The 55891-nt window shown below is 67.1% G+C and carries 54 protein-coding genes and 1 tRNA gene (2 of these 55 running past the window's edge); 33 read left to right on the top strand and 22 right to left on the bottom strand.

Going from position 1 to position 55891, the window contains the following annotated elements; translation table 11 throughout:
* The 9 genes from ACZ5CM_RS11995 to ACZ5CM_RS11955 form a co-directional block, all read right to left on the bottom strand.
* A protein-coding gene (locus ACZ5CM_RS11995) for an ABC transporter ATP-binding protein (protein WP_464639012.1) crosses the window boundary here: on the bottom strand, positions 1–2 show a 2-nt sliver of it. Its footprint begins 1096 nt before the window's first position; just 2 of its 1098 coding nucleotides fall inside the window; only part of the start codon is in view: it crosses the left edge, with 2 bases visible at positions 1–2; the stop codon falls past the left edge of the window.
* 78 nt (positions 3–80) lie between these two features.
* The gene (locus tag ACZ5CM_RS11990) at positions 81–1151 is read right to left on the bottom strand and encodes an extracellular solute-binding protein (RefSeq protein ID WP_464639011.1); all 1071 of its coding nucleotides are present in this window, start codon (positions 1149–1151) and stop codon (positions 81–83) included.
* Between the two features lie 483 nt (positions 1152–1634).
* Entirely contained in the window at positions 1635–2567 is a 933-nt protein-coding gene (locus ACZ5CM_RS11985; protein ID WP_464639010.1) for an AEC family transporter, read from the bottom strand.
* Positions 2568–2646: 79 nt separating this feature from the next.
* The gene (locus tag ACZ5CM_RS11980) at positions 2647–3444 is read right to left on the bottom strand and encodes an MBL fold metallo-hydrolase (protein ID WP_464639009.1); all 798 of its coding nucleotides are present in this window, start codon (positions 3442–3444) and stop codon (positions 2647–2649) included.
* On the bottom strand, positions 3444–4259 hold the full coding sequence (locus tag ACZ5CM_RS11975; protein ID WP_464639008.1) for a TatD family hydrolase: 816 nt from the start codon (positions 4257–4259) through the stop codon (positions 3444–3446). Before ACZ5CM_RS11975 ends, ACZ5CM_RS11980 begins: the two co-directional genes overlap by 1 nt.
* The gene (locus ACZ5CM_RS11970) at positions 4256–5398 is read right to left on the bottom strand and encodes a DNA polymerase III subunit delta' (protein WP_464639007.1); all 1143 of its coding nucleotides are present in this window, start codon (positions 5396–5398) and stop codon (positions 4256–4258) included. Before ACZ5CM_RS11970 ends, ACZ5CM_RS11975 begins: the two co-directional genes overlap by 4 nt.
* Before the next feature lie 8 nt (positions 5399–5406).
* Positions 5407–6033, bottom strand: coding sequence for a dTMP kinase (tmk, locus tag ACZ5CM_RS11965; protein WP_464639006.1), 627 nt, complete (start codon positions 6031–6033; stop codon positions 5407–5409).
* On the bottom strand, positions 6030–7217 hold the full coding sequence (locus tag ACZ5CM_RS11960) for a D-alanyl-D-alanine carboxypeptidase family protein (protein WP_464642592.1): 1188 nt from the start codon (positions 7215–7217) through the stop codon (positions 6030–6032). The genes tmk and ACZ5CM_RS11960 overlap by 4 nt, the downstream gene beginning before the upstream one ends.
* Positions 7218–7224: 7 nt before the next feature.
* On the bottom strand, positions 7225–8274 hold the full coding sequence (locus ACZ5CM_RS11955) for an SPOR domain-containing protein (protein WP_464639005.1): 1050 nt from the start codon (positions 8272–8274) through the stop codon (positions 7225–7227).
* A 419-nt stretch (positions 8275–8693) separates the two neighbouring features.
* On the opposite strand from ACZ5CM_RS11955, the gene ACZ5CM_RS11950 reads away from it, so the two are divergent.
* The 3 genes from ACZ5CM_RS11950 to rpsD all read left to right on the top strand — a co-directional run bounded on the left by ACZ5CM_RS11950 (position 8694) and on the right by rpsD (position 11608).
* On the top strand, positions 8694–9626 hold the full coding sequence (locus tag ACZ5CM_RS11950) for a lipid A-modifier LpxR family protein (protein WP_464639004.1): 933 nt from the start codon (positions 8694–8696) through the stop codon (positions 9624–9626).
* A gap of 103 nt (positions 9627–9729) precedes the next feature.
* Entirely contained in the window at positions 9730–10794 is a 1065-nt protein-coding gene (locus ACZ5CM_RS11945; protein ID WP_464639003.1) for a Hint domain-containing protein, read from the top strand.
* A gap of 193 nt (positions 10795–10987) precedes the next feature.
* Positions 10988–11608, top strand: a complete 621-nt coding sequence (gene rpsD / locus ACZ5CM_RS11940) for a 30S ribosomal protein S4 (RefSeq protein ID WP_464639002.1) — start codon at positions 10988–10990, stop codon at positions 11606–11608.
* Between the two features lie 176 nt (positions 11609–11784).
* Here the strand turns inward: rpsD and ACZ5CM_RS11935 are convergent, their stop codons facing one another.
* Positions 11785–12246, bottom strand: a complete 462-nt coding sequence (locus ACZ5CM_RS11935) for an Lrp/AsnC family transcriptional regulator (protein ID WP_464639001.1) — start codon at positions 12244–12246, stop codon at positions 11785–11787.
* 98 nt (positions 12247–12344) lie between these two features.
* On the opposite strand from ACZ5CM_RS11935, the gene ACZ5CM_RS11930 reads away from it, so the two are divergent.
* From ACZ5CM_RS11930 to ACZ5CM_RS11915, 4 genes are all read left to right on the top strand, one after another.
* Entirely contained in the window at positions 12345–13772 is a 1428-nt protein-coding gene (locus tag ACZ5CM_RS11930; protein WP_464639000.1) for an aminotransferase class V-fold PLP-dependent enzyme, read from the top strand.
* Positions 13773–13922: 150 nt separating this feature from the next.
* Positions 13923–15008 carry a histidinol-phosphate transaminase gene (hisC, locus tag ACZ5CM_RS11925; RefSeq protein ID WP_464638999.1) on the top strand — a complete coding sequence of 362 codons (1086 nt, stop codon included), beginning with the start codon at positions 13923–13925 and terminating at the stop codon, positions 15006–15008.
* Complete coding sequence (locus tag ACZ5CM_RS11920) at positions 15005–15928, top strand: prephenate/arogenate dehydrogenase family protein (RefSeq protein WP_464638998.1); 924 nt, start codon at positions 15005–15007, stop codon at positions 15926–15928. The genes hisC and ACZ5CM_RS11920 overlap by 4 nt, the downstream gene beginning before the upstream one ends.
* Positions 15925–16689, top strand: a complete 765-nt coding sequence (locus tag ACZ5CM_RS11915) for an extensin-like domain-containing protein (RefSeq protein WP_464638997.1) — start codon at positions 15925–15927, stop codon at positions 16687–16689. Before ACZ5CM_RS11920 ends, ACZ5CM_RS11915 begins: the two co-directional genes overlap by 4 nt.
* 128 nt (positions 16690–16817) lie before the next feature.
* Here ACZ5CM_RS11915 and ACZ5CM_RS11910 read toward each other — a convergent pair whose 3' ends face one another.
* From ACZ5CM_RS11910 to ACZ5CM_RS11900, 3 genes are all read right to left on the bottom strand, one after another.
* Positions 16818–19430 (bottom strand): peptidoglycan -binding protein, encoded by a 2613-nt coding sequence (locus tag ACZ5CM_RS11910; protein ID WP_464638996.1) that lies wholly within the window; start codon positions 19428–19430, stop codon positions 16818–16820.
* A 3-nt stretch (positions 19431–19433) separates the two neighbouring features.
* A complete protein-coding gene (locus ACZ5CM_RS11905) occupies positions 19434–20639 on the bottom strand; it encodes a biopolymer transporter ExbB (protein WP_464638995.1) in 1206 nt (401 codons plus the stop codon).
* A 71-nt stretch (positions 20640–20710) separates the two neighbouring features.
* The gene (locus ACZ5CM_RS11900; protein WP_464638994.1) at positions 20711–21241 is read right to left on the bottom strand and encodes a gamma-glutamylcyclotransferase; all 531 of its coding nucleotides are present in this window, start codon (positions 21239–21241) and stop codon (positions 20711–20713) included.
* 65 nt (positions 21242–21306) lie between these two features.
* On the opposite strand from ACZ5CM_RS11900, the gene ACZ5CM_RS11895 reads away from it, so the two are divergent.
* Positions 21307–22308: a DUF2125 domain-containing protein gene (locus ACZ5CM_RS11895; protein ID WP_464638993.1), complete on the top strand. Its 1002-nt coding sequence runs from the start codon at positions 21307–21309 to the stop codon at positions 22306–22308.
* Between the two features lie 36 nt (positions 22309–22344).
* On the opposite strand, the gene ACZ5CM_RS11890 is transcribed toward ACZ5CM_RS11895, so the two are convergent.
* The 3 genes from ACZ5CM_RS11890 to gloB all read right to left on the bottom strand — a co-directional run bounded on the left by ACZ5CM_RS11890 (position 22345) and on the right by gloB (position 26700).
* A complete protein-coding gene (locus tag ACZ5CM_RS11890) occupies positions 22345–23328 on the bottom strand; it encodes a M23 family metallopeptidase (protein WP_464638992.1) in 984 nt (327 codons plus the stop codon).
* Positions 23328–25649, bottom strand: coding sequence for an ATP-dependent Clp protease ATP-binding subunit ClpA (gene clpA / locus ACZ5CM_RS11885; RefSeq protein WP_464638991.1), 2322 nt, complete (start codon positions 25647–25649; stop codon positions 23328–23330). The genes ACZ5CM_RS11890 and clpA overlap by 1 nt, the downstream gene beginning before the upstream one ends.
* A gap of 283 nt (positions 25650–25932) precedes the next feature.
* Positions 25933–26700 (bottom strand): hydroxyacylglutathione hydrolase, encoded by a 768-nt coding sequence (gloB, locus tag ACZ5CM_RS11880; protein WP_464638990.1) that lies wholly within the window; start codon positions 26698–26700, stop codon positions 25933–25935.
* Between the two features lie 63 nt (positions 26701–26763).
* Between gloB and ACZ5CM_RS11875 the strand changes: the two genes are divergently transcribed.
* The 7 genes from ACZ5CM_RS11875 to ACZ5CM_RS11845 all read left to right on the top strand — a co-directional run bounded on the left by ACZ5CM_RS11875 (position 26764) and on the right by ACZ5CM_RS11845 (position 33179).
* Entirely contained in the window at positions 26764–27495 is a 732-nt protein-coding gene (locus tag ACZ5CM_RS11875) for a methyltransferase domain-containing protein (protein WP_464638989.1), read from the top strand.
* Between the two features lie 332 nt (positions 27496–27827).
* The gene (locus ACZ5CM_RS11870; protein WP_464638988.1) at positions 27828–28388 is read left to right on the top strand and encodes a F0F1 ATP synthase subunit delta; all 561 of its coding nucleotides are present in this window, start codon (positions 27828–27830) and stop codon (positions 28386–28388) included.
* Complete coding sequence (gene atpA, locus ACZ5CM_RS11865; protein ID WP_464638987.1) at positions 28389–29927, top strand: F0F1 ATP synthase subunit alpha; 1539 nt, start codon at positions 28389–28391, stop codon at positions 29925–29927.
* Between the two features lie 12 nt (positions 29928–29939).
* Positions 29940–30803, top strand: a complete 864-nt coding sequence (locus tag ACZ5CM_RS11860; RefSeq protein ID WP_464638986.1) for a F0F1 ATP synthase subunit gamma — start codon at positions 29940–29942, stop codon at positions 30801–30803.
* A gap of 22 nt (positions 30804–30825) precedes the next feature.
* Complete coding sequence (gene atpD / locus ACZ5CM_RS11855) at positions 30826–32250, top strand: F0F1 ATP synthase subunit beta (RefSeq protein ID WP_464638985.1); 1425 nt, start codon at positions 30826–30828, stop codon at positions 32248–32250.
* Positions 32251–32261: 11 nt separating this feature from the next.
* Entirely contained in the window at positions 32262–32678 is a 417-nt protein-coding gene (locus ACZ5CM_RS11850; protein ID WP_464638984.1) for a F0F1 ATP synthase subunit epsilon, read from the top strand.
* A gap of 150 nt (positions 32679–32828) precedes the next feature.
* Positions 32829–33179 (top strand): H-type lectin domain-containing protein, encoded by a 351-nt coding sequence (locus ACZ5CM_RS11845; protein ID WP_464638983.1) that lies wholly within the window; start codon positions 32829–32831, stop codon positions 33177–33179.
* A gap of 47 nt (positions 33180–33226) precedes the next feature.
* Here ACZ5CM_RS11845 and ACZ5CM_RS11840 read toward each other — a convergent pair whose 3' ends face one another.
* On the bottom strand, positions 33227–34246 hold the full coding sequence (locus ACZ5CM_RS11840) for a ribose-phosphate pyrophosphokinase (RefSeq protein ID WP_464638982.1): 1020 nt from the start codon (positions 34244–34246) through the stop codon (positions 33227–33229).
* A gap of 108 nt (positions 34247–34354) precedes the next feature.
* On the opposite strand from ACZ5CM_RS11840, the gene ACZ5CM_RS11835 reads away from it, so the two are divergent.
* Together ACZ5CM_RS11835 and ACZ5CM_RS11830 are read left to right on the top strand one after the other, a co-directional pair.
* Entirely contained in the window at positions 34355–34957 is a 603-nt protein-coding gene (locus ACZ5CM_RS11835) for a DsbA family protein (RefSeq protein ID WP_464638981.1), read from the top strand.
* 75 nt (positions 34958–35032) lie between these two features.
* Positions 35033–35770, top strand: coding sequence for a DsbA family protein (locus tag ACZ5CM_RS11830; RefSeq protein WP_464638980.1), 738 nt, complete (start codon positions 35033–35035; stop codon positions 35768–35770).
* A gap of 61 nt (positions 35771–35831) precedes the next feature.
* Here the strand turns inward: ACZ5CM_RS11830 and ACZ5CM_RS11825 are convergent, their stop codons facing one another.
* The 3 genes from ACZ5CM_RS11825 to ACZ5CM_RS11815 form a co-directional block, all read right to left on the bottom strand.
* Positions 35832–36311 (bottom strand): rhodanese-like domain-containing protein, encoded by a 480-nt coding sequence (locus ACZ5CM_RS11825; protein ID WP_464638979.1) that lies wholly within the window; start codon positions 36309–36311, stop codon positions 35832–35834.
* A 144-nt stretch (positions 36312–36455) separates the two neighbouring features.
* The gene (locus ACZ5CM_RS11820) at positions 36456–37076 is read right to left on the bottom strand and encodes a c-type cytochrome (protein ID WP_464638978.1); all 621 of its coding nucleotides are present in this window, start codon (positions 37074–37076) and stop codon (positions 36456–36458) included.
* A 48-nt stretch (positions 37077–37124) separates the two neighbouring features.
* Positions 37125–37409 carry a hypothetical protein gene (locus tag ACZ5CM_RS11815; protein ID WP_464638977.1) on the bottom strand — a complete coding sequence of 95 codons (285 nt, stop codon included), beginning with the start codon at positions 37407–37409 and terminating at the stop codon, positions 37125–37127.
* 478 nt (positions 37410–37887) lie between these two features.
* Here ACZ5CM_RS11815 and ACZ5CM_RS11810 point away from each other — a divergent pair, with 478 nt between their 5' ends.
* The 9 genes from ACZ5CM_RS11810 to ccmI all read left to right on the top strand — a co-directional run bounded on the left by ACZ5CM_RS11810 (position 37888) and on the right by ccmI (position 46292).
* Positions 37888–38652: a TVP38/TMEM64 family protein gene (locus ACZ5CM_RS11810; RefSeq protein WP_464638976.1), complete on the top strand. Its 765-nt coding sequence runs from the start codon at positions 37888–37890 to the stop codon at positions 38650–38652.
* Positions 38615–39061, top strand: a complete 447-nt coding sequence (locus ACZ5CM_RS11805) for a hypothetical protein (protein WP_464638975.1) — start codon at positions 38615–38617, stop codon at positions 39059–39061. Before ACZ5CM_RS11810 ends, ACZ5CM_RS11805 begins: the two co-directional genes overlap by 38 nt.
* A gap of 183 nt (positions 39062–39244) precedes the next feature.
* Positions 39245–39376: a hypothetical protein gene (locus tag ACZ5CM_RS11800; RefSeq protein ID WP_464638974.1), complete on the top strand. Its 132-nt coding sequence runs from the start codon at positions 39245–39247 to the stop codon at positions 39374–39376.
* Positions 39373–40431 (top strand): YncE family protein, encoded by a 1059-nt coding sequence (locus tag ACZ5CM_RS11795; protein ID WP_464638973.1) that lies wholly within the window; start codon positions 39373–39375, stop codon positions 40429–40431. Before ACZ5CM_RS11800 ends, ACZ5CM_RS11795 begins: the two co-directional genes overlap by 4 nt.
* A gap of 122 nt (positions 40432–40553) precedes the next feature.
* A complete protein-coding gene (locus ACZ5CM_RS11790; RefSeq protein ID WP_464638972.1) occupies positions 40554–41882 on the top strand; it encodes an APC family permease in 1329 nt (442 codons plus the stop codon).
* Between the two features lie 221 nt (positions 41883–42103).
* Positions 42104–44101: a heme lyase CcmF/NrfE family subunit gene (locus ACZ5CM_RS11785; protein ID WP_464638971.1), complete on the top strand. Its 1998-nt coding sequence runs from the start codon at positions 42104–42106 to the stop codon at positions 44099–44101.
* Between the two features lie 9 nt (positions 44102–44110).
* A complete protein-coding gene (locus ACZ5CM_RS11780; RefSeq protein ID WP_464638970.1) occupies positions 44111–44671 on the top strand; it encodes a DsbE family thiol:disulfide interchange protein in 561 nt (186 codons plus the stop codon).
* Positions 44668–45156 carry a cytochrome c-type biogenesis protein gene (locus ACZ5CM_RS11775; protein ID WP_464638969.1) on the top strand — a complete coding sequence of 163 codons (489 nt, stop codon included), beginning with the start codon at positions 44668–44670 and terminating at the stop codon, positions 45154–45156. The genes ACZ5CM_RS11780 and ACZ5CM_RS11775 overlap by 4 nt, the downstream gene beginning before the upstream one ends.
* Positions 45153–46292 carry a c-type cytochrome biogenesis protein CcmI gene (ccmI, locus tag ACZ5CM_RS11770; protein ID WP_464638968.1) on the top strand — a complete coding sequence of 380 codons (1140 nt, stop codon included), beginning with the start codon at positions 45153–45155 and terminating at the stop codon, positions 46290–46292. The genes ACZ5CM_RS11775 and ccmI overlap by 4 nt, the downstream gene beginning before the upstream one ends.
* A 90-nt stretch (positions 46293–46382) precedes the next feature.
* Here ccmI and ACZ5CM_RS11765 read toward each other — a convergent pair whose 3' ends face one another.
* Positions 46383–46577: a hypothetical protein gene (locus tag ACZ5CM_RS11765; protein WP_464638966.1), complete on the bottom strand. Its 195-nt coding sequence runs from the start codon at positions 46575–46577 to the stop codon at positions 46383–46385.
* Positions 46578–46811: 234 nt separating this feature from the next.
* On the opposite strand from ACZ5CM_RS11765, the gene ACZ5CM_RS11760 reads away from it, so the two are divergent.
* The 7 genes from ACZ5CM_RS11760 (at position 46812) to ACZ5CM_RS11730 (ending at position 54503) form a co-directional block, all read left to right on the top strand.
* A complete protein-coding gene (locus ACZ5CM_RS11760) occupies positions 46812–47225 on the top strand; it encodes a MerR family transcriptional regulator (protein ID WP_464638964.1) in 414 nt (137 codons plus the stop codon).
* 1 nt (position 47226) lies between these two features.
* Positions 47227–47784, top strand: a complete 558-nt coding sequence (petA, locus tag ACZ5CM_RS11755) for a ubiquinol-cytochrome c reductase iron-sulfur subunit (protein ID WP_464638962.1) — start codon at positions 47227–47229, stop codon at positions 47782–47784.
* A gap of 237 nt (positions 47785–48021) precedes the next feature.
* Positions 48022–49239 (top strand): c-type cytochrome, encoded by a 1218-nt coding sequence (locus tag ACZ5CM_RS11750; protein WP_464638960.1) that lies wholly within the window; start codon positions 48022–48024, stop codon positions 49237–49239.
* A 147-nt stretch (positions 49240–49386) separates the two neighbouring features.
* Positions 49387–49460, top strand: a tRNA-Gly gene (locus tag ACZ5CM_RS11745).
* Between the two features lie 200 nt (positions 49461–49660).
* Positions 49661–51469, top strand: coding sequence for an ABC transporter transmembrane domain-containing protein (locus ACZ5CM_RS11740; protein ID WP_464638958.1), 1809 nt, complete (start codon positions 49661–49663; stop codon positions 51467–51469).
* A 212-nt stretch (positions 51470–51681) separates the two neighbouring features.
* The gene (locus ACZ5CM_RS11735; RefSeq protein WP_464638956.1) at positions 51682–53583 is read left to right on the top strand and encodes an acyl-CoA synthetase; all 1902 of its coding nucleotides are present in this window, start codon (positions 51682–51684) and stop codon (positions 53581–53583) included.
* The gene (locus tag ACZ5CM_RS11730; protein WP_464638954.1) at positions 53583–54503 is read left to right on the top strand and encodes an alpha/beta hydrolase; all 921 of its coding nucleotides are present in this window, start codon (positions 53583–53585) and stop codon (positions 54501–54503) included. Before ACZ5CM_RS11735 ends, ACZ5CM_RS11730 begins: the two co-directional genes overlap by 1 nt.
* A gap of 13 nt (positions 54504–54516) precedes the next feature.
* On the opposite strand, the gene ACZ5CM_RS11725 is transcribed toward ACZ5CM_RS11730, so the two are convergent.
* Positions 54517–55891, bottom strand: the 3' portion of a protein-coding gene (locus ACZ5CM_RS11725) for a CocE/NonD family hydrolase (protein WP_464638952.1). Its footprint extends 623 nt past the window's final position; 1375 of the gene's 1998 nt are visible here — the last part of the coding sequence; the start codon falls outside the window, past its right edge; it ends in the stop codon at positions 54517–54519.

The following is a 55891-nucleotide window of genomic DNA, read 5'->3' as shown; positions in this document are numbered from 1 at the left end:
ATGCCTTACCCTGTGTGCAAACGCGGAAAAAAGGCGGTGCCCGGGCGGGCCGGGCACCACCGGTTCGGGATATGGTCGGATCAGTTGGCTGCCTTCACGCGGTCAAGCACGCCGCCCTCCAGCGCCTCGAGCCCCGCCGGAACCGGCGGATACCACTTGATGTTGTCGATCGCCTCGGGCGGGAAGCTGGCCTGGAACCGCTTCTTGAGATCTTCCGACACGTACTGGTCGGCGCCCTTGGAGGCGGTGAAGTTACCCGCTGCTTCGGTGATCATGGCGGCGATTTCCGGGCGCATCACGAAGTTGATCCACTTGTAGGCGGCATCGTCGGCCTTGCCCTTGGCCGGCAGCACGAAGGTGTCGATCCAGCCCAGCGCGCCCGATTTCGGCGCCACGAAGGTGATGTTGGGGTTATCGGCGTTCAGTTTCCAGCCGCCGGTGTCCCAGGCCATCGCTGCTACAACTTCGCCCGAGCGCAGCAGGTTCATCAGCTCGTCGCCGCCGCCCCAGTAGGTCTTCACGTTGGGCTTGCACTCGATCAGCTTGGCCTCGACCTTGGCGAGGATCTCCTTGTAGGCGTCCACGTCTGCGTAGGCGGCGAAGGGATCCATGCCCATGGAGAAGGCAAAGCCGATCAGCGTCGGGCGCTTGAGCCGGTAGGAAACCTTGCCCGCCACTTCCGGGTTGCAAAGATCGACGTAGTCCTTGACCGAGGCGGCCTTGGTGGTGTCGAGCACCAGCCCCGAGGTGCCCCAGACATGCGGCACGCCATAGACCTTTCCGTCCACGGTGGTGTTCTTCATCGTCGCTTCAAGCATCGAGGGGATGAACAGCGACTTGTCGATCTTCGACAGGTCGATCGGCTTGTAGATGCCGAATTCGGCCTGCGGGCCGGCGATGCGGTCCTGGCTGGGCTGGGCCAGATCGAAGCCGCCGCCGCCGGTGGCGCGCAGCTTGGCGATCATTTCCTCGTTGTTCGACTTGGTGACCTCGACGGTGATGCCGGTTTCCTTCTCGAACAGCTCGACGACGTTTTCAGGCGCATAGCCGCCCCAGGTCAGCAGGCGCAGCGTTTCGGCGCCCACGGTCTGTGCAAGGCCGCTCAGGGCCACACCCAGTGCCGCGACGGCGGTCAGGTTCTTCCATTTCATTTTCGGATCACTCCCTATGTTGCAAGTGTTTGTTATCTCGAATTCAGTGACGGCATTGTGACGCCGATCCCGGCTTTTTCCAAGTGGTCAAATCAGTTCCGGAAGGGATTGGCAAGAATGACCTCGCGCCGCCCCGGGGGAAGAGGCGGCGCGAGGCGCGAGGTCGAGTGGGTTCGTGAGTGGGTGGTTGTCGCTCGGACCTCGGAAACATGGAAGATCAGGGGGCGAACGCGGTCTGCGTGGGCGCATCGGGGCGATTTCTGCAAAACCGGCCGCGGCGTGATCCCTGCTGATGTCGTTACATGGGCGCATCCTCGTGATCGGAACCCGTGGCGGGAGTGGCTTGCGGGTTCCTCATATGAACGGGTTCGGGCGGCGCAAGGCAATAATCAAAAGTTGGACGCCGGATTTTCGGCCTGAAATGGCGCAATTGTTTAGGGGGGATGCGCGGAATCGTGCCACGATCGTGCTGGGCGCTGCAAATCAGTCCAGCACGAGCAGCCAGAACCACACGGTGAGAATCGAAAGCCCCGTTGCCATCAGCACCGACGAGGCGGCGACTCGTGTGGCGCGTCCGTAGATGCTGGCGAAGATGTAGGCGTTGAAGCCCGGTGCCATTGCTGCGGTCAGGACGCCCGAGCGGAACAGGTCCTGCGGTACCGAGAGGCTCTTGCCCGCCAGCCAGACCAGTGCCGGGTGGAGCAGGAGAGACAGCGCGGAGACATAGGCGATGACGCGCAGGTCACCCTCGGGTCGGTACTGGACCAGTATGCCGCCAAGCGCGAAAAGCGCGCCGGGCAGGGCCGCGCGGGTGATCAGCGACAGCGCGTCATCGACCACCTGTGGCAGCGGGAAACCGGACAGGTTGACCACGAATCCCAGCGCGATACCCAGCAGCAGCGTGTTGCGGAACATTGCGCGCAGGGCCGCCCGCACCGTGTTCCAGCCGCCCCGGCCCCGATTGCGGACCATCTCCATCACGGTGATGCCGACGCCGTAGCAGAACGGGGCGTGAAAGGCGATGATGGCGTAGTTTCCGGCAAGGTTGGCGGCGCCGTAGGCGCGTTCGGAGATCGGCAGGCCCAGCAGCACCGAGTTCGAGAACAGCGCGATGAAGCCGATGGCGACGCTGTCCTCCCATTCGCGGCCGAACAGCAGCCGGGCGCCGAGCAGGCCGGCGGTGAAGCTGACCAGGGCGCCGGCGTAGAAGCTGGCCAGGAGGCGGGGGTCGAAGCCCGCGCTCAGGTCCAGGTGGGCGATGGCGCGAAACAGCAGCAGCGGGATGGCGAAGCCTTGGGTAAATTTCATTACCCCGTCGATCTGGCCGGGGGTGAACCAGCCGGCGCGGGTGGTGCCGTAGCCGGCGCCGATCACCAGAAAGACCGGCAGGATGACGTCGATCAGGGTCTGGAGCATGAGACGTCCTGCCTGTGGCGGCGGCGGGGGCCCTCCGGCGGGAGTATTTGGGGCAAGAGGAAGATCGGGGTTCTCCGGCTCAGAGGGGCAGGGTCAGGGTCAGCCCGTCATGGGCGGGGGTAACGTGATCGGGGGTATCGGCATCGACCTGGGCGTGGTCCATGTCGATATGCATGTTGGTGAGGATGGCGCGGTTGGGGGCGGCCCGTTTGATCCACTCCAGCGCCTTGTCCAGATGGGCGTGGGTCGGGTGCGGGGTGCGGCGCAGGGCATCGACGATGAAGCAGTCGAGGTTTTCCAGCTCGGCCCAGGCGGGGGGCGGGATTTCGGCTGCGTCCGGCAGGTAGGCCAGCCGTCCGATGCGGAAGCCCAGCGCATGCATCGACCCGTGATCGACCTGGAACGGGCGGAAGGGGATGGGGCCGCCGGGGCCGTCGATTTCGAACGGGCCGTCGATCGTCTTCATGTCGAGGATCGGCGGGTAGGGCGAGCCTTCCGGCTGGACGAAGGCGTAGCCGAAGCGTGACAGCAGCGCGTTCTGGGTGTCACCGTCGGCCCAGACCGGCAGGCGGGCGCGCATGTTGAAGACGATCTGGCGCAGATCGTCGATGCCGTGGACGTGATCGGCGTGGGAATGGGTATAGACCACCGCGTCGAGCCTGCCCGTGCCGGTATCCAGCAGCTGGCAGCGCATGTCCGGGGTGGTGTCGATCAGCACCGAGGTGGTGCCTTCCGCCCCGTCGCGTTCGACCAGAAGCGAACAGCGCCGGCGGCGGTTCCTGGGATTGTCCGGGTCGCAGGCGCCCCAGTGGCCACCCAGCCGCGGCACCCCCCCCGACGATCCGCAGCCGAGGATCGTGTAGCGGATTTCGGCCATCAGCGGTCGGCCTTCCAGTTGGCGGCCTTGGCGAAGAGGCGGTCGAAATTGGCTTGGGTTTGAGCGGCGAAAGCTGCGTAGTCCATGCCGAAGATTTCCGCCCCCACCCGTGCGGTCAGGGTGCTGAAGGCCGGTTCGTTGCGCTTTCCCCGGTGCGGGGGCGGCGCCAGATAGGGGGCGTCGGTTTCGACCAGGATCCTCTCGACGGGGGCGGCGGCGAAGATGTCGCGCAGCTCCTGGCTGCGCGGGAAGGTGGCAATGCCGGACATGGACAGGTAGAAGCCCAGATCCAGCGCCGCCCGCGCCAGCTCCGCACCCGAGGAGAAGCAGTGCATGACGCAGCTGTAGGCGCCGTTGCGGTATTCTTCGGCCAGGATGCGGGCCATGTCTTCGTCCGCGGCGCGGGCGTGGATGATCAGCGGCAGCCCGGTTTCGCGCGCCGCCGCGATATGGATGCGCAGCGAGCGTTTCTGCGCCTCGGCGCTGTCGGCGGTGTAGTGGTAGTCCAGCCCGGTTTCGCCGATGCCGACGAATTTCGGGTGGGCGGCCAGCTTTGCCAGCTGATCCACCGTGGCCATGGGCTCTTCGGCGGCACTCATCGGGTGGGTGCCGGCGGCGTAGAACACGGGGGCGTGGGCCTCGGCGATGGCGCGCACGCGGGGCTCGTGGCGCAGGCGGGTGCAGATCGTCACCATGCGGGTGACCCCGGCGGCGCGGGCGCGGGTGATGACCGCGTCCAGTTCGCCTTCGAAATCGGGGAAGTCCAGGTGGCAGTGGCTGTCGGTGATGGCGGGCGGGGTCTGGTCGGTGCTCATGTTCGGGCCTGGGCGCCGCTCGGGGCGGGCGCGGTTTGCTGGAATCTGAAGATCGTATCCAGCACCAGCGCGGCCGGGTCAAGATTGACTGCCCGCCCGTGGCGGGTGCGGGCCGAGACGGTGGCGGCCAGTTCGGCCCAGGCCCGGCCCCGGGCGGGGTCGGGAGAGAGGCGGGCAAGGGTTACCCCCTCGCCGGGGGCCGCCTCGGGGGTGGGGGGGGTGCCGGTGGCGCCGGTGCGGGCCAGCCGGGCCAGCGCGATGTCGATCAGGTCCAGGATCAGCCCGAAGCGCTCCGCAGCCCCCCTCTGGGCCGCGCTTTCCGCCAGCGCCCGCGCCCGCGCCCGGTCGAGCCGCGGCAGCGAAGCGAGGATCTCCACCAGCTCGGCATAGAGGCGCAGCCCGCCCTGGTCGAGCAGCCGCAGCGCATCCCCCACCGAGCCCGCCGCCAGCGCCGCCAGCGCCGCCGGGTCCTCGGAGGGGGGCGCCCCGGCCTGTTCGAGGGCCGCGCGCATGTGATCGGGCGAGAGCGGCCTGAGCGTCAGCGCCCGGCAACGCGAGCGGATCGTCGGCAGCAGCCCCGAGGGGCGGTGCGACACCAGCAGCAGCGTGGCGTTGGCGGGTGGCTCCTCCAGCATCTTGAGCAGTGCATTGGCGGCGTTGGCGTTCATTTCATCCGCGCAATCCACGATCACCACCCGCCGCCCGCCATCGGCGGCGGAGAGGCCGAAGAACCGGGTCAGACGGCGAATGTCGTCAACCACGATTTCATTGCGCAGGCGTTTGCCCTGATCGTCGAGGCTGCGGGTGATGACGGCAAGGCCTGGGGCAGTGCCCGCGCGCAGTCGCCGCGCCACCGGGTGATCGGGGTCGATATCCAGGGTCTGCGGAGGGGGCGGGGCGCCGAACAGGCCGTCCGCCCCGGTCCGGGGCGCAGCCAGGAGAAAGCGCGCGATGCGCCAGGCCAGCGTCGCCTTGCCCACCCCGCGCGGCCCGCACAAAAGCCAGCCGTGATGCAGCCGCCCGGCATTGAAGGCGGCAAGAAAGGCTGCCTCGGCCGCCTCCTGACCGAACAGGCGTTCGGTTTCGCGCGGGTGCGGGGCGCCCGGGGTCCGGTCGGGGGCGGGGATGTCGGTGTTCATGCCGGTGCTCATGCCAATGTGCCCGTCACGATCTCGAAAACCTCTGCGGCAATGGCTTCGACCGCCCGGTTGCCGTCGATCACGCGGATGCGGTCGGGGAATTCGCGGGCCAGCGCCAGGAAGCCCGCGCGCATCCTGCGCTGCATATCCAGCCCGAAGGCCTCGAACCGGTCTTCGCCCGCCCTTCGCGCCAGCGCCCGGCGCAGCCCCAGCTGCGGGTCCATGTCGATCAGCAGCGTGAGATCGGGCTCGCGGCCGATCATCATCTCGTGCAGCCGGTCCACGACCTCGCGCAGCGCGCCGCGGGTGATGCCCTGGTAGACCCGGGTGCTGTCCGCGAAGCGGTCGCAGATCACCGCCTTCCCGGCCTCGAGGGCCGGCAGGATGGTCCGTTCCAGATGGTCGCGCCGGGCGGCGGTGAACAGCAGGATCTCGGTTTCCGCCGACCAGCGGCCGGGATCGCCTTCCAGAAGCAGCCGGCGAATCTCTTCGGCGCCCGGAGAGCCGCCCGGTTCGCGGGTTTCCACCACCTCCTGCCCGCGGCGGCGCAGCGCATCGGCCAGAAGGCGGGCCTGGGTGGATTTGCCCGAGCCGTCGATGCCCTCGAAGGTCACGAAACGGCCGGGCGCGGTCACATCGCCTCCGCCGGGCCGTTGAGGAAGCGGGTGAGAAGCGCCTGCGCCGCCGATGTCACCCGCACCACGAAGCCGCCCACCGGAACGTCGCGTTCGGCCACCAGGGGGCGGCGGATCTCGGGCAGGCCTTCGGGCTTGAGGACCAGCTCGCCCAGTTTCTGCCCCTTGCGCACCGGCGCCCGGACCGGGCCGGCATAGATCACCTCGGCCTCGATGCTGTCGCCCTTGCGCACGGCCGGAAGAAGGACGGTCAGATCCTCCTCGAGCGCAAGCCCTACCTCGGGCTGTCCGCCGTTCCAGACCCTGGCCCGGGCCACCGCCTCGCCGGCCCTGACGACGGTCTTGCTGTCGAACTGGCGAAAGGCCCAGTTGACTAGGGCCTCCGCCTCTTCCGCGCGCTCGATCGGGCCGGGCAGGCCCGAGATGACCACGATCACCCGCCGCTCGCCCTCGACCGCCGAGGCGACCATGCCATAGCCGGCCTCCTGGGTGTGGCCGGTCTTGAGTCCGTCCGCCTTCGGCCCGCCTTCGCCGGTCATGCGGCTGAGCAGCGGGTTACGGTTGAACCGGTTGGCGGGCACGCGGCCCTTGTAGTTGAATTCGCGCTGCGAGAAAAACGGGTAGTACTGGGGGAATTCCTCGATCAGGTGGCGGGCAAGAACGGCCAGGTCGCGCAGGCTCATGCGCTGGTAGGGGTCGGGCCAGCCCGAGGCATTGCTGAAGGTGGAATTGGTCATGCCCAGCTTCTTCGCCATCTCGGTCATCTGCCGGGCGAAAGCCGCTTCCGACCCGGCAAGCCCTTCGGCGATCACCACCGCCGCGTCATTGCCCGACGACACGATGATGCCCTGGATCAGCTCTTCCACCGTGGGGCGGTCCTGTTCGTTGAGGAACATCTTCGACCCGCCCATGTTCTTCGCCTTGGTCGAGACCGAGAATCGCGTGTCCATCTGGACCCGCCCCGAGCGCAGCGCGTCGAACAGCATGTACAGCGTCATCAGCTTGGACATCGAGGCCGGCGGCAGCGGTTCATCTGCGTTCTTGGCCATGAGCACCGTATCGGTGCCCACGTCGAGGACGAAGGCCGCCCGGGCCCGGGTTTCGAAGGCCGCCGCCAGAGAGGCGGACAGGACCAGGGCGGAGATGACTGCAGTGAGGCGGGCAAGAAGGCGCACGGGCGGCAGGCTCCTGTCAGTTGGTCACGTAGTATGCGTCAGAGAAACCGGCCTTGCGCACCTGTTTCATCAGGGCCGAACGCTCCGACCTGGTCCGGGCGGGGCCGACGACGACGCGCCAGAACGGTTTCCCCTTCGAGTTCTGTTCATAGACCGTGGGGATGATCCCGACGCTGCGCATCAGCCCGGCGGTGCGCATGGCATTTGCCTCGATGTTGAAGATCCCGATCTGGATAAAGGGTTTTTCCAGCGACGAGGCCTTGCGCGCAGGCGCGGCCGGTTTTTTCGCCGGCTTTTTCGGGGGGGCGGTTTCGGCGGCGGTTTTCGCCGGGGCGGGGCCGGTCCGTTTCGCCCCCGCAGAGGGGCTGGCGGCGCCCGCTTCCGGCCGCTTCTTCGGCGCGGTGGCGGCGATGGCAGCTGCGGCAGCCCCGGCGATGGGGTCGATGGGCGCGGCAGCGATGTCGCCGGATTTGTCCTGCTTCTTCCGGCCGTCCGGTTGTGTCTTGCCGGCATCGGGCTTTTTCGCGTCTTTCCCTGCCGCCTCTGCGTCCGTCCTTTCGGCCGAGGCGATGGTGGCCGCGGGGGCGGGTGCGGGCGGCGTTTCCTCGACCTTTTCGCGGCGCAGGGCGGTGACGTTCAGCTTGACCGGCGCGCCGGCCAGCATGCCCAGCGCCGCCGCCGCATCGGACGAGGCCTGGATGCGCGGCCCCGGAATTTCCCGTTCACGCCGGAACAGGGCGCCGATGACGAATTTCCCGTTGGCGGTGTTGCGGATGATGACCCGTTCGGGTTCCTTCACGTCCGGGTGCGCCACCCAGACGCCGCCCAGCGAGGGGCGCCCGTCCCACAGACCCGCCTCGGTCACCTGGAAGACCTCGGGCGCCTCGACATCGCGTTCCACCAGCCGGGTGCTGGTGCTGGCGACGGAGGCGGCCTCGGCCGGCTTGTCCCCGGCCTTCAGAAAGGGCACGTCCACGCCGGTTGCGCAGCCTGTCAGAAGGCCCAGCCCAAGCGACAACACAACCGCTCTGGCCGGCCAGATGCGTCTCGATTTCCCGTAGCCCATCGTCCGTCTCTTGCCTGTTCGCCGCCCGGTTCGCCGTTGCGCCGCAGCCCCGTGCCGGTTGTCCGGTCCTGCCTCGTCGAAGGGGCTGCACCGCCCTTCGCGGGCATCATAGCGCGACCACCCGGTCAAGGAAAGTGCGCGCCGCGCGCTTCGGCAGGTTTCCCCCTCGTCCCGCCGGCGCCGCCCGCGTGCCCTGCCGGGCCGTAAATGCGGCGGTGCCTGGGCGGTTCCGTGGCCGCGGGCGGGCGGTCCCGGGGCAGGGGGGCGGGGAAAGGTCCCGGGTGTTGCGGCGGCGCACTAGAACTGCCCTGCCGCGTTGGATATTGATTGATGCTCCGAGGCAAGGGCAAGAGCAGGGAAAACACATGCTGCGGAGCATCGCGACAATTGTTGTCGCACTATTTTCTTTCGATGTTTCAATGGCCTCTGCGCAGCCGGCGGCCGGAACCGAAGCGGTGGATACCGAGTATTCGGACATCCCCTCTCCGTTCGACAACGCTCCGCGCCGGCGGATGCTGGGCTATGGCCGGCTGACGAGCAACGACCTGATCGGCGACGGCAAGGACCGGTGGCGCACCGGGTCGGTTACCTCTTCGCGGGTCTTCGGATATGACTGGAGCGGGGTGGCGCCGTCGCGTCCGTTCGAGATGCTCGAACTCCGGCTTCAGGGCCAGATCATCGCCCCGGACAACCTGCAAAAGGTGAACCTGTCGGACCGCCCCTATGCCGGGGTGCTGTCGCTGGGACTGCACAGCCGGTCCAGCTGGCGCGGGCTGGATATGTCTCTCGGGGCCGATCTGGTCGTGATCGGCCCGCAGACCAACCTGGACCAGTTGCAGAAATCTCTGCACCGCCTCTTCAAACGGCCGGTTCCGGCGGACTCGGTGCTTGCACTGCAGCTCCGCGACAGGATCCGCCCCACTGCCGTGGCCGAGCTGGGCCGGCGTTACGAACTTGGCGATGCGGTGACGTTCCGGCCCTTTGCCGAGGCCCGCGCCGGGGACGAGACACTGTTGCGCGCAGGCGTCGATTTCACCTTCGGGTCGGTCACGCGTGGCGAATTGCTGTCGCGCGAATCGATCACCGGTCAGCGCTATCGGGTGATCTACAGGTCGGGGCCGGGGGTCAGCTTCACCCTGGGGGGTGACATCGCGCGGGTGACGCAAAGCGTCTATCTGCCGCCCTCGCGCGGCTACGGGCTGGTCTCGCGCCGCGAGAGGCTGCGCGTCGGCGTCCACTGGCAGGGAGAGAACGCATCCGCCTTCTACGGGCTGACATGGTTGGGGCGCGAATTCGCAGGCCAGCCAGAAGGGCAGGTCATCGGCTCGGCCCGGATCAAACTGCGGTTTTAAGAACACGCTCCAAGCCACGGAAAATTAACCGCTTCCGAAATCGAATCACGTCTGCTACCGTAGATCGACAAAACAAAAGACAAGCTGGGCAGGCATACAGGCAATGGAAACGGGCTTTCGTGGCACGTTTGTCATCTCCTGGTCGCAGACGGATGTGGATGGGCTGGACGCGGCGCCGATCGAGGCAATCGAGGTGGGCGCGGCATGGTCGTGGCGCGGCGAGGCCGTACGGATCGACGGGCCGGTAAACATTCTTCGTCTTGATGGGGCGGTCGGAGGGGCAGAACTTCGCAGGCGCGCGGCGCGGACCGTGCGGCAACTGGTGGGCGCGGCGGTGCCCGAGGCGGCGGTGCACCCCGCGGCCGAGATCGAGGAGCCGCTGCTGGACAGTCATTTCGTCGTCACCAACGGGGCGCGAAGCTATATCGTCACGGTGATCGAGCTGGGAGGCGGCGCCCGGCCGCTTCTGATGTTCCACGACGACATCCCGCCGCGGGATACCGAGTTGTGGATCGTGCAGCATTCGCTGGGCGCCCTGATGCGCCCGCGCGACGACAGCCGCCCCGGCGGGGTGATCTGCTTTACCCCCGGCACGCTGATCGACACGCCGCAGGGGCCGCGCCCGGTCGAGGAGCTGCGCGAAGGCGACCGGGTCTCGACTCGCGACAACGGCCCGCAGGAAATCCTCTGGATCGGCAGCCGCCGGATGACCGGGGCGCGGCTTTACGTCATGCCGCAGCTTCGCCCGGTCCGGTTCCGGGCCGGCGCGCTGGGGATTGCGCGCCCCGAACGGGCATTGCTGGTGTCGCCCGAGCACCGCATCCTCGTGCGCGGCCCGGCGGCGCGGGCGCTGTTCAACACGTCCGAGGTGCTGGTTCCGGCGCGCGATCTGGTGGATGGCGACACGGTTCAGGTGGATCGGGTGCTGCGCGAAGTGACCTATGTGCATCTTCTTCTGCCGCAGCACCAGATCATCCGTGCCAACGGAATCGACACCGAAAGCTTCCACCCGGCCAGTGCCACCCTGTCGGCGCTTGGGGCCGAGGACCGGGCGCGGCTTCTGGATCTGCTTCCCGATGTCGCGCGCGACCCGCACAGCTATGGCGGCTATGCGCGGCGCAATCTCTCGCAGTCCGAGGTGGCGATCATGATGCACGAAGCCGCCTGAGCGGGCCCGCCGGGGCGGTGTGCCGGATCGGCTGTTGACTCTGCCGCGGCCGTCTCTATAAGCGCGGCTTCATTGGTGTTGGTGGCCCCCGCAAGGGGATGCCTGTCGGCCGCAAGGCAAAGGACAACGCCCTTCACACGCCGCGAGGCCCCGTCCCGGGGATCCGCGGTTCCTACATGAAGGAGATCAGACGGTGACCAAACGCACCTCTGCCAAGTACAAGATCGACCGCCGCATGGGCGAAAACATCTGGGGTCGCCCGAAATCCCCCGTCAACCGCCGCGAATACGGCCCCGGCCAGCACGGCCAGCGCCGCAAGGGCAAGATGAGCGATTTCGGCCTGCAACTGCGCGCCAAGCAGAAGCTGAAGGGCTATTACGGGGACCTCACCGAAAAGCAGTTCCGTCGCATCTACCGCGAGGCCGAGCGGGTCCGGGGCGACACCGGTGAAAACCTCATCGGCCTGCTGGAGCGCCGCCTCGACGCCGTGGTCTATCGCGCCAAGTTCGTGCCCACCATCTTTGCCGCCCGCCAGTTCGTCAATCACGGCCATGTGCTGGTCAACGGCAAGCGGGTCAACATCCCTTCCTACCGCGTCAAGGAAGGCGACGTGATCGAGGTGCGCGAGCGCTCCAAGCAGCTGGCCATGGTGCTCGAGGCCGTCTCGCTGGCCGAGCGCGACGTGCCGGACTATATCGAGGTGGATCACTCCAAGATGACCGCGAAATTCCTGCGCACCCCAGCGCTGGCGGACGTGCCCTACCCGGTGATGATGGAGCCGCACCTCGTCATCGAATTCTACGCCCAGAACTGACGCTTCCCTATCGGGACAGTTTTGCGATCATGCAGGGGCCGCCCTCGGGGCGGCCCTTTGGATTCCCGGTCCCTTGATTCCCGGTGGGCGCCTCCGGCGGGAGTATTTGGGGCAAGAGAAAGATGCGGCGGGCCGGCCGTCACCTGCCTGCGTCCGGGTATCCACGGGGCGCGGCCTCACAGCGGCAGGGGGCGGTCCTCGGCAATGGCCTCCATGGCGAAATACGAGGTGACGCTGTCCAGCTCGACCCCTTCGATCAGGCGCTGATAGACCCGGTCGAAGCTGGCCATGTTCTCGGTCACCACCTTCAGAAGATAGTCGTAATCGCCGCCGATGCGGTGAAAATCCACCACCTCCGGGATGGTCAGAACATGGCGGCGGAACTCCCGCAGCCAGTCGGCCGAATGGTGGCGTGTGCGGATCATCACGAATACCACCAGATCGAGGCCCAGCGCCTCCCGGTCCACCCGCGCCCGCGCGCCCCTGAGGACGCCGCGCCGCTCCAGCGCCTTCAGCCGCCGCCAGCAGGCATTCTGCGACAGGCCCACGCGCTCGGCCAGCGCGCGCTGGGACAGGCCGGCCTCGCGCTGGAGCTCGTTCAGGATGCGTCTGTCAATTTGATCTGAAATCTCGAACATGGACTATCATATGACACGAATTTTTGCAATTTGCACTGAATTTATGTGAGATTTTCACTCAAAATATGGGTCATTCTCCTTCCAAAAGGAGATCCGCCATGACCCTGACCCTGTTTCGCAAGACGATCGAGGCCGCCCGCGATGACGGTTCCCTCTGGAACGGGGTGATCGGCGAAGGCATGATGATCCCGGGCCTGTTCGGGGATGTCCCGCTGATCTATGCCGATTACGTCGCCTCGGGCCGGGCGCTGCGCCAGGTCGAGGATTTCATCGCCGCCCACGTCCTGCCCTTCTATGCCAACAGCCATACCGAATCCTCGTATTGCGGCGCCTTCACCACCCGCCTGCGCGAAGAAGCCCGGGCCGAGATCGCCCGGCTGATGGGCGCAGGCGAGGAGGATGCGGTGATCTTCACCGGATCGGGCGCGACGGCCGGCCTCAACCGGCTGGTCCACCTCCTCGGCGTGAACCGCGCCCGTAACCCGGTGGTCCTGATCGGCCCCTACGAGCACCACTCCAACATCCTGCCCTGGCGCGAAAGCCGCGCCCGCGTGATCGAGATCCCCGAAGGCCCGCAGGGCGGCCCCGACCTCGATGCGCTGGCCGCCGCCCTGGCCGAACATGCCGGCAGCGACCTGCTGATCGGCAGTTTCTCGGCGGCCTCGAACGTCACGGGGATCATCACCGACAGCGATGCCGTCACCCGCCTGCTCAAGGCCCACGGGGCGCTGGCGGTGTGGGACTATGCCGGCGGCGGCCCCTACCTGCCGATGACCATGGGGCAGGGCGATGCGCGCAAGGATGCCATCGTCACCTCGCCGCACAAGTTCCCGGGCGGGCCCGGCGCCTCGGGGTTGCTGGTGGTCAACCGCGCCGCGCTGCGCAGCACCCGCCCCACCTGGCCCGGAGGCGGCTCGGTCGCCTTCGTCTCGCCTTGGAGGCACGACTATCTCGACCGCCTAGAAGACCGCGAAGAGGCCGGCACGCCGAACATTCTCGGCGACATCCGCGCCGCCCTCGCCCTGATCGTCAAGGACGTGATCGGTCCCGAAACCATCGCCGAACGCGAAGCCGCCCATGAACGCCTCGCCCGCAAGGCGTGGGAGAACCACCCCCGCCTGCAGCTTCTCGGCACCGACCGGCCGCACCGCCTGCCGATCTTCTCCTTCATCGTCCACGACGGGCAGGGACGAAGGGTCAGCGAACAGCTCTTCACCCGGATGCTCTCGGACGTCCACGGCATCCAGGCCCGCGGCGGCTGCGCCTGCGCCGGCCCCTACGGGCACCGGCTGCTGGGGATCGACCGGACCGCGTCCGAAGGGCTGCGCCGGCAGATCCTCGCCGGCGATACCCGCCGCAAGCCCGGCTTCGTGCGACTCAACTTCAGCTGGATGATGCAGCCCGACACCGCACATTACATCGTCGATTCGGTGCGCGAGCTGGCCGAGCGGGTCGAGGAACTCGCCCCCCTCTACACCTTCGACCGCGAAACCGGGCAATACCGGCCCCGCCGCCGCGCCGCCTGACCCCTTCCTCTTGCCGCAAATACTCCGGGGGGGAAGGCCGCAGGCCGGGGGGGCAGAGCCCCCCGCACCAGCCCTTCCCTCCGCGCAAAGGGGCGGCTATACGGTGCCGCACGGCAGGGGCCGCATCGACCCGGCGCAGGAACGAGGGACATGACCAGGATCACGCCGCAACCCGGCATCATGGATATCGCGCTCTACCAGGGCGGGGGGTCGCAGCTGCCGGGCGTGGAAAACGTCATCAAGCTGTCGTCCAACGAAAATCCCTTCGGCCCGCCGCCCGCCGCGGCCGAGGCCGTGCGCCGGGCTGCCGCGACGCTGCATCGCTACCCCTCGTCCGATCACGCCGAACTGCGCGCCGCGATCGGCGAAACCCACGGGCTCGATCCCGCCCGGATCATCTGCGGCGCCGGATCGGACGAGATCATCGCCTTCCTCTGCCAGGCCTATGCCGGCCCGGGGACCGAGGTGATCCACACCGAACACGGCTTCGCCATGTATCGCATCAGCGCGCTGGCCGCCGGGGCCGCGCCCGTGGAAGTGCCCGAACGCGAACGCGTGGTGGACGTGGACGCAATCCTTGCCGCGGCAACGGAAAGAACCCGCCTGGTCTTCATCGCCAACCCGGCCAACCCGACCGGCACCATGATCGGCGCGGCCGAGCTCGCCCGTCTTGCGGAAAACCTGCCGGATCAGGCGATTCTGGTCCTCGACGGCGCCTATGCCGAATATGTCGAAGGTTTCGACGGCGGTGCTGCGCTGGCCGGAACGCGGAACAACGTGGTGATGACCCGCACCTTCTCCAAGATCTACGGGCTGGGGGGGATGCGCATCGGCTGGGGCTACGGCCCGCAGAACATCATCGACGTGCTCAACCGGGTGCGCGGGCCCTTCAACCTGTCGGCGCCGGCGCTGGCCGCGGCCGAGGCGGCGGTGCGCGACCGGGACTGGGTGGAACGCTGCCGGGCCGAGAACGCGAAATGGCGCGCCTGGCTGGCCGAGGCCCTCGCCGAGCAGGGCATTCCCTCGGACACCTCCTGCGCCAATTTCATCCTCGCTCGCTTCGCCTCGCCGGCCGAGGCCGCAGCGGCGGACGCTCACCTGCAGTCGCGCGGCATCATTCCGCGCCGGGTCGCGGGCTACAAGCTGCCCGAGGCGCTGCGCATCACCATCGGCGAACCCGAGGCCTGCCGCCGCGTGGCCGAGGCCCTGGCCGAATTCAGGAAAGGCGGGCAATGACGCAACCCACCTATGACCGCGTGGCCCTGATCGGGCTGGGACTGATCGCCTCGTCCATGTTCTGGGCGATGAAGCGGGCCGGATTCGCGGGAACCGTCACCGGCTACGCCCGCAGCGAAGCCACCCGCGAGACCGCCCGCCGGATCGGGCTCACCGACCGGGTCTGCGACAGCGCCGCCGAGGCGGTCGAGGGCGCCGATCTGGTGGTGCTTGCGGTGCCGGTGGGCGCGATGGGGCAGGTGGCCCGGGAAATTGCCCCCCACCTCAAGCCGGGGGCGACACTGACCGATGTCGGTTCGGTCAAGGGTCATGTGGTCGATACGGTGGGCCCGCATGTGCCGAAAGGCGTGCATTTCGTGCCTGCCCACCCCATGGCCGGGACCGAACATTCCGGCCCCGAGTCCGGCTTTGCCGAGCTGTTCGACAATCGCTGGTGCCTGATCGTGCCTCCCGAAGGCACCAACCGCCAGGCGATCGAGCGACTGACCGAATTCTGGCACATGCTGGGCGCCAATACCGAAGAGATGGACCCCGAACACCACGACCTGGTCTGCGCCGTGGTCAGCCACATCCCCCACATCATCGCCTACACGATGGTCGGCGTGGCAGACGACCTCAACCGGGTCAGCGAACAGGAGGTGATCAAGTTCTCGGCCGCGGGTTTTCGCGATTTCACCCGCATCGCGGCCTCGGACCCGACCATGTGGCGCGACGTGTTTCTCACCAACAAGAAGGCGACGCTGGAAATCCTCGGCCGCTTCACCGAGGAACTCTTCGCCCTGCAGCGGGCCATCCGCACCGGCGACGGCGACCACCTGTTCGACTACTTCACCCGCACTCGCGCCATCCGCCGCGGCATCATCGAGGCCGGACAGGACACCGACGCCCCCGATTTCGGCCGCGTCAAGGTCGAGAAGTGAAACCGCGCGGCCTCCCCGCCGCCGCCATTGCCGCGCTGACCGCGCTCGCGCTTTTTCTCCGCCCGGACGAGGCCGGGGCGACGGCCCCGGAACGCTCGCTCCACCCGGTGCCGAGGGGGGACGGCATCCGCTTTCCCGCAGATGAAACGGAGCCCCCGCCGGCGGCCTCACCGGTTCCACGCGCCCGCCCGCGCAGGGGCGCGTCGCTCTCCAGTGCCCGGGGCCTGGCAAGAGGGGCGACGGGCGCGATCTGCAACAACCCCGACATCCGGGGCGAGGTTGTCGGCCGCGTTCCCGGCCTGCTGAAAGGCTGCGGGGTGGAGAGCGCGGTTCGCGTCCACTCGGTCTCCGGCGTGGCGCTCAGCCAACCCGCGGTGATGGACTGCACCACGGCAAGGGCTCTCGACTTCTGGGTGAAGAAGGGCGCCCGCCCGGCCCTGCGCCGCGAAGGGAGGTTGAGCGAACTGAAGGTTGCCGCGGGCTACGCCTGCCGCACGCGCAATGGCCGTCCCGGGGCGCGGATTTCGGAACATGGCAAGGGCCGGGCGATCGACATTTCCGCTTTCGTCATGCGCGATGGCAGCATCGTGACGGTGAAAAAGGGCTGGCGCGAGAAACATGCCCGGAAGTCGCTGCTGCGGGCTTGGCGCGCGGCCTGCGGCCCGTTCGGGACCGTTCTCGGCCCCGATGCCGACCGCTATCACCGCGACCATTTTCACCTCGACACGGCGCGTTATCGCGGCGGACCCTGGTGCAGATAGACACGCTCCCCCGGCCCGCCGATCCTCCGTTCCGGAACACGCTCCACCTTCCTCTTGCCGGAAATACTCCGGGGGGCGCGGGGGGCAGAGCCCCCCGTCCGGAAGCGCCCCGATCGCGTTGACGCGCATCAGCGCTCGGTCAGTTTCAGCTCGATCCGACGGTTTTTCGCCCGCGCCTCGGGCGTGTCGCGCGGGTCGATGGGGCGGAATTCGCCGAACCCGTTGGCCGAAAGCCGGTTCGGCGGGATGCCCAGGTGCTCGACCATGTAGCGCACCACCGACAGTGCCCGGCCCTGGCTGAGCTCCCAGTTGTCGGCGTATTTCGGATGCCCCACCAGCGGCGTGTCGTCGGTATGCCCGTCCACCCGGATGATCCAGTCGATCTCGGGCGGGATGTCCTTCGCGATCTTCTTGAGAATCTCGGCCACCTTGGCAATCTCGGCCCTGCCCTCGGGCGAAAGATCGGCGCTGCCCGGCGCGAACAGCACCTCCGAGGCAAACACGAACCGGTCGCCGTCGATCCGCACGCCCTCCTGGTTGCCCAGAAGTTCGCGCAGCCGCCCGAAGAATTCCGAGCGATACTTCTCAAGCTGCCGGGCCCTGGCCTCGAGCGTCCTGGCCTCCTCGGCCAGTTTCTTCGCCTCCGCCTCCAGCCGCTTGCGCTCGGCCTCTTCCAGAAGCCGCCGCTTGCGCTCCTCCGAGGCCGCCCGGGCCAGCGCGGCATTGAGATCCTTGCCCAGGTTTTCCAGCTGCACCCGGGCCGCCGCGTCGCGTTCCTTGTAGTCGTCCAGAAGCGCCTGGAGGCTGGACAGCTGGCTGCGCAGCTCGGCAACCTGCTGGTTGAGCAGCGCAGTCTGCCGCTGCGCCTCGGTCGATTGCTCCTGTTCCTTCGCCAGCGTCTCGCGCGCCTTGGCCAGGAGGATCTCGCGCTGCTCGGCAAGGCTGAGCTGCTCGGCTGCCTTCCTTTCAGCCGCGTCGCGGGCAGCCAGCGCCGCCATGAGCTGCGCCCGCAACGCATCCTGATCGGCCGCGGCCGCTTGCGCCTTCTCGAGCGATTCCAGTGCCTTGAGCAGCCGCGCCTCGACCGATGCCCGATCCTCGGCGGTGGATTGCGCGGCCTCGCGTGCCGCCGCCAGATCGGATCGCGCCTGCGCCAGCTGCGTCTCCAGCGCCGCAATCCGGGCCGCCGTCTCGGCGCGGGCTTGCGCCAGTTCCTCGTTCAGTGCCGCCCGGGCGGCGTCAGCTTCCATTCTTGCCCGGGCAAGCTCCGTCTCGAGCGCGGCCTGCGCCGTGCGCGCCTTTTCCCTCTCCTGCGCCAGCGCATCACGCAGTGCCGCCAGTTGCGCCTGCGCCGCGCTCTGCTGCCGGGCAAGCCTGGCTTCCAGAGAGCGGCGGATTTCGGCGTTTTCGGCCTGCAGCCGGGCAAGTTCGTCCTGATATTGCGATTGCGTCTGGATGTTCTGTGCCCGCAGCCGTGACAGGGCGCTTTCCAGTGCCGCGCGCGCCTCGGCCGATGTCTTCTGCGAGTCGGCCAACCGGGCACGCAATGCCTTTTCACTTGCGGCAAAGCGCGCGCGTTCACGCGCGATCTGCGCCTGAAGCTCGTTGCGGGTGGCTTCCGCCCGTTCCTGCGCGGCCGCCAGTTCGGCACTCAGCGCAGCGCGGGTCTGCGCGGCCTGCGCGCGGATGCGGTCCAGTTCGGCCTCGAGCGCGCCAACGCGCTCCTTCTCGGCTGCCTGCGTGACCTGCATCTGCGCCAGCACCCGGGTCAGCCGCTCGGCCAGTTCATCGCGGGATCTGGCCTGCGCCTGTGCCTCGGAAACCCGGGCCAGCGCATCGGCAAGTTTTGCATCCAGGTCCTTCTTTGCCGCCTCGGCCGCGGCTAGAAGGGTAAGCGTGTCCTCGGCCTCCTTCCGCTGCTTTTCAAGCGCCAGCGTCATCGCGGTCAGTTCGGCGTCGGCCTCCTCCAGCTTCTTCCGCAACGCCTTCGCGGCCTCGGCCTCGGCCAGGCGCGCGGCCTCTTCGTCGCTCAGCTTCTTTTCCAGCTCGGCCACCCGGTTGCCCAGACTGTCGGCCCGGGCGGTCTCCTGCGCGTTCTGTTTCCGAAGATCCTCGACCAGTGCTTCCAGCGCCTCGCGCCGGGCGGCGGCAAGGCGGGCAGCCTCGGCCTGGGCGTCGATCTCGTCGCGGCTTTGCGCCAGCGCAAGGTTGAGCCGCTCCTGCTCGGACAGCAGTTCGGCCTGCCGCTGCTCCAGTTCGCTTCGCTTCGCCTCGAGAGTCGCGATGCTTTCCCGGGCCGCATCGCGATCGGCCAGAAGGGCGGCAACCTGCGCCTCGAAGGCGGTGATCTTGCTGCGGGCCTCTTCCAGCGCGGCGCTTTGCTGGTCGCGTTCGGCACTCAGCCGGGCGATCAGGGCGGATTTGCTCTCCAGCTCGGCCCGGGCCGCGTCCAGATCCGTGCGGGTATCGTTCAGCGTGGCATTCAGCGCCCCCATGCGGGCCTGCAACTGGCGGCTCTTGCGCTCTTCCACCCCCAGCGCCCGGGCCAGCGCCGCCACTTCGTTCGAAAGCGCGTCCAGCTTGTCCTTCTGCCCGGTGATGGTTTCGCGCAGGACGAACTGCACCACCATGAAGATGGTCAGGACGAACATCAGAACCAGCAGAAGCCCGGTCATCGCATCGACGAAGCCCGGCCAGATCGATGCCTGGAAGCGCTGCCCGGTGCGACGCGACAGGGCCATGGCCTAGTCTCCTGCCGGTTCGGCCCGGCCGGTCCCCGCAGCGCGCGCCCCCGGCTGGCCGCCGCGCGGGGCGGTCAGCGCGTGAACGAGGATCTCGATATCCTTGCGCAGCTCGGCAAGGCTCTCCTGCCGGCCGGCCGAGATCTCTTCGAGAATCCGCAGCATCTGCACGTCGATCGAGCGCAGTCGCATCCGGCTTTCGGCATCCATGCCCTCGCCCGGACCGTTGCGGCGAAGCTGCTCCACCAGCGCCTCCTGGCCCAGCGCCACGCGCTCCAGCGCCGCGGCCACACCGTCCGACCGGTCGAGGCGCGCGTTCATCTGCCCGATGGCCTCGACCAGGTCGCCCAGCTTGCGATCGACCGTGGCGCGGCTGGCGTTGCCCTCGGCGAACATCGCCTGCAAGGCGGCCATCTGTTCGGTCATGTGATCGATCACTGCGGCAATGGCGCCGGCCTCGGCGCCGCCCTCGTCGCCCGAGGACAGGCTGACGCGGGTGATCGAGGACAGCCATTCCTCGAGTTCGCGGTAGAACCGGTTCTGCCCGTGCCCGGCGAAGAGCTCCAGCAGCCCCACGATCAGCGACCCGGCCAGCCCCAGAAGCGACGAGGCAAAGGCCACGCCCATGCCGCCAAGCTGCGATTCAAGCCCTGTCATCAGCCGGTTGAAGATGTCGATGCCCTGTTCGCCCTCGCGCGGAGCGAGGCTGCGGATGGTGTCCACCACCGCCGGAACCGTGGTCGCCAGCCCGTAGAACGTGCCCAGAAGGCCGAGGAAGATCAGCAGGTTGGCGATGTAGCGGGTGATCTCGCGGTCTTCGTCGATCCGCTGCGCGACCGAATCGAGGATCGACCGGGCCGAGGACGACCCCAGTTGCATCCGCGCCCCGCGCGAGCGCAGAAGCGAGGCCATCGGCGCCAGCAGCCGGGGCGGGCGGGCGCCGTCATCGGCCTCGCCGGCGGCGAAGCGTTCGATCCAGCGCACCGATCCCATGAGCTGAAACACCTGCCAGAAACAGGCCAGCACCCCGATCACGAAAACGAAGACGATGAAGCCGTTGAGATAGGGGTTGGCCTCGAACACCGGCAGCACCCGGGGCAGGGCGACGAAGGCGCCGAACACGGCCATGCCCAGAGACACCACCATGAGGAAGATCTGGCGGATGGGTCTTGAAAACTGCGGCCGCGTTTCGCTGTCTGGGTGGGCCATTCGGCAGGGTTCCCGGCACTTTCACTGCTCGGGGCCGAACTTACAGGGAAATGATCCGCAAGGCCAAGGCTTTATGGCAGCAGCGCTCGAACCCGGCGGGCCAGCCACTCCAGGTCCGGATCGGCCAGCCCGATTTCGGCCAGGTGACGGGCGGTGTTGAACAGGTATTCGCTGTTGGGGCCGCGCCCGCCACGGGCGCGGGCGATGATCCGCGCCTGCTCTTCCAGCGGCAGCCCGCCGCAATACTGAACATGCGCGGGGTCGATCACATAGGTCAGCGCCGTAACCTGCCCGCCCCCTTCAAGCCGCACCTCCAGCCTGCGTTCGAGATAGGCCGATGAGATCAGCTCGCGTTCGCGCAGCGCGGCAAGGGTCTGTTCCTCATGCCCCTCGGCCACCGCCAGCGCCAGCCCCCGGCAGGCGGCGCCCGCCAGCTGGTCGAGCGCCAGCACCAGCCCCGGCGACTCGCTTGTCCCGCGGTGGTGGATGGAGCGCATGCAGAACGACCGGTGCCAGCCCTCCAGCGTCGCCACCGCGCGCCGGGCCACAGGAAAGCCCGGATCCCATAGAAGCGAACCATATCCGAAAACCCACATCGTCATGGCGCTGGTCCTTGCCCGTTTGCGCCTGTAAACACCATGCGGGGCAAAGGGGAAAGGGCCGGGGCATGATGCGGCTGCTGAAAATCCTGATCGCGCTGGGCTTGATCTGGTCGGCCTGGTGGTATGCGGCGGGCTACGGGCTGCGGCGCGGCATTTCGGACTGGTTTGCCGCCCAGGCCGCCCGCGGCTGGCAGGCCGATTACGCGTCGCTTTCGACCTCGGGCTACCCGCTGCGCCACATCAACCTGCTGACCGGTCCGGCGCTGGCCGACCCGGCCACCGGCGCTGCGTGGCAGGCGGACTGGATCAGCCTTGAAAGCCCCGCCATCTGGCCGGGGCGGCAGACGCTGCGCTTTGCCCCCACGGCGCAGCGCCTGTCCTGGTTCGACCGGCACCTGGTGATCACCGCCGCGCAGATGCGCGCCGATCTGAACCTGCGCCCGGGCCTCTCGCTGGGGGTGGAGCGGATGGTGCTGACCTCCGGGCCGTGGCGGATCGAGGCGGGGGGCGGAGATCTTCTGGCCGGGCAGTCGCTGGTGCTGTCCATGGTGCAGGGCGAGGACCCGGCCACCTATCGCTACCGGGTCGAGGCGGACGGGTTCATGCCGGGCAGGGCGATCCGCCGGCTGGCGCGCGCCACCGAAGGCCTGCCGGAGCGGTTCGAGACGATGGAACTGGATGCGCAGGTCGTGTTCGACCGGCCCTGGGACCGCCGGGCGCTGGAAGAGCGCCGCCCGCAGCCGGTTTCGGTGGACCTGAAGCTGGCCGAGCTGCGCTGGGGCGAATTGCGGTTGATGGCGGCGGGCAGGGTCACGGTGGACGGGCAGGGGATTCCCTCCGGCGCGATCACCGTCAAGGCCGAGAACTGGCGGCAGATGCTGGCGATGGCGCAGGCGGCCGGAAGGCTGTCGCCCGATGCCGCCGCTTCGGCCGAGCGTGCCCTGGGCTTTCTGGCCGGTATGGGCGGCAACCCGCGCGCCATCGACGTGCAACTGAACCTGCGCGACGGCTTCATCGCGCTGGGGCCGATCCCGATCGGCCCGGCGCCGCGGCTGATACTGCGCTGATCGGCGCGTGCGGGGGATGCGGCAGGGTGGCGGCGGTCACTCCACCGTTGCCAGCACGTGCTGGCGGTCGAGTTCGCGCCCGTCGCGCATCATCACCACGGTGCCGGTATATGTCCCCGCCGGCCAGCGCGCGGCCCGCAGCCGCTTGCCCACGGCGCGGAAGAACTGGGCCTGATCCTTTTCCAGCAGGACGTTCTGCGACAGCACTTGGCCCTCGGGACCGTCGATCCGCATCTCGATCACGTCGCCGCGCTTGCCGTCGAAGGCATAGGTGAACAGCACCAGCGCCCCGGCCACCGGCGCCAGCGAACGGCGCGCAGCCGAGCCGGCCTTGACCTCTTCGTACTCGGGAACGCGGGTGGAAAAGCCCGAATAGATCAGCCCGCCGGGCACATAGCCGGGATTCTGGTCCTCCTGCCACAGGGCCTTGCCGTTTTGTCCGCAGCCGGCAAGGGGCGAGGAGACATCGAAGGGATCGACCAGCCTGCCGTCGTGCCGCACGCTCAGATGCACATGCGGAAACTGGGCCTTGCCGCTCATCCCGACCAGGCCCAGCGTGTCGCCGCGGTTCACCCTCTCGCCCTTCTTCACCGTGACCGAGCCGCGGCGCATGTGGCAATACTGCGTCTCCCACCCGTTCTCATGGCGGATCAGGACGCCGTTGCCACATTCGCGGCCCTTGACCCGCTCGGCATTTGCCGCCGACCAGGCCACGTCCTCCATCCCGTCGCGGGTGGCCACCACGACGCCGGGGGCCGAGGCGAAGACGCGTACCCCGCGGATCATGTCGGCGATGGTGTGGATGCCGATATCGGTGCCCTTGTGGCCGTCATAGGTGGCCGTGCCACAGCGAAAATCCCGCGCCCCCGGGCCGGGGTCGCGGTCCACGTAATGCTGGATGAAGCAGTCCTCGCCCACCGTGCAGTCAAGCGGAAGCCCCAGTTCCGGCCCTTCGCCCCCGGCCGTGGCGGTCACGGCCGAGGCAACCAGAACCGCTGCGGCGAGGAGCGCGCCGCGCATCAGTCCGCGGTCAGAAGCGGCGGCTTGCTGCTGGACAGGCGCGGCTTGCCCGGACCCTCGATCCTGAGTTCGAGCTCGCCGTCCTTGACGCCCACCTTGACGACGCCGCCCTTGGCGAGCTTGCCGAACAGCAGTTCCTCGGCCAGCGGCTTCTTGATGTGCTCCTGGATGACCCGGCCCAAGGGGCGCGCGCCCATCTTGTCGTCATAGCCGCGCTCGGCAATCCATTCCGCCGCCGGACGGGTCAGCTCGATATGGACGTTGCGGTCCATCAGCTGCGCCTCGAGCTGCAGAACGAACTTCTCGACCACCTGGAGGATCACCTCCTTCGGCAGCGGCGAGAAGGAAATCACCGCGTCCAGACGGTTGCGGAATTCCGGGGTGAACAGGCGCTCCACCGCCGCGGTATCCTCGCCTTCGCGCCGGTCGCGGCCAAAGCCGATCGCGGCCCTTGCCTGTTCGGCGGCACCGGCGTTCGAGGTCATGATCAGCACCACGTTGCGGAAATTGACCGTGCGCCCGTTGTGATCGGTCAGCTCGCCATGGTCCATCACCTGCAGCAGGATGTTGTAGACATCCGGGTGCGCCTTCTCGATTTCGTCCAGAAGCAGCACGCAATGCGGGTGCTGGTCCACGCCGTCGGTCAACTGGCCGCCCTGGTCGAAACCCACATAGCCCGGAGGCGCGCCGATCAGGCGGGAAACCGCGTGTTTCTCCATGTATTCGGACATGTCGAAGCGCAGCAGTTCCACCCCCAGCAGCTCGGCCAGCTGCTTGGCCACCTCGGTCTTGCCGACGCCGGTGGGGCCGGTGAACAGGTAGTTGCCGATCGGCTTTTCGGGCTCGCGCAGGCCGGCGCGGGCCAGCTTGATCGCCGAGGACAGCGCCTCGATGGCCTGATCCTGGCCGAAGACCACGCGCTTGAGCGAGGATTCGAGATCCTTGAGCACCTCGGCATCGTCCTTGCTGACGTTCTTGGGCGGAATGCGGGCGATCTTGGCCACCACGGCCTCGATCTCGCGCACGCCGATGGTCTTGCGCCGGCGGGCCGCCACCACCAGATGCTGCGCCGCGCCGGCCTCGTCGATCACGTCGATGGCCTTGTCGGGAAGCTTGCGGTCGTTGATGTAGCGCGCCGACAGCTCGACTGCGGTCTTGATAGCGTCGGCGGTATAGCGCACGCCGTGATGCTCTTCGAAATAGGGCTTGAGCCCCTTGAGGATCTTCACCGAGTCCTCGACCGAGGGTTCGTTGATGTCGATCTTCTGGAACCGGCGGCTGAGCGCCCGGTCCTTCTCGAAATGCTGGCGGAACTCCTTGTAGGTGGTGCTGCCCATGGTGCGCAGCTTGCCGCCCTGCAGGGCCGGTTTCAGCAGGTTCGAGGCATCCATCGCCCCGCCCGAGGTGGCACCGGCACCGATCACGGTGTGGATCTCGTCGATGAACAGCACCGCGTCGGGGTGGTTTTCCAGCTCGGTCACCACCGCCTTCAGCCGTTCCTCGAAATCGCCGCGATAGCGGGTGCCGGCCAGCAGCGCGCCCATGTCGAGCGCGTAGATCGTGGTCCTGGACAGAACCTCGGGCACGTCGCCATTGACGATGCGGTGCGCCAGCCCCTCGGCGATGGCGGTCTTGCCGACGCCGGGATCCCCCACCAGAAGCGGGTTGTTCTTGCGCCGCCGGCACAGCACCTGGATGCAGCGTTCCACCTCCGAATCGCGGCCGATCAGCGGGTCGATCCCGCCTTCGCGCGCCTTGTCGTTGAGGTTGACGCAGAACTTGGCCAGGGCGCTGTCCTTCTGTTCGGCCTCGGCCTCGGTCCGGTTGCCGGACTCGGCATCGTCGGCGCCGGTTACCGGGCGCGCTTCGCCATAGGCGGGGTTCTTGGCCACGCCATGGGCGATGAAATTCACCGCGTCATAGCGGGTCATGTCCTGTTCCTGAAGGAAATAGGCCGCGTTCGATTCCCGCTCGGCGAAGATCGCCACCAGCACGTTGGCACCGGTCACCTCGGTCCGGCCCGAGCTTTGCACATGGATCGCGGCACGCTGGATCACCCGCTGGAAGGCGGCGGTCGGCACCGCCTCGGAGCCGTCGATGTCGGTCACCAGGTTGGACAGGTCATCCTCGATGAATTCCGACAGCGTGCCCCGCAATTCGTCCAGATCGACATTGCAGGCCCGCATCACGCGTACCGCGTCGGGTTCGTCCAGCAGTGCCAGCAGCAGATGCTCCAGCGTTGCGAATTCGTGACGCCGTTCGTTCGCCAGCGCAAGCGCGGCGTGGATGGCCTGTTCCAGAGTGCTCGAGAATGAAGGCACGCGGGTGCTCCTTGGGTATTGGGTCGGATGGAGAGCGAACCGGGTGAAACCCCGCCCGGGCCGTTCCCCGGACCAACCATGTTCTTTACATTATTAGAGTTTGGTTGATACGGCCCGCTCTTCAAGGGTTTTCTTTCAATTCAAGGTCACAAATTGTTTGAGCGTTGCCGGGACGTCCACCCGGAAAGGCCCGCAGGCGGACGCCCGGCGGGTCGGTCGCGACGGGTATGTCGCGGCGGGAAGGATGCCTCACCCGGCCTGTCGGCGGGGCGTGCGAAAGCGGTCAGAACGCGTCCTTGCGCCGGCGGATCTCGGCGAAGACCTCCCAGTCTTCGGCGCCCTCCATGCCCAGCGCCGCCTTCACCTCGGGGCGGGAGGCGCGCAGGAAGGGGTTGGTGGCCATCTCTTCCTCCAGCGTCGGGCCCATGGTGTCGTCGCCGCGCTTGCGGGCAGCCTCGATCCGTTTCACGCGTTCGATCAGCGCCGGGTTGTCGGGCTCGATGGTCAGGGCGAAGCGGGCATTGGCAAGGGTGTATTCGTGACCGGAGTAGATGCGGGTTTCGGGGGGCAGCTCCATGAAGCGGCTGAGGGTGTCCCACATGGTCCGGGCGTCGCCCTCGAACAGGCGCCCGCAGCCCATGACCATCAGGCTGTCGCCGGTGAACAGCGCGTTGCCGTCGGGGAAGTGATAGGCCACATGGCCGGTGGTGTGGCCGGCGGCGTCATGGACGTGGATGGTCTGGAACCCCAGCGCGAAGGCGTCGCCGTCGCCGACGGCCAGAGCCAGTTTCGGCAGCCGGTGGGCGTCGGCGCGGGCGCCGACCACCGGCACCTCGACGGCGCGGGTCAGCAGGTCGAGATCCTGCACGTGATCGGGGTGGTGATGGGTCAGCAGTACCATGTTCAGCCCCCATCCCCGGAAGGACAGCGTGCGCAGGATGGGGGCGGCTTCGGGGGCGTCGATCACCGCCACCTCGCCGGTTTCGGTATCCTGTACCGCGTAGGCGTAATTGTCGCTCAGGCAGGGGATGGTGACGATTTCGAGAGGCATGGCCTTTCATCCTTCGGCTGTTACACTGCGCCTCGAACCTGACCCATCGGACGGACCTTCGCAATGCATCTCGACGTGCAGGATCTGCGCAATTTCTATTATCGCAGCACGCTGGGGCGGGCGGCGCAGGTGTCGATCCGTGCGCGGATGCAGCAGCTCTGGCCCGAGGCCAAGGGGCAGACGGTGCTGGGATACGGTTTCGCCGTGCCGCTGCTGCGGCCCTTTCTCGCGCAGGCGCGCCGGGTGATGGCGCTGATGCCGGGGCCGCAGGGGGTGATGCCCTGGCCGGCCGGGGCGGCCAACGTCTCGGTCCTGTGCGAGGAGACGCTGTGGCCGGTCGAGACGGGGCATGTGGACAAGCTGGTGCTGATGCACGGGCTGGAAACCTCCGAGCGCGTCTCGGAGCTGCTGGACGAGTGCCGCCGGGTGCTGGGGCCGGGGGGCAAGGCGCTGTTCGTGGTGCCCAACCGCGCCGGGCTTTGGTCGCGCAGCGATGCGACGCCCTTCGGCTATGGTCGCCCCTACACGCTGCGTCAGCTCGAGGCGCAGCTGATCCAGCACCAGTTCCTGCCCGAACGCCACTGTGCCGCGCTCTACCAGATGCCGTCGGATCGGCGGTTCTGGCTTCGTGCCGGGCCGCTGTTCGAACGGATCGGGGCGCGGCTGCCCACGGTGCTGGCCGGAGGGGTGTTCCTGGTCGAGGCCGGCAAGCGCGTGCTGCCGCCGCAGGGAACGCTGGTGGGCAAGGTGCAGCGCGCGCCCAAGGTCCTGGAAGGTGTGGCCCGCCCGGCCTGACGGGGGCAGGGGCAGAGCGGTTTCCCGCAAGCGTGGGCCGCGATCGCCGTTCTTGAGAGGGGGCGAAGCGCGGCCGAGGAATCGCCGAAATTTGCGAAATGCCCGCATTTTTCGACCCCGATTTGGCGTCCAAAGGGTCGCAGTTTTGGCAAGCCATTGAAAATGCGCGATGTTCCCGCGAAAGTGATTGCGCTATCGCATGTTGCGGCACAGGGGCCGCTCTGCTACATCCCCCCTGATTTTCGTGCCCTGCCTTCCGGCGGGGCTTCGTCACGCCCCCGGGGTGGTTGACTAGCGCGACCGGGCCGGGGCCAGAAATCGGAAGGGTGGACGTGTCCGAACCAGCTTCGATCTCCGCAGGCATCGCCGCGCGCTATGCCACCGCGATCTTCGAGATCGCGCAAGAGAACAATGACCTCGATGGTCTGGAAAAGAGCCTCAACGATCTGGGTGCCGCCCTGGCCGAAAGCGCCGACCTGCGTACCCTGATCCATTCGCCCCTGATCTCGCGTGCCGATCAGGAGGCTGCCATCGCCGCCATCGCCGAAAGGATGGGGCTGGCGCCGGTGATGAAGAACGCACTTGCCCTGATGGCGGAAAAGCGCCGCCTGTTCGTGCTGCCGCAGCTGATCGTCGCCCTGCGCGCCCGGCTGGCCGAGGAGCGCAACGAGATCACCGCCGAGGTGGTAAGCGCCAAGGCGCTGACCAAGGCGCAGACCGAAAAGCTTGCCAAGGTGCTGTCGGCGCGCGTGGGCAAGACCGTCAACGTGAATGCGGCCGTCGATGAAGATCTGATCGGCGGTCTTGTCGTCAAGGTGGGCTCGAAGATGATCGACACGTCGATCCGCTCGCGCCTCAATTCCCTCCAGAATGCAATGAAAGAGGTCGGATAAATGGGTATCCAAGCTGCAGAGATTTCTGCAATCCTGAAGGACCAGATCAAGAATTTCGGTCAGGAAGCCGAAGTTGCGGAAATCGGCCGCGTGCTCAGCGTCGGTGACGGCATTGCCCGGGTTTACGGCCTCGACAACGTGCAGGCCGGCGAGATGGTCGAGTTTCCCGGCGGCATCATGGGGATGGCGCTGAACCTTGAAAGCGACAATGTGGGTGTCGTGATCTTCGGCTCGGACCAGCACATCAAGGAAGGCGATATCGTCAAGCGCACCAACTCGATCGTGGACGTGCCGGCCGGCGACGCCCTGCTGGGCCGGGTCGTGGACGCGCTGGGCAACCCGATCGACGGCAAGGGCCCGATCGAGGCGACCGAGCGCCGCGTGGCCGACGTCAAGGCGCCGGGCATCATCCCCCGCAAGTCGGTGCACGAGCCGATGGCCACGGGGCTGAAATCGGTTGACGCCATGATCCCGATCGGCCGCGGCCAGCGGGAACTGATCATCGGTGACCGCCAGACCGGCAAGACCGCGGTGGCGCTGGACACGATCCTCAACCAGAAGGTCTACAACGACGCCGCCGGCGACGACGAGAGCAAGAAGCTCTACTGTGTCTATGTGGCCATCGGCCAGAAGCGCTCGACCGTGGCGCAGCTGGTGAAGAAGCTGGAAGAAAACGGCGCCATGGAATATTCCATCGTGGTTGCCGCGACCGCCTCGGAACCGGCGCCGCTGCAGTTCCTCGCGCCCTATTCGGCCACCGCGATGGCGGAATATTTCCGCGACAACGGCCGTCACGCGCTGATCATCTATGACGACCTTTCCAAGCAGGCCGTGAGCTATCGCCAGATGTCGCTGCTGCTGCGCCGCCCGCCGGGGCGCGAGGCCTATCCGGGCGACGTGTTCTACCTGCACTCGCGCCTGCTGGAGCGCTCGGCCAAGCTGAACGAGGATTTCGGCGCCGGCTCGCTCACCGCGCTGCCGATCATCGAGACCCAGGGTGGCGACGTGTCGGCCTTCATCCCGACCAACGTGATCTCGATCACCGACGGCCAGATCTTCCTGGAGACCGAGCTGTTCTACCAGGGCATCCGTCCGGCCGTGAACACCGGCCTGTCGGTGTCGCGGGTCGGCTCTTCGGCCCAGACCAAGGCGATGAAGTCGGTCGCGGGCTCGGTCAAGCTGGAACTGGCACAGTATCGCGAAATGGCTGCCTTCGCGCAGTTCGGCTCGGACCTCGACGCCGCCACCCAGGCGCTGCTCAACCGCGGCGCGCGGCTGACCGAGCTGATGAAGCAGCCGCAGTATTCGCCGCTGACCAATGCCGAGATCGTCTGCGTCATCTTCGCCGGCATCAAGGGCTATCTCGACAAGATCGAGGTCAAGGATGTGAACCGCTTCGAAACCGGGCTGGTGGCGTTCCTGCGCTCAAAGCATCAGGAGCTGCTGGACTGGATCACCACCGAAGATCCCAAGATCGAAGGTGAGGCCGAGAAAAGGGTGCGCGCAGCAATCGACGAATACGCCGCCGATTTCGCGTAAGGGGTTCGGACCATGCCAAGTCTGAAGGACCTCAAGAACAGGATCGAGTCGGTCAAATCGACCCGCAAGATCACCAAAGCCATGCAGATGGTGGCCGCGGCGAAGCTTCGCCGCGCCCAGGAGGCTGCCGAGGAATCACGCCCCTACACGGAACGCTTCAACGCGGTTCTGGCGGCGCTGGCGGCCTCGGTCGGCGAAGGCGGGCCGAAACTGCTGGCCGGGACCGGTAGCGACCAGGTTCACCTGCTGGTCGTGATGACTGCCGAACGCGGGCTGTGCGGCGGGTTCAACTCGAACATCGCCCGCCTGGCCAAGCAGCGCATCGCCCAGTTGCAGGCGCAGGGGAAGACCGTGAAGATCCTGACCGTCGGCAAGAAGGGCCGCGATCAGCTCAAGCGGGAATATGGCGAGTTGTTCGTGGGCCACGTGGATCTGACCGAGGTCAAGCGCGTGGGCTACAGGGACGCCCAGGGCATCGCCCGGGACATCCTGTCCCGTTTCGACGCCGGCGAATTCGACGTGGCCACGATCTTCTTCTCGAAGTTCGTCAACGTGGTGACGCAGGAGCCGACGGCGCTGCAGATCATCCCGGCCTCGGTCGAGGCGGGGGGGGATGCGGGCACGGTCTATGATTTCGAGCCCGACGAGGACGCGATCCTGGCCGAGCTGCTGCCGCGCGGCGTGGCCACGCAGATATTCAGCGCGCTGCTGGAAAACGGTGCGTCCGAGCAGGGGGCGCGGATGTCCGCCATGGACAACGCCACCCGCAACGCGGGCGAGATGATCGACAAGCTGACGATCCAGTTCAACCGCTCGCGTCAGGCCGTGATCACCAACGAGCTGATTGAAATCATTTCCGGCGCCGAGGCGCTGTAAGAGACAACCGGAGACGAAACAGATGGCAAAAGCAAAAGGCAAAATCACTCAGGTGATCGGCGCCGTGGTGGACGTTCAGTTCGACGACGAGCTGCCGGAAATCCTGAACGCCCTGACCACCGACAACCACGGCAAGCGGCTGGTTCTCGAAGTGGCCCAGCACCTGGGCGAAAACACCGTTCGTACCATCGCGATGGACGCGACCGAGGGCCTCGTCCGCGGTCAGGAAGTCGAGGATACCGGCGCTCCGATCTCGGTCCCGGTGGGCGACGCCACGCTGGGGCGGATCCTGAACGTGGTCGGCGAGCCGGTGGACGAAAAGGGCCCGGTCGATGCCTCCGAAACCCGCGCCATCCACCAGCCGGCGCCGGAATTCGTCGAACAGTCCACCGAAAGCGAAATCCTGGTCACCGGCATCAAGGTGGTTGACCTGCTGGCACCCTACTCGAAGGGCGGCAAGATTGGCCTGTTCGGCGGCGCCGGGGTGGGCAAGACGGTTCTGATCATGGAGTTGATCAACAACATCGCCAAGGTGCACTCGGGCTATTCGGTGTTTGCCGGCGTGGGCGAGCGCACCCGCGAGGGCAACGACCTCTATCACGAGATGATCGAATCGGGGGTCATCAACCCCGACAACCTGTCCGAATCCCAGGTGGCGCTGGTCTATGGCCAGATGAACGAGCCTCCGGGGGCGCGGGCCCGCGTGGCGCTGACCGGCCTGACGCTTGCCGAGCAGTTCCGCGATCAGTCGGGCACGGACGTGCTGTTCTTCGTGGACAACATCTTCCGCTTCACCCAGGCCGGTTCCGAGGTATCCGCACTTCTCGGCCGGATCCCCTCGGCGGTGGGCTACCAGCCGACGCTTGCCACCGACATGGGCGCCCTGCAGGAGCGGATCACCTCGACCAAGGCGGGCTCGATCACCTCGGTGCAGGCCATCTACGTGCCCGCCGACGACCTCACCGACCCCGCACCCGCGACCTCGTTCGCGCACCTCGACGCGACGACGGTGCTCAGCCGGGCGATTTCGGAGCTGGGCATCTACCCGGCGGTGGACCCGCTCGATTCGACCTCGCGGATCCTCGATCCGGCGATCGTCGGCGAAGAGCATTACCAGGTCGCGCGCGACGTGCAGGGGATCCTGCAGCGCTACAAGTCGCTGCAGGACATCATCGCCATCCTCGGCATGGACGAACTGAGCGAAGAGGACAAGCTGGTCGTGGCCCGCGCCCGGAAGATCCAGCGCTTCCTGTCGCAGCCCTTCGACGTGGCGCAGGTGTTCACCGGCTCGCCCGGCGTGCAGGTGCCGCTTGAGGAAACCATCAAGTCGTTCAAGGCCGTGGTCGCCGGCGAATACGACCACCTGCCAGAGGCTGCCTTCTACATGGTCGGCGGCATCGAGGACGTGATCGCCAAGGCCGAGCGCATGGCCGCCGAAGCCGCCTGAGGAGCCCCCTGATGGCAGACAGCATGCAATTCGACCTCGTCAGCCCGGAGCGCAGCCTTGCTTCGCTCCAGGCCAGCGCGGTCCTGATCCCCGGTGTGGAAGGGGACATGACGGTCATGCCCGATCATGCCCCCCTCATCACCACCCTGCGCCCGGGCATCGTCCGGGTCGAAGGGCCCGAGGGGACGTCGGAATATGTCGTCACCAGCGGCTTTGCCGAGATCCGCGCTGACAGCCTGTCGGTGCTGGCGGAAAAGGCGATTCCGGTGGACGAGATGACCCGCGCCCATCTGGACGAGATGGTGGCCGAGGCTCGCGCCCGCTACGAGGCGGCGCAGCAGGCCACCGGCGAGCAGCCCAACCTAGTGGACGATGCCGCCAAGCTTCTGGCGGACATGGAGGCTCTGGGCGACCATATCCGCATCTAGATCGGGCCGGCCGCGACCCGGCCGAGCAGAGAAACGCGACCGGCTCCTGCAAGACAGGGGCCGGTTTTGCTTTGACATGTTCCGCCAAGGTTGTTCTTCTGCCGTAACGTCACCCGGAGAAACCGGGCAGATCGACCTTCAGGGGCGGGAATGAAGGAACTCAGAAGTCACCTCATCGGCGTGGATCAGGGGGATGTGGCGCTGTTCTCGGATTTCGAGGATGGCGGCGAGATGTGGATCGGCGAGGGCCCGCGCGAGCGGCGCCGATTGATCCGTTTTTCCCGGCCCTTCCTGCGCCCGCCGGCGGTTCATCTTGGCGTTTCGCTGTGGGATGTGGACACGGCCTCGGCCATGCGGGCCGAGATTGTGAGCGAGAACATCACCGAACAGGCCTTCGAGATCGTCTTTCGCACCTGGCTGGACACGCATGTGGCCAGGGTCCGGGTGGCGTGGATGGCGATCGGCGAACTGGCCAGCGACGACGACTGGGACGTGCGCTGACCGAAGCTGCCCGGGGGCCCGGTGAATGCGATCAGGCGCGATACGCTCTACAGGGGGGAGTAGAAGGATTCGTAGATCGGAACGAGGGTCTCGTCGCTGAACAGAGACGAGACACTGGTGCCGTTCCAGATGTTCAGGATCGCCTGAGCGAACAGCGGTGCGGTGGGCACGATGCGGATATTCGCCGCGTTCTGCACTGCCGGGGTGGGCTGGATGGAATCGGTCAGGACCAGCGATTTCATGACCGAGTCCGTGACCCGCTCGACCGCAGGGCCGCTCATCACGCCATGGGTGATATAGGCGTGCACTTCCCTGGCGCCGCTTTCCATCAGCACCTGGGCCGCCTTGCACAGGGTTCCGGCGGTGTCGCAGATGTCGTCCACGATCAGGCAGGTGCGACCTTCGACATTGCCGATCACGGTCATTTCGGCCACCTCGCCCGGCTTTTCGCGGCGCTTGTCCACGATGGCCAGGGGCGACCCGGTGCGCTTGGCCAGTTCGCGCGCCCGCGCGACGCCGCCCACGTCGGGCGACACGACCATGAGTTCGTCCATCCGGTCCTTGAAATTGGTCTTGATGTCCAGCGCAAAGACCGGCGAGGCATAGAGGTTGTCCACGGGGATGTCGAAGAATCCCTGGATCTGCGTGGCGTGCAGGTCCAGCGTCAGGACCCGCTCGATCCCGGCGCCGGTCAGCATGTTGGCCACCAGCTTGGCGGTGATCGGCGTGCGCGCCCGTGCCCGCCGGTCCTGGCGGGCATAGCCGAAATAGGGGATTACCGCGGTGATGCGCCGGGCCGAGGAGCGGCGCAGCGCGTCGGTCATCACCAGCAGCTCCATCAGGTTGTCATTGGCCGGGTTCGAGGTCGGCTGGATGATGAACATGTCCTCGCCGCGCACGTTCTCGAACACTTCGACGAAGATCTCGCCGTCGTTGAAGCGTTCGACCCGGGCATCCACGAGGCCCACGGTCACGCCGCGATGAATGGACATGCGCCGGGCGATGGCGCGGGCCAAAGGCAGATTTGCGTTCCCAGCAATGAGCTTGGGTTCGTTGCGAGACGGCATTTTCAGATTTTCCCCGGGGCAGCGATCACAAGGTGACAGATTCGTGATGTTGACACCGCTTAACACGGGCTTACGGTCACGCAAAGGTGCCGGGAGGAGAAAAAGTGCATGGCCGATATCGACTACTTCTTTGCGACGATTTCGCCATATACCTATCTGGCGGCGACGCGGCTTGAAGAGATCGCGGCGCGGCACGGGGCGACCATCGCCTACAAGCCGGTGGATCTGCTGGCGGTCTTTGCCCGTACGGGCGGCGTGCCGCCCGATCAGCGGGCGTCGGCCCGGCAGGAATACCGCCTCCAGGAATTGCGGCGGCAGGCGCGCAAGGCCGGTCTGCCGCTCAATCCCGCGCCGCGTCACTGGCCGACCAACCCGGCGCCCTCCTCCTATGCGGTCATTGCCGCGGCGAATGCCGGCGGCGGCGACATGGGGCGGCTGGTACACGCGCTGACCCGGGCCTGCTGGGCCGAGGACCGGGACGTGGCCGACGATGCGGTGATCCGCGCCTGTCTGGAGGAGGCGGGATTCGATCCGTCGCTTGCCGACAGCGGGCTTCTGGTCGGGGCCGAAACCTATGCCGCCAACACCGAAGAAGCGGTTGCCCGAGGGGCCTTCGGTGCGCCATTCTATATCGTCAATGCGGATGACGAGCGGTTCTGGGGACAGGACCGGCTCGACGATCTCGACGCCCATCTGGCGGCGCGGGGCTGATCTGCGCAACATTCCGGCCATGCCCCCGGCGGTTGCGCGCAGGGGGCGGGGCCGAAGCACTGAGAGGGAACTGAAATGAAACGAATCCTGCGGATCTGCCTCGCCCTGGTTCTTCTGGCGAGTGCGCCGGTGGCGATGGCGAAGGAAATGACCGAAGCCGAGGTCAAGCGCCTTGCGCTCGAGGCGATACTGGAGAACCCGGACATCATCATGCAGGCGGTGGCGATTCTCCAGCAGCGCGAGGAACAGGCCAAGGCACAGGCCGCGAGGGACGTGTTGACCAAGCAGCGCGACCGCCTGACCCATGATCCGAACGCGCCGGTGCTTGGCAACCCCGACGGTGACGTGACGGTGGTGGAGTTCTTCGACTACAACTGCCCCTATTGCCGCCGGGCCGCCCCCGACGTGAAGACGCTGGTGGGGCAGGACGGCAACATCCGCCTGGTTTACCGCGAGTGGCCGATCCTCGGCGAAGGCTCGGTCTTTGCCGCGCGTGCTGCGTTGGCCGCGCGCAAGCAGGGCAAGTACGAGGAATTCCACTGGGCGATGATGGAACTGCGCGGCCGCGCCAACGAGGCCAGCGTGATGAAGATCGCGGCCCGGCTGGGCATGGACCTGGAGCAGCTGCGCGCCGACATGAAATCGCCCGAGGTCGACGAGCACATCGCCACCTCGATGCAGCTTGCGCAGCAGCTCGGATTCCAGGGCACGCCGTCCTTCGTGATCGGCTCGGCGCTGGCGCCGGGGATCATACCGCTCGACGAGATGAAGCGGCTGGTGCGCGAGGCGCGCAAGACCGACAAGACCGAATAGCGGCAGGGCGCATCATTCTCTGCTGTCGTCGGGCGGCGGTGCCCCGCCTTCGGGGGGCGCGTCAGTGGGCGGTGAAGTCCGCAGGCATTGCCTCCAGCGCCTCTTCGGGGGGAACCATCGGCAGGCCGGCGGCCTTCCAGCCCGGCCCGGCGGCCGAGCCCATCACCCCTTCGCGCACGTCGATGACGTTGGCCACGCCGTTGCGCCTGAGCGCCGACAGGACATAGGCGCTGCGCCCTCCGGTGGCGCAGATCAGGCCGATGGTCCGGTCCGGGTTGTTGCCGATCACCTTCGAGATGTAGAGCCCGAAGTTCCGGTCATAGAGATTGATCGGCCAAGCGCCCTCGGGCACGCCGGTGTCGCGCCATTCCTCGGGCGTGCGCAGATCCACGAGGATCAGCTCTCCGCTTTTTGCGGCTTCCCACGCCCGGCGCGCGCTCCAGACGTCTTCGCCGGCCAGCGAGGGTAGCGGCAGGACCAGAAGGATCAGGAGGATCGGAAGGCGCAGGGCCAGGGGCGGGCAGGGCAGGCGGCGCATCATGTTCTCCGTGCGGTGTCGTCTCCTGCTACATATGTTGCGCGCGGCCTTCGGAAAAGCCGGAGACGGGATATTGCGCGCATCCGTCGCGAAGGAAAATCGGCGCGCCCCGGAGGGGACGCGCCGATCGGGTTCCTGCGAAGGGGGTCAGTTCACCTTCTCGTCGTGATTGCCCGCCTCGCCATCGCCATCGCCGTCGCCGTGCCCGCCGGCGCCGCCATCGGCATGGCCGATTTCTTCCTCATGCGCTTCCATGGCCTTCATGCCGCCATGTTCGTGGTTCATCGCCGCCATCTGCTCTTCGCTCAGCAGGTCGTCGGTGAACTTGTGCTGCTGCTGGTCGTCATGGAGGAAGGCGATGATGTCGGACAGCTCGTCGCCGGTGAACTCGATCTGTTCGCCCAGCGCCTCTTCTTGCGCCGGGATCATGATCGAGGCCATCCGCCACATGCGCGCGGCCAGTTCGAACGGGTTCATCACCTCGTCCATGTCGTGGGCGTCCAGCGCGGCCGCATCATGCCCGCCGACGCCGTTGACCGCGTGGCAGGTGTAGCACCCCTTGCCGATGAAGAGGTCCATGCCGCGGGCGCTGTTCATGTTGGGCAGCAGCAGCCGGGTGACCTCGGGGCCGTGATTGTCGCCATCGGCCACGGTTTCTTCCTTGGCGGCCGTTTCGTCATGGCCTTCCGAGGCAAAGGCGGGGAGGGTGACGGCAGAGGCAATCAGCCCTGCCAGTGCGGCAAGCCGCAGGGAATTGATGGTATTCATGGTTTTCGTCCAGTTCCAGAGAGATGCAGAGTGGTCGGTTTGAACGTGTCAGCCGACGAAGATCGGAACCGGGGAAGTGGGGGCGGGATGCCAGAGGTCTGTCAGGTGAAGCTGCGTCACCGGCTGGCGTTCGGCCGAAAGGTCCAGCGTCTGCCATGTATCGGGCGCGGCGATTGCCGCGACCGAGCAGCTTTCCACCGGGCCGCATTCATGGCCGTGGCCCGGCTCGGCCGGGCCGTGATCGGCGACGACGGCCTCGTGTCCGACCGGCGTGATGTCGCCGATCGCGTCCAGGCCGGGGGCGATCGCCGCCATGACGATCGCCAGTGCCATGAAAAGCCGGCGAACGAGCAGTGCCGCAGTTTTCATCATGCCAGTCACGACCTGCGTGGTCCGGAGATTCGTTTCGTCGCAAGCCGGATACGCCCTGTGGAGCCGCGAAAAATTGACGAAGGTCAAGTCGGGGGCGGAAGGTGCCGGGCTGCGCCAAAACACCGCGCCCGGCGCGGGCAGGAGCGTGGATGGCGGGGGCGCCGGTCGGTCATTTTTGTATCCGATTGTAACAAATCGCGCGCTTGCGACAGTCCGATACAACTTGATCCGGGGGAGGGGTGGAAATCGGGCAGGAGCGGTTCCCATATCACCGGCAGGACAACCGGGCCGATCGGCACCCCTTCGGCTTCGAACGCAACAAGGAGCATCGCGATGATGGGATTTGGTGGTATCTGGATGCTGATTATCGTCGTGCTCGCGGTCGTGGGGATTGTCGCGCTGGCGAAATACCTCGCAAAATAGGTGCGGGAATTCGACCATGTCCACGATAGTGGCATCCGATCGAACGGGAGGGGCCGATCTGAAACGCCCGGCACACAGGCTGCGCACGCTGCTGGCCGTGCTGGCGGCCGGAGGCATCGGCCTTCTTGCTTGGGCGTGGTGGAGCGGTGCCCTCGGCTCCGTTCTGACCCGCGAGAGCGTGCGGGCCCTGATCGACGGGGCCGGCCCCTGGGGGCCGCTTCTGGTCGTTGCCCTAATGACCGTGGCCGTGGTCGTCAGCCCGCTGCCGAGCGCCCCGATCGCGGTGGCGGCGGGTGCGGCCTACGGGCATGTTCTGGGTACGGTGGCGGTGGCCGCGGGGGCCGAGCTGGGCGCGATCATCGCCTTCGCGATCGCCCGCTTCGCCGGGCGCGACGCGGTGCGGAAATGGTTCGGAGACCGGCTCGATGCCGGCCTGTTCGGGTCGCAGAACGCGCTGATGGTCACCGTGTTCCTCAGCCGGCTGATGCCGTTCGTGTCCTTCGACATGGTCAGCTATGCGGCCGGCCTGACGCGGCTGCAGCTGTGGCGCTTTGCGGTGGCGACGCTGGCGGGTATCCTGCCGGCCAGTTTCGTCCTCGCGCATCTGGGTGGCGAACTGGCCGGGTCGGAGGGTGCGCGGGGCATGATCCCGGTTCTGCTGCTGGGGCTGGTCACCGGCGCGCCGCTGATCTGGGCGGCATGGAAACGGCGCAGCTCCGGCTCCGGCGGACCCCGCGCGCAGGTTGAGCAAGATCAAGGTGAAGGCGGCGGGGTGCAATAGTCTGCGCCGGGACGTGAAGGGATTCGAGATGACGTTCGACGGGTGGCGGGAAATGACGGAGAGGCCGGGCGGCATTGCCGCCGTGGCGCGATTCGTCCTGTCCGCGCTGCTGTTGGCGGTCATCGTTCTGGCGGCGCTTCCGGGCCATGCCGCCCCGATGCCGGCCGAGAATGTCGCGGCCCACGCGGTTTCCGTTCCCGACATGACCGGCGGAGATGGCGATGACGATGCCGTCCTGCCCGCCTCGGCGTCGGACTGCATCCTGCATTCCGATTGCCAGGCCGTCGTTCCGGGCGTGGCTCCGGTCCGGTTCCTGCCCGTTTCCACCACCGTTTCCCGCGCCGGCGAAGGCGTTCCGCATCCCGGGCTGAACGCGCCCCCGCTGCCGCATCCTCCCAACCTCTCCTGAGTCCGATTTCCGGCCCCGGCGGCGGCTGATGCTGCCGGGCCCGGATGGTACTGCCGCGCGCCGCGCGGTCCTCGAACCGGGGAGAGAGAAAATGTTCGCATACCCCAATTCCACCGTCGTCGGCGCGCCGTTTCCCGCGGCAGCCCGCGCGCGGGGGGCGACTCCCTTCCCGACTCACCACCCATGGAGGCCGAAATGCTGGCCATTGTGACAACTCTCATCCTGACCCCCGTCCTCATGGCGGTGCTTTACCGGGCAACGCTCGGCGCGCCGGCAAGGGTTCGGGTTCCAGTCGAAGAAAGGAAGAAGAAATGAAACGTCTCGAACTTCTCGTCGGAGCATCCGTCTTCGCGCTTGCCGCGCCGTTTGCGGCCCTTGCGGGCACGGTCTACATCCCGGACGGCAACGCCAACTCGGTCCTCGTCGTCGAGGCAGAAACCGGAGAGATCACGTCGCGCATCGAAGGTCTGGAGGCGGTTCACGGCCTGGGCGGTGCGCCGGGTTCGGAATATCTCGTCGCCGGCAGCTTTACCGAGATCGACCGCGAAGACATGGGGCAGATGGACAAGCCCAAGAGCGTGAGCAAGGCCGATCACGCCGCCCATCACGCCAAGAAGCCCAAGGGCGCGATGCCGGACAACATGGGGCTGAGCCTGGTTTCCATCATCGACAGGAAATCCGGCGAAATCGTGCGCCGGATCGAGGTGCCCGGCGCCGTCCACCACACGGCCGTCTCGCCCGACGGGCGCTATGCGGTGGCAACCCACCCGGCCGGCGGCGGCGTGTCGCTCATCGACCTGGAAACCCTGTCCTTCAAGGGCTTCATCGCGACGGGGCCGATGCCGAACTATGCCGTCTTCGCGCCGGACGGCAAGTCGGTGTATGTTTCCAACTCGGGCAACGGCACGCTCAGCCAGATCGACGTGGAGGAAGGCTTCGTGACGCGAAACGCCAGGATCGCCGAGGCGCCTGAACACCTGGTGCTGAACGGGGAAGGTTCGGCGGCCTTCGTCATCGATGGCGACGCCGGCGGGGTCGTTCGGGTCGATCTGGCCTCGGGCAAGGTGACCGACAAATGGCAGATCGGCGGAGAGCTGCACGGCATCGACCTGTCCGAACGAGGAGACACGCTGTTCGTCGCCGGTCAGGGAAGTGACAGGTTGGTGGCGATAGATCTGGCCAGCGAAGAGCAGCGCAGCGCCCCGCTGGCGCCGGCGCCCTATCACCTGACCGTCGTGCCGGGCACGGGCAAGCTGTTCGTGTCCAGCCGCGAAGAGCCCAAGGTCTGGATCGTCGATCAGGCGACGATGAAGGCCGAGGGCGAGATCAAGGTCGAGGACGTGGGGCACCAGATGGTGGCTCTGCCCTGAAGGCCCGCGCCCCCGGCACTCCGCCGGGGGCGCACCGCCCGGCCCGGCGGATCGGCCGGGGCAAGGAAATGGCGCGTCCGTGAGGTCGCGCCGCATGGAGAGGGAAGGAAAGGCAGACCCCGATGGAAGAGCGCGGAACCGGACATGACGCCGCCCTGAAGGCCGGGTCGATCACACTGACCGGCGCCGTTGCCATGGGCACCGGCGTGATGATCGGCGCGGGCATTTTCGCGCTGACCGGGCAGATCGCCGGGCTGGCCGGGCCGTGGTTTCCGCTAAGTTTTGTCGCAGGCGCCATTGTCACCGCCTTTTCGGCCTATACCTATGTGGCAATGTCCAACGCGTGGCCATCGTCCGGCGGTATCGCCATGATCCTGACCCGCGCCTACGGGCCCGGAACGGTCGCGGCTGCGGCCTCGCTTCTCATGGCATTGTCGATGGTCATCAATGAAAGCCTCGTGGCGCGGACCTTCGCGGCTTATGCCCTGCGGCCCTTCGACATCTCGGGCGGTCCGCTGGTGCCGATCATCGGCGTGGGACTGATCGTTCTCGCCTGGCTGGTCAATGCCTCGGGCAACCGGTCGGTGGGGATGTGGTCGATCATCCTTTCCGCGCTCAAGATCGGGGGCATCGCCGTGTTCGGCATCGCCGCCCTGTGGGCCAGCGGGGCGACCTGGCGGGCCGGGATCGGGGCCGGGACGGGGGCCGATTTCGCGCCCGGCGGCTTCGTGGCCTCGGTGGCGCTGTCGATCCTTGCCTTCAAGGGCTTCACCACCATCACCAACAGCGGCGCCGAGATCGTTGATCCGCACCGCAATGTGGGGCGCACCATCATGATCTCGATCGCGGTCTGCGCGGTGGTCTATCTGCTGGTCGCCTTCGCCGTAGGCTCCAGCCTGCCGCCCGAGCGGATCGCCGCGGCGCAGGACTATGCGCTGGCCGAAGCGGCCGAGCCGATGCTGGGGCAGGCGGGGCTGTACCTGACCGTGGCGCTGGCGATGGTGGCCACCGCCTCGGGGCTGATCGCAAGCGTCTTCGCCGTGTCGCGGATGCTGGCGATGCTCACCGACATGAAGATGATCCCGCATCGCCACTTTGGCATGCGCGGGCCGATCCAGTCGCACACCCTCGTCTATACCGTCGTGATCGCGGGGCTTCTGACGGTCCTGTTCGACCTGTCGCGAATCGCCTCGCTCGGCGCCTTCTTCTATCTGGTGATGGACATGGCCGTGCATTGGGGCGTGTGGCGCAACCTGCGCGGACAGATCGCGGTACGCGCGTGGATCCTGCTGACGGCACTGGCCCTCGACGCGGTCGTCCTGGCCGCGTTCACCACCCTCAAATGGCAGTCGGATCCGATGATCGTCGTCTATGCCGCGACCGGCATGGCACTGGTCTTCATCTACGAACGCGCCTTTCTCCGGCGGCACCGGGACATGCAGGAGGTTTGATTGTACGCGATCCAGCATCAGATCATGAACGAACCCGCCCCGCAGCGGCGGTCCGGGCACCGGATCAAGGTGTCATTTCGACGAAAACCGGAGGTTGCGATACCGTTTCGAACAAAATTCCGCGATCTGCGCCGTTCTTGCGCGCCGGTCATTGACATTCCACCCACTGGAAGTGCTAGGCGCCAGAGCGCCCGGAGCTTCGCACATGAGGAAAGCAGAAGATGATTCCTGAAATCGGCCATCTGGCGCTGGCGCTGGCGTTGGGGGTTGCGCTCGTTCAGAGCACGATCCCGATGATCGGCGCGTCACGCGGCAACCTGACCTGGATGCGGCTGGGGACGACCACGGCGCTTGTCCAGTTCGTGCTCGTCCTGATCGCATTCGCGGCCCTGATGTGGGCCTTCGTGGTCAGCGACTTCACGGTCCTGAACGTCGTGGCGAACTCGCATTCGCTCAAACCCATGATCTTCAAGATCGCCGGCACATGGGGCAGCCATGAGGGCTCGTTGCTGCTGTGGGTGCTGATCCTGACCATCTTCGGCGGCGGCGTAGCGCTGTTCGGGGCCAACATCCCCGACGCCCTGCGCGCCCGGACGCTGAGCGTGCAGGGCTGGATCTCGGTGGGCTTCCTGTCGTTCATGCTGTTCACCTCGAACCCGTTCACCCGGGTGCCGAACCCGCCGCTTGACGGCAACGACATGAACCCGCTGCTTCAGGATATCGGCATCGCGCTGCATCCGCCGTTCCTCTATCTGGGCTATGTGGGCTTCTCGATCGTGTTTTCCTTCGCGGTGGCGGCGCTGATCGAAGGGCGCATCGACGCCGCCTGGGCGCGCTGGGTGCGGCCCTGGACGCTGGCGGCCTGGACGCTGCTGACGGCAGGCATCGTGCTGGGGTCCTGGTGGGCCTATTACGAGCTGGGCTGGGGCGGCTGGTGGTTCTGGGATCCGGTCGAGAACGTGTCCTTCATGCCCTGGCTGGTGGGCACCGCGCTGCTGCACTCGGCCATCGTGGTCGAGAAGCGCGATGCCTTCAAGAGCTGGACCATCCTGCTGGCGATCCTGACATTCTCGCTCAGCCTGCTGGGGACCTTCGTGGTGCGCTCGGGGGTGCTGACCAGCGTTCACGCCTTCGCCACCGACCCGGCGCGCGGCTTCTATATCCTGCTGCTGCTGGTCATCGCGGTGGGCGGGTCGCTGGCCCTGTTCGCCTGGCGTGCCCCGGCGATGGAGGGCGGTGGGCTCTACCGTCCGGTCAGTCGCGAGACGGGGCTGCTCATCAACAACCTTCTGCTGACCACTGCCGCGGCGACGGTGCTGTTCGGCACCCTCTATCCGCTGGTGCTGGAGGCGCTGACGCGCGAGAAGATCTCGGTCGGACCGCCCTATTACAACGCCTCCTTCGTGCCGGTGATGCTGCCCATGGTCATTCTCGCCGGAATCGGGCCGTTCCTGTCATGGAAACGGGCGGATCTGGGCGGGATCGCCGATCGCCTGAAATGGGCGGCAGTAGTGGCGCTGGGCGTCGGCATCGTGACCTGGTACGTCACCACCAACGGCCCGATCCTTGCCGCTCTGGCGCTGCTGACGGCCACCTTCCTGCTGATTTCGTCGGTTCAGGAATGGGCCTGGCGGATCAAGCTGGGCCAGGTTCCGCTGTCAGAGGCCATGCGCCGCGCCCGCAACCTGCCGCGGTCCCATTACGGCATGACCCTGGCCCATGCCGGCCTGGGGGTGCTGATCTTCGGCATGGTCGGCTCCACCGCGTGGAAATCGGAAGTGACCACCTTTGCCGAGGCGGGGACCACGGTCGAGATTGCCGGGTTCGACCTGACCTTCCGCGGGGCCGAGGACGTCAAGGGACCGAACTACATCGCCACTCGCGGCATCCTCGAGGTGGAAAAGGACGGCAAGTCGATCACCACGCTTTACCCGGAGCGGCGCAACTACACGATCGCCGGATCCTCGACCACCGAATCGTCGATCTATTCGACTCCGGCGGGCGACCTCTATACGTCGATCCGCGAACCGGCCGACGAAAACATCCGCGACAAGTGGACGTTGCGCGTGGTCTACGAACCGCTGGTGGGGCTGATCTGGCTTGGCTCGCTGCTGTTGATGCTGGGCGGGGTCCTGTCGCTGAGCGACCGGCGGCTGCGGGTCGGAGCCCCGGCCCGGAAGAAACGGCGCACCGCCATGGCACCCACCCCGGCTGAATGAGGAAAACGGATGAAACGCTTTCTGTTGTTTCTGCCGCTGGTCGTCGCCCTGGGCATCGGGGGGTTCGCCCTGTGGGGCCTGTGGGCCGACCGCAACCCCAAGGAGGTTCCGTCAGCCCTGATCTCGAAGCCGGCGCCGGAATTCGACCTTCCGCCGATTCCGGGCGTGGACGTGCCGGGGCTGAAAAGGGCCGACCTGACCGCCGGCGGGCCGCCGGTTCTGGTCAACGTCTTCGCGTCGTGGTGTGTGCCCTGCAAGGCCGAGCACGCCGTGCTGTCCCGGCTGGTCAGGGAAAAGGGCGTGGTGCTGTACGGGATCAACTACAAGAACAAGGCCGAGGACGCCCGCAACTGGCTTGCCGACCTCGGCAACCCGTATTCGCGCATCGGCTTCGACCTCAATGGCCGGGTGGCGATCGAATGGGGCCTGACCGGCGTCCCCGAGACCTTCATCGTCCGCGGAGACGGTACGGTGGTCTATCGCTATGTCGGGCCGATCATCGGCGCGGACGCCCAGAAGAAGGTGATGTCGGCGCTGCGTGAAGCCGGGTGGAAGGAGGCCGGGAAATGAGACGACTTCGTTTTCTTGTCGCGGCGATTCTGATCGGCGTTGCTCCGATCCTGTCGCTGGCGGTCGAGCCGGACGAAATCCTCGACGATCCGGTGCTCGAGGCGCGGGCGCGGGAGATCTCGGCCCAGGTGCGCTGCGTGGTGTGCCAGAACGAATCCATCGACACCTCGAATGCCGGCATCGCGCGCGACCTGCGGATCCTGATCCGCGAACGCCTGGTGGCCGGTGACACGGACCAGGAAATCTTCGACTTCCTGGTTGCGCGCTATGGCGATTTCGTTCTGCTCAAGCCGCCCTTCAAGCCGGAAACCTGGGCGCTGTGGTTTGCGCCCTTCGTGATCGCCGCAGCCGGTGCTGCCGGGATTTTCGTGCTGGTCAGGCGCGTGAACCGGCAGGCGGCGGCGGGTCCGGGTCAACTCAGCGAAGAGGAACTGGCCCAGATCGAGAAAATCATACAGAACGAAAAGGCGGAGGCAGACAGTTGACTTTCTGGCTTATTGCGTCGGCGATGATTGCGCTGACGACCCTTACCCTGCTGATCCCGCTGCTGCGGGCCCGGCAAAGGGCCGAATTCGCGGGGCGGGAACACTCCGTCTATGTGGACCAGCTCAAGGAAATCGACCGTGACGAGGCCATCGGCCTCATCACCCCGGCCAATGCCGAGGCCGCGCGGATCGAGATCAAGCGCCGGATGATCCGCGCACCCCGCGGTGCCGAAACCCGCGAAGGCGGCAGCGGCGGCAAGTGGCTGGTCCTTGTCGCGGCGCTTGCGGTGCCGGCGATCGGCGGCGGGATCTACTATCGGCTCGGCCATCCCGATCTGCCCTCGCTCCGCTTTGCCGACCGCGAGGAAGAGCGCACCCGTGCCCAGGAGCTTCAGGTTCTGATCGCACGGCTGCGCGAGAGGCTTCTTTCCGACAGCGAGCTGCGCCCGGAAGGCTGGGTGATGCTGGCGCGGACCTACATGGAAACCGGTCAGCCGGAGGAGGCCGCCTGGGCGATCTCCACCCTGATCCAGCGGGGCGGCGACGCCATCGGGCCCGAGATCTACGCCTATTACGCGGAAATCCTGATCCGCGTGGATGACGGCATCGTTTCGCCGAAGGCCGAGGCGGCGCTGGACCTGGCGCTGAAGATGCAGCCCGACAACGTGGCCGCGATCTATTACAAGGCGATGGCATACGAGCAGTCGGGCGAACTGGAAAAGGCCTATACCATGCTCAAGGAGCGGGTCGAGCAGGAAACGGCCTATGTGCCGTGGATGGACCCGGTGGCCGGCCGCGCCAACGCTCTGGCCAGCCGGATCGGGGCCGAGCCGGTTTCGGTTCCGCAGGCCGCGCCGGGGCCGTCGGCCGGAGATGTCGCCGCAGCCGGCCAGATGAGCGAGGAAGAGCGCCAGGCTTTCATCCGTTCGATGGTGGACCGCCTGGCCACGCGCCTGGCCGAGCAGCCCGACGATCTGGACGGCTGGCTCAAGCTGGGCAATGCCTATCGGGTTCTGGGCGAGACGGAAAAATCCGTCGAGGCCTATCGCAAGGCCCAGGGGCTGGCCGCCGACCTGGCGCAGGACGACCCGCGGCGCCGTATCATCGAGAAGGCCCTCTCCGAACAGGGGGGGTAGGAACAGGCCGGGCGTGATCCCTTCGTGGGGATCACGCCCGCAGGCCCGTGGTTACCTGGCCGCCGTTTCGCAGGACCGGCGGCGGCGCCGTCAGGACGGGCGGCGGATATCTTCCGCCTCGGCCACCTCGTCGGCCGGCCGGGCTTTGTCATTCTTGCTGCTGCAGCTGGGCCCGCAGCCTCCGCCCTTGCCGCCCTTTCCGCCATGACCGTGGCCGAAAAGGTGCATTGCAACCATTCCGCCGCCAAGCAGAACCAGTATCCAGTTTTCCGCAAGCCAGTTCATCCATTCGTTTCCTTCTTGTGCCGGCCGCTTCCATGCGGCGCCCGACCCCGTGGGTAGGGGGTCCTCCCACCGGAAGGTCAAGGAGAATCCGCCCCCCTTCGATCCGGGCGCAGAACCGCAGGCGGGAATGCGCTTTCCCTGTTGACCTTCCCCCTGCTGTATCCCGCATGATTCGAAGGGCGAGGCTGAAGACGCCTTGAAAACGTCGCCTCGGGCAAGAACATGGAGGTCGGCATGAATATCAGCCAGGTCGCCGCAGCGTCCGGATTGCCGTGCAAGACAATCCGTTACTACGAGGATGTCGGATTGATCCGGCCGGATCGCTCGGACAACGGTTACCGGAAGTTCCGGACCGACGATTGCCGCAAGCTGATCTTTCTGGCGCGGGCGCGCTCGGTCGGGTTTTCGGTCGAAGATTGCCGCACGCTGCTGTCGCTCTACGAGGACGAAGGTCGCTCCAGCCGGGATGTTCGCCGGCTGGCCATCGCGCATCTGGACCGCATGGAGGAAAAGCGGCGGCACTGCGAATCGCTTCGGGAGGCACTGCTGGATCTGATCCGGCGCTGCGACGGCGAATGCCGGCCCGATCATCCGTTCCTGGGCGACCTGGTGAACAGGTTGCCGCAGACAAATGACGAGGAGGTGTAACATGCAACATTCGGACACCGTTTCGAAAGATGCGGAAAACACCGGCACCGACAGACGTGATTTTCTTTACTACGCCACGGCGGCGACCGGGGCGGTGGTGACGGGCGCGGCCGTCTGGCCGCTGATCGACAGCATGAATCCATCGGCTGACGTGACTGCTCTGTCCTCGGTTCGGGTCGATCTGGCGGATGTGCCGGTAGGCACCCGGATCATGGTGAAGTGGCACGGCAAGCCCGTGTTCATCGACCACCGCCCGCCCGAGCGGATCGAGATGGCGCGCGCCGACGACAACAACCCGGACCTGATCGACCCGGCCACCGATGCCGAACGGGCGCAACGCCCCGAATGGCTGGTGGTCATCGGGGTCTGTACGCATCTGGGCTGCATCCCGCTGGGCCAGGAGGAAAGCGACCCGCGCGGCGACTGGGGCGGCTGGTTCTGCCCCTGTCACGGATCGCATTACGACACCGCCGGACGGATCAGGAAGGGGCCGGCGCCCCGCAACCTCGATCTGCCGCCTTACGAGTTCACCGAGGATACGGTGGTCACGATCGGCTGAAGCTTGACCCGACATGAGGCGCAAACTTTCCGGTGCGGCCCGGAGTCCTCTTGACCTTGCCCGCGCCGGAATTCCTAACCTGCCCCCGAAGACATGCGCGGGGACGGAGGGGGGGCCGGCTGCGGTCGGCCCCTGCGTGACGATTTGAACAGGTCCGGCATCTGCCGCCCCGGTGGCAGATGCGCGACCATCTGGGCATGGCGGGCCGACCGGGTCCGCCCGTTGGAAAGGAAGAACATGATCCGCAAACTGATCCCGACCGCCGCGTTTGCCGCCCTGTCGGTTCTGACGGCCCTGGAGCCGGTTTCGGCGCAACAGTCGCGGCGCGGCCCGATCGATGCGCTGCAATCGGTCTTCGGCGTGGCGCCTGACCCGACCGCGCCGGGGCGGGTGCTGCTGGCCACCGAATACGGGTTGTTGAGGGCGGCGCCCGATGGCTTTGCCGAAGTTCTGCCGCAGGTCTCCATGGCCGTGGTCGGGCTGGCCCCGGTGGCGGGTGGAGATGCCGGCCGGTTGCTGTTGAGCGGTTTCGGAGAGAACGGCGAACCGGGGGGCATCCTGCGTTCGGAGGATGGCGGCCGGAGCTGGACGGCCTTGCCCGGAACGGACGGCAGGGACGGCGTGGCGGTGACCTCTCTTTCGGTGAGCCGGGTCGATCCCGACCGGGTTGCGGGACTGGCCGAGGAGATCATGCTGAGCTCTGATGGCGGTGCCACATGGGTGCGCGCGGGGGCGACCCCGAAGGAAACGCTGGCGGTGGCGATGTCGGGCACGCGGGCCGAGCGGATCTATGCCGGCACCATGACCGGCCTGCGGATCAGCGACGACGGCGGGCAAAGCTGGGCCGAGATCGCGGTCACGCAGAACCCGGTGACGGCGGTGGCCAGCCTGTCGGGTGGTCGCGTCGGCGCCTTCGTCTATGGCACGGGATTCATGATCGCGGACGAGGCCGGGGCGGAGTGGACAACCGTTGCCTCCGGGTTCGAGGACCGCTACTTGCGGGCGTTGGTGGAGGCCCCCGGCGGTACGATCTACGGCGTGGCGGATACCGGGGCGATCCTGCTCAGCCGGGATGGCGGTGTCAGCTGGATCAGTTTCGAGGGCAGCGACCTGGCCACGCCCGAGCGCATCGCCGCCGGCAAGGCGCTTTTTGCCGAGACCTGCCAGACCTGCCATGGGGTCGGCGGTATCGGCGAAAGCCCCGACAATCCCACCGCGCAGGACGAGTTCGGATTCAAGGCACCGGCGCTGAACAACGACATGCATGCCTGGCACCATTCGGATGCCGGGCTGCGGGCGACGATCCGCGAGGGCTCTCCTCGCAACGAACGCATGATCGCGTGGAAGGAGAAGCTCACCGATCAGCAGATCGATTCCATCATCGCCTATCTGAAGAGCACATGGAGCGTTCGCAGTCTTGCCTGCCAGGGCAGCCGCCACATGCGTTGCAACTGAGGGGGATGGTGCGGGGGCTCTGCCCCCGTCGCGGCAAGCCGCGACTCCCCCGGAGTATTTCCGGCAAGAGGAAGGGCGGGGGCGAAGGTGGCGGGGTTTCCGGCTTGACGGCCGGAGGCAGGTAAAATATGCAGCGAAGGCGCTTGAGCGGGTATAGCTTAATGGTAAAGCCCCTGCCTTCCAAGCAGGTGATGTCGGTTCGATTCCGTCTACCCGCTCCAGTTCACAACATGCGGAAAGAAAACCGTTTTTCGGGTGCTGGAGAGTCCCCGGCGGGGGCGGGTCTCACGCGCATGTGCGATGGCTGCGGGGCTTTGACCGCTTGACCCCGGCCGCGCCGGTCGCCATGAAGCGGCCAGGCAAGGCAGCGGATGTCGGGGTGGACCCGCGGCCGGACGAGCGATGACAGCGGAGTTTGGCAATGGCGCGATCGAAGACCGCGGCGCCCGTTTCCGGGGGCCCCGAGGAACGCGAGGTTTCGAGACGGATCGGGGGGCTGCGCGCCCTGTGGCCGTTTCTGCGCCCCTACAAGGGGCTGATGGCGGGGGCCGGGGCGGCGCTGGTGCTGACCGCGATGACGTCGCTGAGTCTGCCGTTGGCGGTGCGCCGGGTCGTGGACAATTTCCGCGTCGAGGACAACGAGCTTCTGGATCAGTATTTCCTTGCCGCGCTGGCCATCGCCGGGGTTCTGGCGATCGGCACCGGTCTGCGCTATGCGCTGGTCACGAAACTGGGCGAGCGGGTCGTGGCCGATATCCGCAAGGCGGTGTTCGATCGCGTGATCGGGATGAGCCCGGCATTCTACGAGAAGATCATGACCGGCGAGGTGCTGAGCCGGATCACCACCGACACCACGCTGATCCAGTCGGTCCTGGGGTCGTCGGCCTCGGTCGCGCTGCGCAACCTGCTGCTGTTCGTGGGCGGGTTGACGCTGATGCTGCTGACCTCGCCGAAGCTGACGGCAATGGTGCTGCTGATCGTGCCGGTGGTGGTGGTGCCGATCCTGCTGCTGGGGCGGCGGTTGCGCGCAGTCAGCCGCGAGAACCAGGACTGGATCGCGGCCTCGTCGGGCAATGCCTCGGAGGCCCTGGGCGCGGTGCAGACGGTGCAGGCCTTTACCCACGAGGATGCCAGCCGGGCGGAGTTCGCCCGCATGACCGAGACCGCCTATCGGGTTTCGCAGCGGCGCATCATGGTGCGCGCGCTGTTGACGGTGATCGTGATCTTCCTGGTCTTTACCGGCATCGTCGGTGTTCTGTGGATGGGCGCGCGGGATGTGCGTGCCGGGATCATGACCGAAGGCGCGCTGGTGCAGTTCGTGATCTATTCGGTGATCATGGCCGGATCGGTGGCGGCGCTGTCCGAGATCTGGGGCGAGCTGCAGCGCGCCGCCGGGGCGACCGAGCGGCTGGTGGAGCTGTTGACCGCCGAGGACGAGGTCAGGGATCCTCCTGCGCCGCGTGCCCTGCCGCGACCGGTGCGCGGCGAGATCGAGTTTCATGACGTGACCTTCCGCTATCCGTCCCGGCCTGAGGTGGCGGCGCTGGATGGCGTGTCTTTGAAGGTTTCTCCGGGCGAGACGGTGGCCTTCGTGGGGCCTTCGGGGGCGGGCAAGACCACGATCATCCAGTTGATCCAGCGGTTCTATGATCCCGACCGGGGGCAGGTGCTGCTGGACGGAATGGCTCTGACCGAGCTGGCGCGCGCGGATTTCCGGCGCGAAATCGCCCTGGTGCCGCAGGATCCGGTGATTTTCGGCGCCTCGGCGCGCGAAAACATCCGTTTCGGCCGCCCTGACGCCACCGATGCCGAGGTCGAGGCCGCCGCCCGTGCGGCCGCGGCGCATGAGTTCATCAGCGCCTTGCCCGAGGGCTATGACAGTTTCGTGGGCGAACGCGGCGTGATGCTTTCTGGAGGGCAGAAGCAGCGCATCGCCATTGCCCGGGCGATTCTGCGCGATGCGCCGGTGCTGCTGCTGGACGAGGCGACCAGTGCCCTTGACGCCGAGAGCGAACTGGCCGTGCAGCGGGCGGTGGATGCGCTCAGTGCCGGGCGGACCACGCTGATCGTTGCGCACCGGCTGGCCACGGTGAAGAAGGCCGACCGGATCGTGGTGATGGAGCAGGGCCGGATCGTGGACATCGGCACCCATGACCAGCTGGTGGCCGGCGGCGGGCTGTATGCGCGTCTGGCGCGGCTGCAGTTCACCGACGGGCTGGCGGCCGAGTAGCGGGGCAGTTTTCCCGAATGCGCGCCTGTGCCGGCGCGCATGCCTCCGGCGGGAGTATTTTCGGGCAAGAGGAAGAGGGAGTGGCGCAACGTCATCTGCCGTTCCGCAAGGTCATTCGGAACCGGGCATGCTTGCGTCGGGGGCGGTTTGTGGCCATCCTGCAGCATCCGTTGAAGATGGCGGCCCCGAGGGGCGATGGGGGAGGATTGCGCATGACCTTTGCCGGCATGGAAGACAAGCGGTCGATCGAAGCCGAAGCCGCGTGGGAAGAGCGGGATCTGCCGGTCACGCTGTATCAGATGCTGTCGCAGACGGCGCAGGCCTTTCCCGACCGCAATGCCGTCAGTTTCCAGCTTCTGTCCGGCCCCACGGACAAGGCCGAGACGCTGTCATGGCGGCAGCTGCTGGAAAGGTCGTGCCAGGCCGCCAACCTGTTCCGCTCGCTGGGCATCGGCGAAAACGACGTGGTGGCCTATGTGCTGCCCAACTGCAACGAGACCATCATCACCCTGCTGGGCGGGGCGATTGCCGTGATCGTCAACCCGATCAACCCGCTCTTGGAACCCGAGCAGATCGCTTCGATCCTGCGCGAAACGGGGGCGAAGGTGGTGGTGACGCTGGCGCCGTTTCCCAAGACGGACGTGGCGCAGAAGGTCAACGAGGCGGTGCGCCACGCCCCGAAGGTGGAGACCATCCTGCAGGTGGATCTCAACCGCTATCTGACGCCGCCCAAGTCGTGGATCGTGCCCTTCATCCGGCCGAAGATGCCGAACAAGGAAGAGCTGGCTCATGCCGACTATCGGCGTTTCGATCGCGAGCTGGCCAGGCAGCCGGTGGCCCTGACCTTCGAGGACAGCGGGCGGGACCGGGTGGCGTTCCATTTCCATACCGGTGGCACGACGGGGATGCCGAAGGTGGCGCAGCACCGCTATTCGGGGGTGATCTACAATGGCTGGCTGGGGCAGAAGCTGCTGTTTTCCGAAAAGGACACGATCATCTGCCCGCTGCCGCTGTTTCACGTCTTTGCGGTGCATGTGATCCTGATGGCGGCGGTGGCCAGTGGCGCGCATGTGGTGTTCCCCACCCCCCAAGGCTATCGCGGCGAGGGGGTGTTCGACAATTTCTGGAAGCTGATCGAGCGCTGGAAGGTCAGTTTCATCATCACCGTGCCCACCGCCATCTCGGCGCTGATGCAGCGCCCGGTCGATGCCGATGTGAGCTCGGTCAAGACCGCGTTTTCCGGCTCGGCCCCGCTGCCGGTGGAGCTGTTCCGCCGCTTCGAGGAGGCCACCGGCGTCAACATCATCGAGGGCTACGGGCTGACCGAGGCGACCTGTCTGGTGTCGTGCAACCCGGTGGACGGGGTGAAGAAGATCGGCTCGGTGGGCATCCCGTTTCCCTATACGGATGTGAAGATTCTCAAGACCACCCCCGACGGCCCGCAGGAATGCGCGGTGGACGAGGTGGGCGAGATCTGCGTCGCCAATCCCGGCGTCTGGCCCGGCCATACCTATACCGAGGAAGAGAAGAATCGCGACCTCTATCATTTCGACAGCTATCTGCGCACGGGCGATCTGGGCCGGATCGACGAGGACGGGTATCTGTGGATCACCGGGCGGGCGAAGGATCTGATCATTCGCGGCGGCCACAACATCGACCCGGCCGAGATCGAGGAGGCTCTTCTGGGCCACGAGGCCGTCGCCTTTGCCGGCGCCGTGGGCCAGCCCGACGCCCATGCCGGGGAAATTCCCTGCGCCTATGTGGAACTGGTCGAGGGCGCCTCGGTCACGCCCGAGGAGCTGATGGAGCATTGCCGCGTTCACGTGCATGAACGCGCCGCCCGGCCGAAATTCATCGGCATCCTCGATGAGCTGCCCAAGACCGCCGTCGGCAAGGTGTTCAAGCCCGACCTGCGCAAGCTGGCGATCGCGCGGGTCTACAATGCAGCTCTGGAAGAGGCCGGCCTGCCGGCACGGGTGGTGTCGGTCATCGACGACCGCAAGCGCGGCCTGGTGGCGCAGCTGAAGCGCAACGGTGCCGACGAGGCCGAGGTCGCGCAGGTTCTGGGGGCGTTCACCCGGCCCTGGGAATGGGCGGAACAGTCCGCGGAGTGATGGCGGATTACGCGCGGCTGCTCGACGAGGAAACCCGGGAGTTCATCCGCCGGACGGAATCTTTCTTCCCGCCGGGTGCCGCCGACATCGCCGGGCAGCGCCGCGCCTATGATCGCATGTGCCGGGCCTTCCATCGCGGCCGCCCCGAAGGGGTGACGGTGCGCGACGACAGCGCCGGGGGCGTGCCCGTCCGTATCTGTGAGGCCGGCCAGCCGACCTGCACGGTCATGTATTTCCATGGCGGCGGTTTTGTCCTCGGCGGGTTGGACAGCCATGATGACATCTGCGCCGAGATCTGCGCCCGCACCGGTTTTCGCGTGGTGTCGGTGGATTATCGCCTTGCCCCGGAACATCCCCACCCGGCCGCCTTCGACGATTGCCGGACCGCGACGCTCTGGGCGGCGCGGCACCACGGGGGCGGGCTGGTGCTTGTCGGGGACAGCGCCGGCGGAAACCTGGCCGCTGCGGTCGCGCATCATTCGCGCGGGCAGGTGGAGGGCATTCTGGGGCAGGTGCTGATCTATCCCGAACTTGGCGGAGACATGAGCGGGGGGTCGTTCATCGAACATGCGCAGGCGCCGATGCTCAGCCGCGACGACGTGATCTTCTACCGTGACATCCGCCTTGCGGGGTCCGCGCCGGCCGACGACCCGACCTGGGCGCTCCTGCAGGAGCGCGATTTTTCCGACCTGCCACCCACGGTGGTTTTCGTCGCCGAATGCGATCCGTTGCGCGATGACGGGCACGAATATTGCCAGCGGCTCGGCGAGGCGGGCGTGCGGGCGTGCTGCGTCGAGGAAAAGGGGCTGGTGCACGGGTATCTGCGTGCCCGTGCCAGCGTGCCCCGTGCCCGCGAGAGCTTCGGGCGGATCGAGATCGCCATCGAGGCGCTGGGACAGGGGCTCTGGCCCTGGGGCTGAGTCCGCGGGCCGGTCAGGTCCCGTCCCGCGGGATCGAATCCTCGACCTCGCGTTCGTACGCCGGGCGATCGTTCTCATAGGCTTCCAGCCGCGCCTTCAGGTGGAAATGCGTCCGATCGGACCGCATCTCGCAGCGTGCCTCGGTGCGCAGGCGCAGCCCGCTCCGCCCGGTTTCCTCGGTCCAGTGACAGACGCCCCGCGCCGAGAGGGGGTCGTCGGGATGGATCGTCCAGCGTTCCCTTGCGATCGACCCGATGATGCCACCGTGGTCGCAGTCCTCGACCATGCCGAAATCGTCCTCGATGGTCAGGTGCACCCGGCCGGTGGCCAGGTCGGTTTCCACCTTGCGGCTGTTGCAAGCTTCGCGCAGCCTGCGCACGTTCTGCAGCCTGGCCATGTCGGGCGGCGGGAATGTCCATTCCGGCCCCTGTGCGGCCTCGCGCACGGGCAGGTCCAGAACGCCGCCCCGCAAGGTCAGTTCCGCCGTCTCGGGCGAGGGCCACAGAATGGGCCAATAGGCGGACGAGATCGCGACCCGCAGCCGGTGCCCCTTGGGTACCCGCCAGGCGATATGGTCGAGCGGTATGACCACGTCATGTTCCTGCCCCGGCTCCAGCGGTTCGGGGGCGGCATGGCCGTTGCGGTGGGTCAGATTCAGAACGCCCCACGTGATCCGGGTCGAGGCGCCGTCGGGGTGGACATGGTTCAACCGGACCGCCACCTGCGCGGCGGGACGGTCCGAGGACAGCCGCAGCCGAAGCCGCGGCGCGCCGACGATGTCGGTGTCTTCGGGCAGCGGCGCGCTGTCGAAACAGGCCGAGAACGCGTCATCCACGCGCTGGTCGCCAGGCATGTCGGGACCCAGCCAGATCGGGCAGAACTCGCCTGCCGCCATCCCGCAGTGATGTGGCGAGCGGACCCGCACGGCAAGCGGGCCGGGCCTGTCGGACAGGCCCGCAGCGGTCAGGTGCAGGATCCGCCGGGGCAGGTGGGAGGTGGCGCCCTTCGCCTCGGCGATCCAGCGGCCGGGGCGTTCGGCATACCAGCTGGCCGGGCGAACCCCGTCCATGAGCCAGGCGCGATAGTCAGGGTCGTTCTCGACCCCAGTGTCCAGTTCCTTCAGCCAGCGGTCCCACCATCGCAACGCCTCCTGCAGAAAGCCGATGCGCGGCTCGGGCACCGCGAAATGGGGGTATTTGTGGACCCATGGTCCCACGATCCCCTTGGCGCCGGGGATGTTCTCGACGATTTGTGGCACCGCGTTGTGGTAGGAATCCGCCCAGCCGCCCACCGCCAGGACCTTGGCCCGGATGGCGGCGTAATCCTCGCACACCGATCCGTGCCGCCAGTAGGCGTCGAGGCGCTGGTGGCGCAGCCAGATCGCGGGC

The sequence above is a fragment of the Piezobacter thermophilus genome (genome assembly GCF_055386745.1).
Note: the sequence above shows the minus strand (reverse complement) of the source record. Positions and strands in the feature narration are given on the sequence as shown.

Bases quoted from the DNA above. Each gene is read 5' to 3' on its own strand.
- ACZ5CM_RS11730 (WP_464638954.1), top strand. From the start codon at position 53,583: ATGGCGGATTACGCGCGGCTGCTCGACGAGGAAACCCGGGAGTTCATC.
- ACZ5CM_RS11845 (WP_464638983.1), top strand. From the start codon at position 32,829: ATGAAGGAACTCAGAAGTCACCTCATCGGCGTGGATCAGGGGGATGTG.
- ACZ5CM_RS11815 (WP_464638977.1), bottom strand. From the start codon at position 37,409: ATGGCACTGGCGATCGTCATGGCGGCGATCGCCCCCGGCCTGGACGCG.
- ACZ5CM_RS11905 (WP_464638995.1), bottom strand. From the start codon at position 20,639: ATGGCCCACCCAGACAGCGAAACGCGGCCGCAGTTTTCAAGACCCATC.
- ACZ5CM_RS11975 (WP_464639008.1), bottom strand. From the start codon at position 4,259: ATGAGCACCGACCAGACCCCGCCCGCCATCACCGACAGCCACTGCCAC.
- ACZ5CM_RS11890 (WP_464638992.1), bottom strand. From the start codon at position 23,328: ATGCGCGGCGCGCTCCTCGCCGCAGCGGTTCTGGTTGCCTCGGCCGTG.
- gloB (WP_464638990.1), bottom strand. From the start codon at position 26,700: ATGCCTCTCGAAATCGTCACCATCCCCTGCCTGAGCGACAATTACGCC.
- ACZ5CM_RS11795 (WP_464638973.1), top strand. From the start codon at position 39,373: ATGAAACGTCTCGAACTTCTCGTCGGAGCATCCGTCTTCGCGCTTGCC.
- petA (WP_464638962.1), top strand. From the start codon at position 47,227: ATGCAACATTCGGACACCGTTTCGAAAGATGCGGAAAACACCGGCACC.
- ACZ5CM_RS11980 (WP_464639009.1), bottom strand. From the start codon at position 3,444: ATGGCCGAAATCCGCTACACGATCCTCGGCTGCGGATCGTCGGGGGGG.
- ACZ5CM_RS11850 (WP_464638984.1), top strand. From the start codon at position 32,262: ATGGCAGACAGCATGCAATTCGACCTCGTCAGCCCGGAGCGCAGCCTT.
- ACZ5CM_RS11810 (WP_464638976.1), top strand. From the start codon at position 37,888: ATGTCCACGATAGTGGCATCCGATCGAACGGGAGGGGCCGATCTGAAA.
- hisC (WP_464638999.1), top strand. From the start codon at position 13,923: ATGACCAGGATCACGCCGCAACCCGGCATCATGGATATCGCGCTCTAC.
- ACZ5CM_RS11825 (WP_464638979.1), bottom strand. From the start codon at position 36,311: ATGATGCGCCGCCTGCCCTGCCCGCCCCTGGCCCTGCGCCTTCCGATC.
- ACZ5CM_RS11990 (WP_464639011.1), bottom strand. From the start codon at position 1,151: ATGAAATGGAAGAACCTGACCGCCGTCGCGGCACTGGGTGTGGCCCTG.
- ACZ5CM_RS11840 (WP_464638982.1), bottom strand. From the start codon at position 34,246: ATGCCGTCTCGCAACGAACCCAAGCTCATTGCTGGGAACGCAAATCTG.
- atpD (WP_464638985.1), top strand. From the start codon at position 30,826: ATGGCAAAAGCAAAAGGCAAAATCACTCAGGTGATCGGCGCCGTGGTG.
- ACZ5CM_RS11930 (WP_464639000.1), top strand. From the start codon at position 12,345: ATGACCCTGACCCTGTTTCGCAAGACGATCGAGGCCGCCCGCGATGAC.
- ACZ5CM_RS11910 (WP_464638996.1), bottom strand. From the start codon at position 19,430: ATGGCCCTGTCGCGTCGCACCGGGCAGCGCTTCCAGGCATCGATCTGG.
- ACZ5CM_RS11970 (WP_464639007.1), bottom strand. From the start codon at position 5,398: ATGAACACCGACATCCCCGCCCCCGACCGGACCCCGGGCGCCCCGCAC.
- ACZ5CM_RS11955 (WP_464639005.1), bottom strand. From the start codon at position 8,274: ATGGGCTACGGGAAATCGAGACGCATCTGGCCGGCCAGAGCGGTTGTG.
- ACZ5CM_RS11760 (WP_464638964.1), top strand. From the start codon at position 46,812: ATGAATATCAGCCAGGTCGCCGCAGCGTCCGGATTGCCGTGCAAGACA.
- ACZ5CM_RS11735 (WP_464638956.1), top strand. From the start codon at position 51,682: ATGACCTTTGCCGGCATGGAAGACAAGCGGTCGATCGAAGCCGAAGCC.
- ACZ5CM_RS11985 (WP_464639010.1), bottom strand. From the start codon at position 2,567: ATGCTCCAGACCCTGATCGACGTCATCCTGCCGGTCTTTCTGGTGATC.
- ACZ5CM_RS11860 (WP_464638986.1), top strand. From the start codon at position 29,940: ATGCCAAGTCTGAAGGACCTCAAGAACAGGATCGAGTCGGTCAAATCG.
- ACZ5CM_RS11765 (WP_464638966.1), bottom strand. From the start codon at position 46,577: ATGAACTGGCTTGCGGAAAACTGGATACTGGTTCTGCTTGGCGGCGGA.
- atpA (WP_464638987.1), top strand. From the start codon at position 28,389: ATGGGTATCCAAGCTGCAGAGATTTCTGCAATCCTGAAGGACCAGATC.
- ACZ5CM_RS11920 (WP_464638998.1), top strand. From the start codon at position 15,005: ATGACGCAACCCACCTATGACCGCGTGGCCCTGATCGGGCTGGGACTG.
- ACZ5CM_RS11785 (WP_464638971.1), top strand. From the start codon at position 42,104: ATGATTCCTGAAATCGGCCATCTGGCGCTGGCGCTGGCGTTGGGGGTT.
- ACZ5CM_RS11895 (WP_464638993.1), top strand. From the start codon at position 21,307: ATGATGCGGCTGCTGAAAATCCTGATCGCGCTGGGCTTGATCTGGTCG.
- ACZ5CM_RS11935 (WP_464639001.1), bottom strand. From the start codon at position 12,246: ATGTTCGAGATTTCAGATCAAATTGACAGACGCATCCTGAACGAGCTC.
- ACZ5CM_RS11835 (WP_464638981.1), top strand. From the start codon at position 34,355: ATGGCCGATATCGACTACTTCTTTGCGACGATTTCGCCATATACCTAT.
- ACZ5CM_RS11875 (WP_464638989.1), top strand. From the start codon at position 26,764: ATGCATCTCGACGTGCAGGATCTGCGCAATTTCTATTATCGCAGCACG.
- ACZ5CM_RS11820 (WP_464638978.1), bottom strand. From the start codon at position 37,076: ATGAATACCATCAATTCCCTGCGGCTTGCCGCACTGGCAGGGCTGATT.
- ACZ5CM_RS11740 (WP_464638958.1), top strand. From the start codon at position 49,661: ATGGCGCGATCGAAGACCGCGGCGCCCGTTTCCGGGGGCCCCGAGGAA.
- ACZ5CM_RS11945 (WP_464639003.1), top strand. From the start codon at position 9,730: ATGGAAACGGGCTTTCGTGGCACGTTTGTCATCTCCTGGTCGCAGACG.
- ACZ5CM_RS11950 (WP_464639004.1), top strand. From the start codon at position 8,694: ATGGCCTCTGCGCAGCCGGCGGCCGGAACCGAAGCGGTGGATACCGAG.
- ACZ5CM_RS11790 (WP_464638972.1), top strand. From the start codon at position 40,554: ATGGAAGAGCGCGGAACCGGACATGACGCCGCCCTGAAGGCCGGGTCG.
- ACZ5CM_RS11780 (WP_464638970.1), top strand. From the start codon at position 44,111: ATGAAACGCTTTCTGTTGTTTCTGCCGCTGGTCGTCGCCCTGGGCATC.
- ACZ5CM_RS11900 (WP_464638994.1), bottom strand. From the start codon at position 21,241: ATGACGATGTGGGTTTTCGGATATGGTTCGCTTCTATGGGATCCGGGC.
- ACZ5CM_RS11800 (WP_464638974.1), top strand. From the start codon at position 39,245: ATGGAGGCCGAAATGCTGGCCATTGTGACAACTCTCATCCTGACCCCC.
- ACZ5CM_RS11830 (WP_464638980.1), top strand. From the start codon at position 35,033: ATGAAACGAATCCTGCGGATCTGCCTCGCCCTGGTTCTTCTGGCGAGT.
- ACZ5CM_RS11775 (WP_464638969.1), top strand. From the start codon at position 44,668: ATGAGACGACTTCGTTTTCTTGTCGCGGCGATTCTGATCGGCGTTGCT.
- ACZ5CM_RS11750 (WP_464638960.1), top strand. From the start codon at position 48,022: ATGATCCGCAAACTGATCCCGACCGCCGCGTTTGCCGCCCTGTCGGTT.